The organism is uncultured Thermomonas sp., assembly GCF_937872235.1.
GTDB lineage: Bacteria > Pseudomonadota > Gammaproteobacteria > Xanthomonadales > Xanthomonadaceae > Thermomonas > Thermomonas beijingensis.
Genome location: NZ_CALMPC010000073.1, coordinates 1 through 44,255, shown reverse-complemented (window position 1 = coordinate 44,255; position 44,255 = coordinate 1). Strand labels below are relative to the sequence as shown.

Sequence of the window (44,255 nt, the reverse complement as noted above, 5' to 3'; positions counted from 1 at the left end):
CAGCTGGTATTGGGGATGCTGGCAATCTTTGTGTATGTGGGCGTGGAAGTGTCCACGGTCAGTAATTTACCGGCGTATTTGCATGAAGGCCTGGGTATCGAAACCCAGCACTTGGCGCCGTATGTTTCGTTGTACTGGGCCAGCTTGATGATTGGCCGCTGGACTGGCGCAGCGGGGGCATTTGACGTTGGCCGCAGCACCAAATCGATGTTGCTGTTGCTGCTGCCGTTCCTTGCGTTTGGTGTGTATCTGGCGGTCAATGCCATCGCCCGGCACGATATTTCGCAGTTCTACGGCTATGCCGGCGTGATCGTGGTGATGATTGCCGCGACTTGGTTGAGCCGTGGCAACCCGGCGCGGATGCTGCTGTATTTCGCCGTGTGCGGCATTGTGGCGCTGCTGATCGGGATGTTCAGCAGCGGCATGACCAGCACCATTGCCTTTATCAGTGTGGGCCTGTTTTGCAGCACGATGTGGCCGTGCATTTTTGCATTGGCGATTACTGGCCTGGGCCGCAATACCAATCAGGGCAGCAGCCTGCTGATCATGATGATCATGGGCGGCGGCCTGGTGAGCTGGGCACAAGGCGCACTGGCCGATGTGGTGGGCGTGCACATGAGCTTCTGGGTGGGTGTGGTCTGCTTTGCTTATCTGGCGTTCTATGCACTGCGCGCATCCAGTTTGCTGCACAAACAAGGGATTGACCTCGACCAGCTGGCGGCACAAAACGGGCATTGAGTGGTATCGCCCTGCCTGCGCTCACAACAACGGCAGCCTGCGCTGCCGTTGTCGTCTCAAGGGGTACCGCGGTCAGTACTGCGGCTTGAGCTCAAATTCCTTTGGCGGCTCTGCGCCCAGCAGATTTTTCACGAAATAATCCCAGCGCCGACGCATCACGTAATAGCTATCCGCACCGTAGCCGTGACGCGCCTTGGGCAACAGCAACAGGTCGAAATCCTTGTTGGCCTTGATCAATGCATCCACCACCAATAGCGTGGTTTGCGGGGGCACGTTGTCATCCATCAGGCCGTGCAGCAGGAACAATTTGCCTTTCAGGTTTTTCGCGATCGAGGCGTTGTCTTGCCCGCTGTAATTGGTCTTGCCGTCGCCTTTGTCTTCCAGCAAACCGTGGTAGCGCTCACCCCAATCGTCTTCATAACTCAGATTGTCGTGATTACCCGATTCGGCAATCCCCACTTTGTACACATCGGGATAGGTGAACATCGCCGTCGCGGTGGCATTGCCGCCACCGGAATGCCCCCAGATGCCAGCGCGACTGGTGTCCACCCACGGGTAACGCTCGCCCAATTGCTTCAGCGCGGCCACTTGGTCGGGCAGGGTGTTGTCGATCATGTTGCCGTAATAGGCATCCTGGAACGCCTTGCTGCGCAGGGGCGTGCCCATGCCATCCACCGCAATCACGATGAAGCCCAGCTCGGCCAATGCCTGGTGGTCACCGTGGGCCGGCACGAAGCTGCGCGAACGAATCGAACCCACCTGCGGACCTGGATAGATGTAGGTGATGATCGGATACTTCTTTTTGGCATCGAAATGCGAGGGCTTGAACAGTTGCCCATAGATGTCGGTTTTGCCGTCGCGAGCTTTTACCGTGAACGATTCCGGTGCCACCCAGCCGGCGGCTTTCAAACGAGTGAGATCGGCATGCGCCAATTCTTTCACTTGCTTGCCATTGCCATCGCGCACAACGGCTATCGGCGCCGTGTCGATCTTCGAATACACATCGACAAAATACTTGCCATCTTCCGAAGGCGTGATGCTGTGATTGGCATCCTCAGGCGTCAGCAACTGCACTGCACCGGCATCCAATCCGACCTTGTAGTAATGCACGAAGTACGGGTCACCCGGCTCGCGACCCACGCCACTGAACCACAACGTGCGTGAGGCTTGATCCAGATAGCCGATTTTGGTGGCATTCCAATCCCCGCTGGTGAGCTGGCGCTTTTCTTTGCCCGTGCTCAAGTCATGCAAGTACAGATGGCCCCAATTGCTTTTTTGCGAGAACCACAAAAATTCGTTGCTCTCGGGCAAGTACCGCCATGCCACGCTGCCCAAGGCCGGCGCGCTCTGGTACTGGGTGGCCACGGTTTCGGTATACACGTCGCGTACCTTGCCGCTGGCAGCATCGGCCACCCGCAAGGTGGCGGATTTATGGCCACGATCGGTGCTGATGAAGGCCAGCGTCTTGCCATCCTTGGCCCACTGCACATCGTCCCAACCGCCATCACACACCACGTCATCGGCGCAGGTGGAGCGGTGCTGATCGGCCGGCATTTGCAGACGGATGACCTTGGGCGCAGCACCGGACACATCGATGATGACGCGCTCGATCATGGTCACGTCCTTGTCGCCCACGAACGGGTATTTCCACTGCTCCACCTTCGGCGCACCCACATTGGTGCCGACCAAGGTCATGCTGCTGGTCTTGCGCTGGTCTTGCTGGAAGGTGGCAATCTTGTTGCCGTCCGGCGACCACACCAACACGGCGTCATCCGAATGCTGCCAACCGGCATTACTGGTGGCATAGCCGTAATCGGGCTGGGCATCGAAGGTGAGCTGGGTTTCCTTGCCGCTGGACAGCTCGCGCAACCACAAATTGCCGGCACGAATAAATGCCGCACGCTTGCCATCCGGCGAGGCGGTGCCGGGTTCATCGCCAGACTTGGCGACCACCAGCGGACTGCAGCCGGCCACGTCACAGCGATACGCCTCGCCACCCATGACGCTGGTCACCCGCAGCGAGCCATCGGCATTGCGGCGAAAACTCAATGGCGGCAATTTGTCGGCCTGTGCCGGCCGCCCCTTGCCGCCAGCGGCCAAATTCATGGCATCGGCCAAGGCCTGCGCCTTGAACGCCGGCACCAACTTGCCAGTGGCAGGATCAAACCGCAGCGTCTGTGCCTTGCCCGCATTGCTCTCGCGATAGACCACGCTGCCATCGTCCAACCATGCCGGCGCACTCACCAGATGATCCACCAGCGGGCCGGTGCGGTCGCCCAACATGCCAGCGGCGCGCACGTAATCTGCGCGTGTGACCTGCTGCATCTGCGCCTGTGCTTGCCCGGTTGCGGCGCCGCTCACCAGCAATGCGCCCAGTAGAATTTGCTTCGCATCCATCCCGATCCTCGTCGTGGTTCGCCCCTCGGCATCTTCCGATGCTAGCGCGCTCGCCGGCAGCGTGCCCCTGCCAATCGTCGGGGGCAGTGGGGCGGCGCGCTATCATGCCCCCGATGGCTGCACTTCCCGAGTCCCCCCCGCACACTGCCTGCCGGTTGCATATCGACTACCGCGATGTGCCGGCGGCAACCGCCTTGACCACGCCCGGCACGCTGGCTGTGTTTGGTTTTGGTGCGAACGCGCCCGCCGCGCCGACCGACCCGCGCTATTTGCAGGTCGCGCTGCCCGCCTTGGGCCGCGCTCCGCTGGAGTGCTGGCAAGTGGATGCTGACGTTAGCCACGGCCACGCTGGCGACATTGCTTGGGCACAGGGTGGCGGCCTGCAATTTGGTGCGTTGGAAATCGCCGATGACGGCGATGTTGAAGCCGCCGCCGCGCACGCCTATACGCGCCTGCGCCACTGGCTTGCCAGTAGCGCCTACGCACACCCGCTGCGGATCTGGAACTATCTGGATGCGATTACCGAGGGCGATGGTGATGCCGAGCGCTATCGCCGGTTCTGCGTGGGCCGCGCACGCGGGATTGGCCGCGAGCTGGCACCCGGCGAGTTGCCTGCCGCCACCGCCATTGGCCATCCACAGCGCACCGGCCGCATGCAACTGTATTGGCTGGCTGCGCAACAGGCCGGCACCCCGCTGGAAAACCCGCGCCAAGTGCAGGCTTGGCGCTACCCGCGGCAGTACGGCCCGCAACCACCAGGATTTGCGCGTGCTCTGCTACCGCCGTCACTCCGCATGCCACTACTGCTGTCTGGCACCGCTGCGGTAGTCGGGCACGCTTCGCAGCATCACGACTCGCTAGATGCGCAGCTGGGTGAGATTCTGGCCAACCTGCACAGCCTGATCGACACCGCCCGCCACAGCCGCCTTGCACTACCACCGAGCCTGGGCTCCGGCACCCGCATCAAGGTGTATGTGCGTGATGCCAAGTCACTGGCACAGGTGGACGCCGTGCTGGCTGCACGGCTACCCACGGTGCCGCGCATCGTGCTGCATGGGCATGTGTGCCGACACGAACTGTTGGTCGAGATCGACGGCAGTCACGAATAACACTGCGTATTCAGCAAAATGCTGCATGGCACCAAACTGCCGCTGTGACGGTCATCAAGCTTTGCTTGCTTGAGCTTTGCTGCGAAGACGGGCACACTCGCCCGGTCAGGGGGAATTTCTGACATACGCAGATTCCGTCGAGATCCGGCCAAACTGGCTTTCGATTCCATGCTCACGTCAAGGACGTTAAATTCAGATGAAAACAAAATACCTGCTCCTCGCGGCAGGGCTCGCAATTGCCGGCACCGCGCTTGCGGGCGACCCGGCTCCGCAAGCCACCGCCACCGGTCCCACCCTCAAGGTAGGCATCGACAAAACCACCGGCAAGCTGCGCCCGCTGACCGCAGAAGAAAGTTCGGCACTGGATGCCAAAGCTGCGCAACAGAGCGGTGACAATATCTCACTACGCGCAAATCGCGGTGCCTTGTCGTCGCGTGCGCAGCGTTTGTTCAGCCTGCCGGCAAACCAAAAGCAGGCCGAGGCGACCGAACGTACAATCAACGGCGTCACTGTGATCAAGCCGACCGCAGACACCATGAGCGAGCTGACTGTGCAGAAAAACGCCGATGGCAGTCTGTCCTTCAACGAGAACGGCGAACCCATCGCAGCCAAGACCCCGGAGGCCGGCAATGAATAAGACGCTGCTTGCGCTTGCCACCTCGGCACTGCTGGCCGCAGGGTCTGCCACTGCCGCAGACCTCCAGCTGTTGAACCTCGACAACCCTGGCGTGGGCCTGAACGACACCACCCCAGCGGCCCCGGTTGGCGGTAACCCCGGAACCACCAAAGGCGCTCAAGCCACCTTTGTGTACGAATTCGCCATGAAAATGTGGGGTTCGGTGCTGGAGAGCAAGGTACCAGTCAAGGTCTACGCCTCGTTTGCACCACTGACCTGCACCTCGACCTCGGGCGTACTGGGTTCGGCCGGTACCAACTGGCTGATTCGCCTGACTGACGGTGTTCGCGTCCGTTATTACGGATCTGCCTTGGCGGACTCTCTGCTCGGTTACGACATCGTTCCCGATCCGGACGATCCGGGTGACATCGCTTCGCGCTTCAATGGCAATCTGGGCAATCCCGGGTGCCTGGATGGCTCGGGTTGGTATTTCGGCATCGATGGCAATACCCCGGCCGGCAAGATCAACTTCTTGAACGTGGTCATGCATGAAATTGGCCATGGCCTTGGCGCCCAGGGCTTCATCAACAAGAGCACCGGTGCGCTTTACAACGGTTATTCCGACGCTTACACCAAGTATGCCTACGATAACGAGCTGAACAAGAGCTTCGAAGACGCCAGCATGACCAATGCCATGCGTGCAGCGGCCATGCGTACCCCCGGTCGCACCGTGTGGACGGGCCCGAAAGTGAATGCCGCCGCCAATGTCATTTTGGATGGCAACTTCCATGAAAGCGTGTTGCGCGTCACCGCGCCGGCACCCTTGACTGGCAACTATGGTTTCTACGGTGCGGCTTTCGGTGCGCCGGCCTCCGCTGCCAACTTCAATGGCCAATGGGTCGTCGCACTTGACGCTGCCAATGGTGCCGGCCCCCTCACCACCGACGGTTGCTCAGCCATCACCAATGGTGCTGCCGTGACTGGCAAGATCGCCATCATTGACCGTGGCACCTGCGGCTTTGCGGTGAAGGTGAAAAATGCACAGAATGCCGGTGCAATTGGTGTTGTGATTGCAAACTCCAGCACGGGGACTTGGGGCTCGATGGGGGGTGCTGATCCCACCATCACCATCCCCTCGATCATCGTGCAGTATGCCGATGGCGCAAACTTCAAGACCAATGCCCCGATCACCGGCGGCATGGTCGACCTGCCGGCCACCAAGGCCGGCATGGATAGCGCCGGGCGTACCCGTCTGTACTCGCCATGGATCGTGGCCACCGGTTCCACGTTCTCGCACTTTGACACCACCTTGCACCCCGATGCACTGATGGAGCCGTTTGACTCCCCCACCGTGCAGGCGCAATACAACGTCGATCTGACCCCCGCGCTGTTTGCGGATATCGGTTGGAAACTGCATCAAGGTGGCGCGACCTTTGCCAATTGCGATACCGGCACCGCTGCCAGTGATGCTTACGGCATCGTGATCGGCTCCAACATGGCTGCCACCAGTGAGCTGTGCAAGGACACCAACGCCTTGCGCAACAACTATGTGTCTTGCATGTACAAGTATCGTGATGGACTGTTGGCCGATGGCTTGATCACGCAACAGCAGGCATTGAAGTTGAATACCTGCATCAAGCGCCAGTCCGACCAGTATCGCCGCTGATACTTGCGGAAGTGACAATCTCGAACCGGCACCTTCGGGTGCCGGTTTTTTTGTGCGCAGGCACGGCCGCACGCTTGTCTGACCGGGATCACGCTGCGAATTTCACTCGGGCGTAAAATACCGGCATGAACAATCACTTCCCGGTGCGCCCACGGCGCATGCGTCATGACGATTTTTCGCGCCGCATGATGCGCGAAACCACGTTCACCACCAATGACCTGATCTACCCGGTCTTCGTCCACGAGGAACAAGGCCGCGCACCGGTGCCGTCGATGCCGGGGGTGGAACGGCTGTCCATCGACGAGCTGCTGCGCGTGGGCGAGCAAGCATCGGAATTGGGTGTGCCCGTACTCGACCTGTTCGGTGTGCCGGATCCCGCCGCCAAGACCGCCGACGGCCGCATCGCCTGGGACGAGGACGGCATCATTCCGCGCGCCGTCCGCGCACTGAAATCGCGCTTTCCCGAACTCGGTGTGATGAGCGACCAGGCGCTGGATCCGTACACCACGCATGGGCAAGATGGGTTGATCGACGACACCGGTTACATCCTCAATGACGAAACCATCGAAGCGCTGATCAAGCAGTCGCTGGCACATGCCGCCGCCGGGGTGGACGTGCTTTCGCCCAGCGACATGATGGATGGCCGCATCGGTGCGATCCGCAACGCACTGGAAGCCCATGGCTTCATCCACACCCGGATCATGGCCTACAGCGCCAAGTACGCCAGCGCATTCTACGGCCCGTTCCGCAGCGCGGTGGGCAGCGCCGGCAATCTGGGCAAGGGCAACAAATACACCTATCAGATGGATCCGGCCAATAGCGATGAAGCACTGCACGAGGTCGCGCTGGATCTGGCCGAAGGCGCCGACATGGTGATGGTCAAACCCGGCCTGCCGTATCTGGACGTGCTGTATCGGGTCAAGCAGCAGTTCAAGCGGCCCACCTATGCGTATCAGGTCAGCGGCGAATACGCGATGATCAAGGCCGCCGCCAGCAACGGCTGGATCGACGAAAAGCTGGTGGCGATGGAAGCACTGACCGCGTTCAAGCGCGCCGGTGCCGATGGCGTGCTGACCTATTTCGCGCTGGATGCGGCAAGATGGTTGCGTGAGTCAAATTATTGATGCCTACCACGACGACGCCTACCGCCGGGTGATCGCTACGCGGCTCAAATGCCGCTACGCGATTCACCCGACGCTCTCGTCGTCTCCTGATTGCGAGGTTCGGCCATGAGCAAGCATTACGCGGTATTTGGCTCCCCCATCACCCATTCGCAATCCCCGCGCATCCATGCCGCGTTTGCCAAGCAAACCGGCATCGGCATGGACTACGTGGCGATTGAAGCCAATCACGATGACTTCCGCGCCAAGCTCGATGCCAGTGGCGTGGTCGGCGCCAATATCACCCTGCCGCTGAAGGAAGACGCCTTTGCGCTATGTGCCGGCAACGTCAGCGCACGTGCACTACGCGCCGGTGCGGTCAACACCGTGCTGCGTGACGGCGCGCAATGGCGCGGCGACAATACCGACGGCTTGGGGCTGGTGCGTGACCTCACCGAACGCCACGGCCTAGACTTGCGTGGTCGCCGCACCTTGTTGCTGGGGGCGGGCGGTGCCGCACGCGGGGTGGCCCCGGCGCTGCTGGATGCCGGCATCCATTCGCTGTATGTCATCAACCGCAACTCCGCACGCGCCGATGCCCTGGTGGATGCAATGGGTGAACCGGGTCGCACCCATGCACGCGCATGGGACACACTGCCCGCATTGGGCGAATTTGATCTGCTGATCAATGCCACCTCGGCCAGCCGTGGCGGCCAACTCCCCAGCTTGGCGATGGCCTTGGTTGCCCCGCGCAGCGTGGCCGTGGACTTGAGCTATGGCGAAGCCGCCGTGCCGTTTCTGGCCTGGGCCCGCGCCGCAGGCTGCGCGCAAACGGTGGATGGGTTGGGCATGCTGGTGGAACAGGCCGCCGAAAGCTTTCTGCTCTGGCACGGCGTGCGCCCGGACACCGGGGCCGTGTTTGCCGAACTCAGCGGCCGCGCCGATGCCTTGCTGACGGCGGACTGAGCAACCCGCATTGCAGGTTGCTCAATTCCGAGAGTTCTTCAGAGCACCCGGCCCAACACGCTGCGATCCGTCAGCTGAAATACCGAACCGCCCGCCACTTGCTCGCTGCCGGTCAGGTCCGAGACGCCGACCAGTTGCTGCCCCGCCTTGCCCACCAGCCACGGCACCGGCAGATTGGGACCACGGAATTCTTGTCGCCACACGGCGGTGTTGTCATCACCCTGTTTGCCAGGGCTATCCATTCTGAATTCAACCGGCACACACACCGTAAGGTCATCCGCCGTCAACAGCTCCGGATGCGCGGCATCCACATGCCAAGACCAACTCCGTGCGGCACGAATGGATTCTTTCTCCAACAAGCCACGCGCCTTGTCCAATACGGCGCTAGCGCCTTTGATATCGAACAGGCTGGATTGCGATGCCACCACATCCGCCACCGTGCCATCGGGGTTCAGGCGCAGATGCAGCAAGACCGCCCCACTCACCCCGGCGCGCATCAGGCCCACGGGATAACGCGGTGGTTGCAACATTCGCCTGGAATCGAACACCACCGGTTGCGATGGCGGCGCATCACCTACCGTAATGGCTTCCCCGCCTTCGCGGATTGCACGGGCTGCGGCCGCCTTGGCCTCATAGTCTTCTTTGCTGATCGGCGTAAACACCACATTGTCGAGCCGAACTTCATAGCCCTGCGGGATTTGGGTAGCCGCCAAGGTGATACGCATCGGGGTTTTCGCATTGACCGGCTTGCCGCCTTGCCGTACCGGCGTCAACTGCCAGCGCGGAATCGATTTATCCAGCATCACTTGCAGTGCCGGGTCAAGCTTGCTGCGGATTTTGTAGCTCAACACCTGGCCTTCGGTGCCGATGGTGAGTTCGCCATTCACCCGCATCGTCAACACACTTTCACCCACCACCGGCGTCACGGCGACCGCAGGCGCGGCCTGCATGCTAGCGATTGCCAGTAGCCCCCCAAGTAGAACTCGTTTCATTTTGTTGCTCCCCATTGCAGTGTGGTGTTGGCCAATTCCTTTGTAGAAAGCGTGGCATACCCCATCCGGCGCGGCCAACGCCAGCCACCTACCGCGCTACAACAGCCCCTCGCGCTTGATCGCCAGATAGCGTTCCACCAGCGCGCCGGGCAATTGCGCGCAGGTGACATCCAGCACGCTGACACGTTGTGCACGCAGCAGGTCGTGGGCAGCGGAGCGTTGTTGCAGGTAGCGGGCGGTGGCGGCGGCGCGCAGCGCATCGTGCAGGCTGTGGACATCGGTCTCCAGCACCGCGTCCAGCGCTTCTTCGCGCAGGCTGGCCACCACCACATGATGCCGCTGTTGCAGCATGCGCACCGCGGCAAGCAAGTCGTCGATGTCCTCATCGCGCAGATTGGTCACCAACATCACCAAGCTGCGCCGGCGCTGACGCAGCGACAGCTCGGTGGCGGCGGCCAGATAATCGGTCGCCACTGGCTGCGGTTGCAGGTCATAGCTGGCGCGCAGCAGCACATCAATCGCACCACCACCCCGTTGCGGTGCAACCCAGCGCTGCGCGCCGCCGCTGGCCAGCAAGCCCACCGCATCGCCTTCGCGCAGGGCCAGGTACGACACCACCAGTGCGGCATCCAGCACATGATCGAAATGGGTCAGCGCACCATCCCGCGCCAACATGCGGCGACCGGTGTCGATCAACATCACCAGTTGCTGGTTGCGCTCGTCCTGATATTCCCGCGAGATCAAGCGGCGCATGCGGGCAGTGGCTTTCCAATCAATTTGCCGCAGGCTGTCGCCCACCCGGTAGTCGCGCATTTGATGGAAGTCGGTGCCTTCGCCGCGGCGGCGACGGATATGCGCACCCACCGTGCGCGACGCCTGCTCGGAACCCAGCATCGCCAGCTTGGCCAGCGGCGCGAAATTGGGAAACACCCGCACGGTCTGCCTGGCTGCCACGCTGTGGCTGCGTCGCCATAACCGCCATGGCGAATGCACGCGCAATTGCACGCCGGCAAACACCGCATCACCGCGTGCGGTGGGTCGCAGTGCATAGTGCAATCGTGTTGTGCTTTCTGCTGCAAGTTGCAGCGTGCGCGGCAATCCCTCGATCGCCCACGCCTCTGGATGCAGATCATGCACATCCACGCGCAGCGTGCGTGGGCCATTGTCCAGCGCCAGTGTCACCGTGCGCTGCACGCCAACCGGCAAGGCATCGGGCACATCGCGTGCCACGTCCGGCGCGGCCAGGCGGCGCACGCGCCAGGCATCCACCAGCGACACCAGCACCAGTGCAGCGCCCATCGTCCACCAGGTATCTGCCGGCAACAGACCAACACTGCAAGCAACGCCCAGCAGCGCCCAGCCGATGCACAACAGCGGTAGCAGCAGGGTTGGCCTCACTGGCGCGGCGCATCCACCTTGGCCAGCAACGCATGCAACACGGCATCGGCTGATTGGCCTTCAATGTGCAGCTCCGGTGCCAATGCGATGCGGTGGCGCAGGGCTGGTTTGGCAATCGTGCGCACATCATCTGGCGTGACAAAATCACGCCCATTCAGCAGCGCCTGTGCACGTGCTGCGCGCACCAAGGCAATGCTGCCGCGAGGACCGGCACCGAAGGCAATCCCCGGCCAGTTGCGGGTGGCAGCCGCAATGCGCACGGCGTAGTCCAACACGGCCGCATCCACCCGTACCGTGGCGGTGGCCTGTTGCAACGCCAGCACGTCATCACCGTGCAGCACTTGCGCGATCTGGCTCAAATCAAACTCCGCGGCCATCTTGCCGTCACTGACGGCGGCCACCATGCGCTTTTCATCTTCCAACTTCGGATAGCCAATCAGCACCTTCAGCAAGAAGCGGTCCAACTGTGCTTCCGGCAGCGGGTAGGTGCCTTCCAGTTCCAACGGGTTTTGCGTGGCTAGGCACATGAACGGCGGCGGCAGCGGGAAGCTGTGGCCTTCAATCGTCACCTGCTGTTCCTGCATCGCCTCCAACAACGCCGACTGCGTTTTGGCCGGCGCACGGTTGATTTCATCGGCCAGCAACAGATTGGTGAACACCGGCCCCTTGCGTACCTCGAAGCGTTCCAATTTGGGATCGAACACGGCGTGGCCACTGATATCGCTGGGCATCAGATCCGGCGTGAACTGCACCCGCGCATGGCTGCATCCCAGCGCCTGTGACAGCGCCCGCACCAACAAGGTTTTGCCAAGACCGGGCACGCCTTCCAGCAGCACATGACCACCGGCCAGCAGCGCCACCATCACCAAATCCAACACATCATCCTGGCCGATGAAGGCCTTGGCCACTTGTTCGCGGATGGTATTGGCGCGCTCGGCCATGGGATTGCTGGCGGAGGGGGTGGCCGGCAGCAGCGGCGGGGGCATAGTGGTGGTCATAGACGTTTCCTCAAGGCGATCAGACGGGCAATGCGTTGCCGGAATTCGTGTGGGGTGGCAGGCGGGCGGGTATCGAGCACGGCACGCAACGTATCCGGATGCAAGCCCAGCCGCTGCGCCAGCAGACGCGCCTGGGTGTCGCCTTGTTGCGCGGCAATCAACGGGTCGACCCGGCGCAAACGCGCCAACACCGTCTCGCGCAGCGCACGATGCAGCAGGGTGAGCTTGCCGTAGCGCAGCAGGTGCTCGCCGCTGGCATCGACATGTTCGAGCAATGCGCGGCGCGGCTGCATAGGTGAAGGCAGCCACGGCCCGAAGCGTTGTGCACGCAGGCATAGCCATGCCAGTAGCGCCAATAGCAACGGCAACAGTACTTTCCAGGCATGGATCAACAGCCAGCGCCACAACGGTGGCATATCGGCGGCGTACACCAGGTGCATGCGGCCCGCATTCCAGTTGGGCGCCAGCAACTGCCGCGTGAAGTCGCTGTGCGGTGGTTCGATCAGGCTGTCGTTATTCAGCATCTCCAGCGTCGACAGCACATCCACACTGCCATCCCCATACCCAAATCGGGCGAACACATGTTGGCCTTGCCGGGTGTGCCACGCGGCGCGGGTCTTGGCCCCTTTGCTCAGGTCAAATTGCGCGCCGTTACAGAATTCCCGATGCGGTGTTTGCCCCGCTACGTTCAGCGCCATGCACGCGGGTTTATGCAAGTTGGCTTCGATCGGAAGCCACTGCGCCAACGTGGTGTGACTGGCCCCTTGCTGCCATGCTGGCAGACGCAAAATCAGATGCCCGCCGGTTTCAACGAAGGCGAATAACGCCTCTAGTTCGGCGTCACCAAGCGTGCGCGGGTCGCTGTAAATCAGCACGGTGTCGTGCCGGCCCAAATGCATCTTTGCAAGGTCCAAACGCTGGCGCGACTGCACCTGTTGGCCTTGTGCATGCAGGCTCAATTTCAGTGCGTACAACGGGTTGTAGCTGGCTTCACCGCGGGCAGGCAACGGGATGGTTTGCAGCTCGCGTTTGTGGGTGAGCAAAAACCACGCCACCAGCACGCCAATCAGTGCCAGCCCCGATAGCCACGGCAATACACTGCGCGCACGACTCATGTGCGCCACCCGAAGCTGCCGGCCAGTCGCTGCAACAAGGCGTCGAAGGTGTCGGTATCTGGCAGCTGTTCGGCATAGGCGGCGTATTGCCAGATTCGCACCATGCCGATGAAGGTGTCGCGTGCCTGCATATCCGGCCATGCACGCGCCGCACGCAGACAGTCGGCCTCGGTGGCACCAGGCACCAATACCACGCCCGCTTGCGTCATCATCGTCTCGACACTGCCGCGATACAGCAATGCCAGCGCACGTCGGCACCGCCCTTGTTGCCACAGCATGCGTGCACTGCCCACGATATCTACCGGCAATGCGGCTGCATCAGTGTCGGCTTCACTACAGACCGGGCTGGGTACCACTGCTGGCGGCTTGCTCATCCCGCGCAACCACGGCCACCATCTGCCCCACGTTGCCAGCAACAGGCCCACCAACAAGGCCATGACCAGCCACAGGCCATATTCGCCAAGCAGCGCAATCACTTTGGCAATCGCCTGCAGCCATGCCGGTTGCTTTGGTTTGCCGGGTGCTTGCCCTTTCTTGATCGGCACCCACACCGTTTGCGTGCGCTGCGGGTGCAACAGTGGGTCGTGCTTGGTCGCTTGTACGGCGTGGGCGAAATCGGGGTCTTGTTGGATGCGCGGAAATACTTTGGCCAGTGTATTCTCGCGCGCCACCGTGGTTGCGGGTGTGACCGCACCGGCAGTGTGCGGAAGGGCCAGTGCCAGCACTCCCGCACAGGCCAGCACGCTGAATGCAGACGTCAGCCGGGTGCGCATGCGACGCAGTCCGATTTCCACATCCCAGGCTTCCAGCCGCGTACGTCGATCCAGATACAGACCAAACCCGGCCCCTACATAAAATGGCTCGATCACACTGGTGGCCAGCCAAGTCAGCGCATTGAGCAGCACCTGCACCCAGCCAGGCGGATCGTCGGCGATCAAGGCCCACGCGGCTTTGGCCGATTCGGACAACAGTTCCACCGGCACAAACATCAGGGCCAAGGCCAGTGCAGCCAGCACCAATACCAATTCGAAATTGGCGCACACCCAGGTCAACAGCGCTGCGGTGCCGCGCGCCGCACCACCGATCACTCGCCGCCGATCGGCCACGCGCACGCCGCCCTCCAGCAAATCCACCGGCAACAACAGCGCCCGCGCTGGCCCCAACCGCCGCCACGACAGATAGCCCCACATCGGCCGCCAGCCCCAGCCCCACTGCGCTTGCAGCGTTTCCCGCAGCGCCGGCGCATCGCCAAACACCGCACGCGACAACACGAACAAGGGGATGCGGTCGAACACCGGTTTCAACCACCACAACAGCAACGCCGCCCACCACGCTTGGCCCAGCCACAGGCACAGGCCATTGAGCAGGGCAAATAACGGCAAGCTCAACACTAGCCACGGCAACCAGATCGCGCGCGCATGCATGCGTACCAGCGCGATCCCCAGCTCCATCGCCTCCCACTGCGAACGCGGATACAACTCCACACGTAGTTGCTCAGCGCGCATCGCGATCGCTCCCGCCTCGCCACAACCACAATGCGACCGCACTCCACAACAACGCGGCTACCGAATATTTCACACTGGCCGGTATCCAGCCAATCGACGACCAAAACGCTTCGATAAACGCCGCCAGCAGCAACATCACGAACACGCCCAAACACAGCTTGGCGCCACGTCGGCCATCTTCCAGCAGGGCATCCACGCGCCGCCGCCGGCCCGGTACCAATAATGCCAAACCCAAGCGCAGCCCGGCACCACCGGCAATCACGATCGCGGTCAACTCGAATGCCGAATGTCCACACACAAAACGCCAGAACGGATCCCCCAGCCCCGCCGCTTGCAGATGGCCGGCCACTGCACCAATCATCAAACCATTGAAGACAATCGCCAGGACCGGGCCAACCCCAGCCAACAGACCGCTGGCGTAGGTGCGCAGCCCGATGCTGATATTGTTGAAGATGTAGAACCCGAACATCGCCAAATCCGTGCCGGAATCACGCCCTAATTTTTCTGCAGCTTTGGCATACATCGTCTCCATCTCGGCCACTTGCTGCGGGCGCATCAAGGTGTGGATCAACTCCGGCTGCCATTGCACCGCCACGAAGCTCAGCACCAGTGGCAACACGAATAACCCCAATGCGGCCAACATCACGCCACGCTCGGCGCGCACCAGCGCGGGAAAATCGGCAAGGATGAATTCAAACGCGCGCTGCCAGTGCGGCAGCGGTGGCCGATACATCGCCGCGTGGCCGCGTTGCATCAACACTTGCAAGCGCTCGCACAATTGCGGGCTGTAACCGCGCCGTCGCGCCAGCCCCAGGTGCTGACAGAGACGTCGATAGGTGGCAGGAACATCTTCATCGGCAAGCCCGCGCCAGCCGGAATCAGCACGCGCGCGCTTGGGCTTGCTGGCACGCGTATCCAGCCACTGTTCGAAATCAGCCCATTCCTGTTGGTGGCGCTGGATGAAATGTTCCTGGCGCATGCGCAGTCAGCGTTTGCCCAGCAGCCAATTGGAAATCCCCAACAGCTGCTGCACACCTGCCGCACCCGTGGCACCGGTGGCGACACTGGCGATATCGGCCAGTTCGATGCGACGCTCTGGTGTCAGTTGGCCGGCACGCTCGGCAAATGCCACGACTGCTGCTTGTTCGGATGGCAATAACGGCTGCAATGGGCGGGTGACCTGAAGATCGACCAATAATTGAATGCTGCTGCGATGTTGCGGCACATGCACCACCAAGGTACCGGCCACTAAATCGCCTAGCCGACGACCACAGGGATCAAGCAAGCCCGACAGCAAGCCGCAGGCGTAGCCAAACGGCAGCATATCCACCGTCCGCATCAAGTTGCGCACACACGTCGCCAACCAGCCTACTGGCGCGCCATTCCTGGAAATCACCCGTAGATGCAATACCCGTTTGCCCGGTGTCTGCCCATCAAACATGCCCTCGCAAACGATGGGGTACAACCAAACCACCATGAACATGCAGACCAGATAAAACCCCATCCCGGCGCTACCCAACAAGCCGAACGCCATCGAACAAACCATCAACAGCGCCATCCGGATGCAGAAATCGATGCCCCACGCCAAGGCACGCGGTACTGGCCCGGCGGCCGGCAATCGCAATGCCACCCCTTCCGGGGTGTAAACCTCGTGGGCAGTGTCCAGCATCAAGCGGTAACGACGATGGTGTCGGCAATCAAATCATGTACACAGCGCTTTTCTTCGCCAAAAATGAACAACGGATCGATCAGACTGAACAACCCGCCAACCAACGGAATCGCACCGATCAAGCCGGGTACGAACATGCGTAACCAGAAAATTCGAGCCAAGCCAGCCCGGCTGCCATCGCTGCGCACAATTTTGATGCCCAGCATCTTCTTGCCGAACGTCTGGCCATGGCGGTGCAACAAGGTCAGCTGATACGCCACATACCCCAGCATCAGCAGCACAATGATCCCCAACAGTGCCATGCCTGACGCACTGACTCCACCCTTGCCATCATTACCCACGATTGGAATCAGGATCGCGGCAAGAATGCCGACAATGGCGATCGGCACGCCATCGATGAGCACCGCGCCCAAGCGAACACCACGACCGGCTTTTTCCCATTGCCCTGCCTCATGCAACTCGGCCAACTTGGCGCTTGGTACGGCATAGGGATTGTCCTGTTGTTTGCTGATGTTGAGCGCATCGGCGCTGTTGTACGGATCCATGCATTCCCTTCCTCGTTGCGTGAACATGCTCCCCTGCTGGCAACTTTAGCCGGAGTCCTTCTTTACCGTCACCCTTCGCAGGGCGCGGCCACCAGATAGTCGTCCTTCAAACGCACATAGTGACCGGCGCTGTAATACAAGGCTTCGATTTCGGCATCGCTGAGCAGCCTCACTTTTTTGGCGGGGTTGCCCAACCAAAGTTCCCCCTCAGCGACCACCTTGCCTGGTGCGATGAGTGCACCCGCGCCAACGAATCCGTGCTTTTTCACCACCGCGCCATCCAGCACGATGGCACCCATGCCAATCAAAACGGCATCTTCAATCGTGCAGGCGTGGATGATGGCCTTGTGGCCGATGGTGACATCGCTGCCAATCCGGGTGGCAAAGCCGCCGCGCTTGGCGTGTGGGCCATCGTGACTGACGTGTATCACCGTGCCATCCTGGATATTGGTGCGGTCGCCAATACGGATGAAATTGACATCGCCACGCACCACCGTGAACGGCCAGATGGACACATCATCCCCCAGCACCACATCACCGATCACGGTACTCATCGGATCCACGAAAACACGCTGGCCAAGCGTGGGGGCAATTGTGCGATACGGTCGAATGTTCATGCGCTGGATTCTAGCCCGCGCACGACTACACTGCCGCGTATGGAAAACTTCATTGACACCCAGCCCAGCGAACTTGCACCCACCTTGCAGCGTCTGCGCAGCAACTGGCAGGCCAGCAAGCCCGACTACGCCCAGCGCATGGACGATCTTGGGCGACTGCGGCATGCGCTGAGGCTGCGAATGGATGAAATGGCCGAGGCGGTTGGCAAGGATTTCAGCCATCGCGCCAAAGCCGAAACCCGCATTGCCGATGGCATGACCGTACTCAACGACATCGACCACCTGCGCAAGCATCTGCGCAAATGGATGCGACCCACCCGCGTGGGCGTGGGTTGGCGGTTCCTGCCCGCGCGGGCGCAGGTGCGGCCGATGCCGTTGGGCGTGGTGGGGGTGATTGCGCCGTGGAACTACCCGGTCAACTTGGCGCTGATCCCGTTGGCCACTGCACTGGCCGCTGGCAATCATGTGTATTTGAAACCGTCCGAGCATACCCCGCACACCGCGCGATTTTTGCGCAGCCTGCTGGCCGAAGCCATTGCCCCGGGTCGGGTGGCGGTGGCCACCGGCGGTGCCGACATCGGTGCCGCCTTTGCCGGCCTGCCGTTTGACCATCTGGTGTTCACCGGCTCCACTGCGGTGGGGCGCAAGGTGATGGCCGCCGCTGCTGCCCATCTCACCCCCCTGACGCTGGAGCTGGGCGGCAAATCGCCGGCGTTGATTGCCGAGGACTACCCGATTGAACACGCCGCAGCCCGTATTGCCACCGGCAAATGGTTCAATTGCGGGCAAACCTGCATCGCCCCCGATTACGTGCTGGTGCCCAAAGGCAAGCGCGACGCCTTGGTCAAGGCACTGCGCGATGAGGCGGTTACACGCTACGGCGAAAACCTGACCAACCTGGACGACTACACCCGCATCATCAATGCTGGCCAATACAACCGTCTGAAAGGCTATTTGGACGATGCCAAGTCCCGCGGTATCGAACGCGTCACCTTGGCCGGCCACGCCGATCCGGCCCAGCGCCTGCTGCCACCCACGCTGCTGTTGGATCCGAGTGATGACGCGCTGATCATGCAGGAAGAAATTTTTGGCCCACTGTTGCCGATCAAGAGCTATCGCAGTCTTGATGAAGCGATTGCCTACATCAATGCCCACGACCGGCCCTTGGCGCTGTATCCGTTCAGCCACAACCGGGCCACTGTGGAAAAAATCCTGCACGGCACCTTGGCCGGTGGGGTTTCAGTGAATGACACCCTGTTCCATTTCGCCATCGGCAATCTGCCGTTTGGTGGAGTCGGGCCCAGCGGCATGGGGGCCTACCATGGCCGCGCCGGGTTTGATGCGATGAGCAAGCAACTGCCGGTATTCTGGCAGGCCCGCCGCAGTGGTGGTGACCTGCTCAAACCGCCCTACAGCAAAGCCAAGTGGCTGATTGATTTGATTGTGCGCTAAGCAGGTCTATACCGCTGGCATCGATAAGCCCTGTGCACGCTTGACCGTGCGCAGCACGAAGCTGGAATTGACGTCGGCCACCTCGGCCTGCGCCAGCAGTTTGTCCAGCAGGAAGCGGGAAAAATGCTCCAGCCCGCCCACCACCACGTGCAGCAGGTAATCCATGTCACCGGTCAAGGCATGGCAGGCCACCACTTCTGGCCAGGCGTTGACCTGGCGCGCAAACGTGTCGATGCGTGCGGCGTCGTGACTTTTCAGTTGCACCCGCACGAAGGCCTGCAAGCCCAGCCCCAAGCGCTCCGGGTCCACTTCGGCACGATAACCAGTGATCACGCCTTCCCGCTCCAGCCGCTGCACCCGGCGCAGGCAGGCCGAGGGCGAGAGATGCACGCGTTCGGCCAATTCCGCATGGGTCTGGCGGGCGGCACGTTGCAGTTCGGCCAGCAACAGCAAATCGATGCGATCCAGTTCCGTTACGCTCATTTTCATCACAAATTATTGAATTGCTGCAGATATCATGCATCTCTTTGCTATTTTCACGCAACAACGCTGCCACTATGCGCGTTGCCGCGCCTATGCTGAAGGCTGCCTCTGCCACTCCGGAACCGCCCATGCTTGAGCAACCGCGCCGCCTTGAAAGCGTGCAGACAGAACGCGGCTCGATCCCGGTGTACGCCACCGGCACCGTGGAGCAGCCGTGGGCGCAGTACACCGCCACCGACCACACGGTGTGGCAGCAGTTGTACGCCCGCCAGCAAGCATTGTTGGTGGGCCGCGCCTGCGATGCGTTTTTGGCGGCGCAAGAAAAACTGCGCATGCCGGCCGATCACATCCCGCACTTTTCCGACCTCAACCAGATCCTGACTGCCGCCACCGGCTGGCAGATCGTGGCGGTGGAAGGCCTGCTACCGGAGTTGGATTTCTTCACCCATCTGGCCAACCGCCGCTTCCCGGTGAGCTGGTGGATTCGCCGCCCGGATCAGATCGACTATCTGGAAGAGCCCGACCTGTTCCATGACCTGTTCGGGCATGTGCCATTGCTGATGGAACCGCTGTTTGCCGACTACCTGCAAGCCTACGGGCAGGGCGGCATCAAGGCGCATGGGCTGGGCCCCGATGCGCTGATGCAACTGGCGCGGCTGTATTGGTACACGGTGGAATTTGGCCTGATCCGGCAAGCCGATGGCCTGCGCATCTACGGTGCCGGCATCGTCAGCTCCAAGGGCGAATCCATCTACAGTCTGGAAAGCGCCGCCCCCAACCGCCTGGGCTTTGACCTAGAGCGCGTGATGCGCACTCGCTACCGCATCGACAGCTTCCAGCAGACCTATTTCGTGATCGACAGCTTCGAACAGCTGATCAGCACCACGCTGGCCGACTTCACCCCACTGTATGCCCGGCTGGCCGGGCAAGACCCCATCCCCGCCGATGCGGTTTTGGACGGGGATGCGGTGTTGTAACTGCGGAACCGCTGCAAACCGCGCTGTTGCGGCGGCATTTAAAATTCAGTTGCTGATGCACTGAGTTTCCTTGCCACATCATAAACGCTTGGTGCATATACTCTGCGCCATATGGAATCTGCCGTTGCGCCTGGAGCACAAGTAGATTGCTCGCTACATATCTTCATGGTTAGTAACTGATTGGTGCCGCAGCCACCGAAATTCGTGCATGATTTCATTTGAACACTAAGGAGCTGCACTTGCGCGAGTTCTTCAGAGGACAGTTGCCAGCCATTCTTCCTCGCAAATTCAGTCGTTGACGGCGCTATTATTCCTGCTTGATTCAGGGCTTCGGCAGCCACTAGCGTCTCCATCTGTGAATTTCTCGCCATTAACATGGCATCTAACTGTTTCGTAATTACGGTAACCTTATTTGGATCTTGATGACTTTTGTTAATCCCATCAAAAAGCTCGCTCGCCATACCATAGGCTTGATTATAGGGATCCCCTGCAGGTAGTGATAGTAGTTTTTGTTGTTCCAAAGCGATCGATCCTTTGTACCCAACGCAAAAAGATGCTTTGAATGAAAGAATTGTATTCTGTGAAGCCGATCTCTGTGTAATAACATCCCGCCCGACTGATGGCTCGCAGGCGGATGCAATTTGAATTCTGGTAAATATTTCAGTTCCTGACGATGCGTTTTTTTGAATAGATTTAATTAATTCTTTAGCTGAAGAAGCATCCAGTAATTTTATTTCCGGTCTTAAAGTAGTGGCTGCCAACTCGCCTTCCGAGGAAGTAGCCGAAGCGGAATTTTCGATGACAGTTGCATGCGCTTTATCGAGCACGTTGACATCATGGCTCTTCCTTGCATAGACGACCACTATTACTATGGCGACTAAGATTGACGCAAAGTACTTCAATCGACCCCGCATGACGCATCCCTTAAATCTACAAAGCATTGCACATCTAGAAATATTTAATTTTAACGGCAATATGTTATTTCAAAGTTCTTTTCTGGAACGACCCTCGCTCATCAACCGCCAGTCACCGCCCGTGCGGTGTGCAGGATAGTCCTATCTCCTGCTCGGGAAGTTGGTCCGCGAGCCTCAATCAAACGCTACTTCACTTCGCCCTCACTCCGTAAACAACCGCGACGGATTCGCGCCTTCCGCACCCACATCGGCGACAATACCCACACCCTCGCCCATGTCTGACCTGCCGATGACGTCTTCCAATATTTCCCTCACCCAATTTTTGATCGAAGAACAACGCGCCGGGCGCGTCAACCCGCAGCTGCGCTTGCTGATTGAGGTGGTGTCGCGTGCTTGCAAGCGCATTTCAATTGCGGTGGGCAAGGGCGCGCTGGGGGGGGTGCTGGGGGATGCCGGTGAAGGCGGGCAGGCCAACATCAATGTGCAGGGCGAGGCGCAGAAAAAGCTCGACGTGCTCAGCAATGAAATCCTGCTGGAAGCCAATGCCTGGGGCGGCCACTTGGCCGGCCTTGCCTCCGAGGAAATGGACACCTCGCAGCCGATCCCGGACAAATATCCGCGCGGCAATTATTTATTGCTGTTCGACCCCTTGGATGGCAGCTCCAATATCGACGTCAACGTGTCGGTGGGCACCATTTTCTCGGTGCTGCGCTGCCCCGAGGGGGTGACCTCACCCACCGACGCCGATTTCCTGCAGCCCGGCACTGCGCAGGTCGCCGCCGGCTACTGCGTCTATGGCCCGCAAACCACACTGGTGCTCACCGTTGGCCACGGCACCCATGCCTTCACTTTGGATCGCGAAGCGGGCAGTTTTGTGCTGACCACGCGCGGAATGACAATTCCGCAGGAAACCAGGGAATTTGCCGTCAACATGTCGAATCAGCGCTTCTGGGAAGCACCGATGCAGGCCTATATCGGCGATTTGCTGAAGGGCAGCGAAGGCCCGCGTGGCAAGGACTTCAACATGCGCTGGATCGCCTCGATGGTGGCCGATGTGCACCGCATCCTGACCCGCGGCGGCCTCTTCAGCTATCCGCTGGACAGCAAATGCGCGGCCAAGGGCGGCAAACTGCGCTTGATGTACGAGGCCAACCCGATGAGCTTCTTGGTCGAACAAGCCGGCGGTGCCGCCAGTACCGGGCGCATGCGCATGCTGGAGGTGACCCCCTCCGGCCTGCATATGCGAGTGCCGGTGTTCATGGGCTCGAAAGCCGAAGTGGACGCGGCAGTGGGCTACCACCAAGCGCATGACGCACAGGCGCACTAAACCTGCGCCAGCCTATCTCGTCATCACGCCATTCGGTCAAGTGATGCGGCATTTGCCCGCAACTTGGGCAGAATGTACCCATGCATCTTGATCCGCACTTGTGGCCCCAACTTGCCTTCGGTCTGATTCTGGCTGGTGGGCTGTATCTGTTCATCAGCGAGAAGCTGCGCGTCGATGTCACCGCGATGCTGATCCTGCTGGCCTTGGTGGTGACGGGGGTGCTCGATAGCCGGCAAGCCCTATCCGGGTTTTCCAGCGAGCCGGCGATCATCGTGGCGGCGGTGTTTGTGATCTCCGGTGCGCTGGGCGCGACCGGCATCAGCGAACGCTTGGGCAGCTGGATGGAACGCGCTTCCGGCAATGCCGAATGGCGCACGATTGCAGTGGTGATGCCACTAGTAGCGCTGTTGGCATCATTTACCCATCATGTGATGGTCACCGCGATGATGTTGCCGCTGCTGCTGCGACACGCGCGCAACCGGCAATTGCCAGCCTCACGCTTATTGATGCCGATGTCGCTGGCCGCTTCACTGGGTACCACCTTGACCTTGTTCAGTGCGCCCGCGTTTCTGCTGGCCAATGACATGCTGCAGCGTGCCGGTGCCGAAGGCCTGGGGATTTTTTCGATCACTCCGATTGGCCTTGCATTAGTGTTGGTGGGCACCGCCTATATGCTGTTGACCCGCTGGCTGCTGCCCAAGCGCAGTGGCGAGCAAAATGATGACGACTACCTGCGGCTGGATCGCTACCGCACCGAGCTGGTGATCGTGAAGGAAGGCCATTGGTGTACGCGTCCATTGACCGAGCTGCAAAAAGCATTGGGCGAACGCTTCCGCCAATTAGGTTGGTTGCGTGATGGTCAACGCCGCGATGATCTTGGCAACAACAGTCCATTGTTGGCCGGCGACGTGCTGCTGGTCGAAGCCGCCGCCGACGAATTGATGTCGCTGCACGACGATGCTGGTCTGGATCTCAATGCGATTACCCGTTTCGGCAAGTTGGCCACCGGTGAGGGCAAGGCGCAGCTGGTGCAGGCGGTGGTGGCACCTGGCTCGGAATTCATCGGACGCAGCATCCGTGAGTTGGACTTTGCACGCCAATTCCACACCGTCATCGCCGGCCTGTGGCGACGCGGCGAAGACATGGCCGACCGCCTGTCCGATGCACGCCTGCGCGAGGGCGATCTATTGGTGCTATGGGGCATGCCATCGCGCTTTGCCGAACTGGCGGCACACCACGGCTTTTTGATGCTGGTGCCGTTTGCCGGGCAAGCCAAACGCCGCCTGCGCGCACCACTGGCGTTGGGGATCCTCGGCTTGACCGTGCTGGCTGCAGCCACCGAATGGCTGTCGCCACCCTTGGCCTTCCTGTTTGGTGCAGTCGCGATGGTAGCCACCCGCTGTATTGATGTGGAACAAGCCTATCGCAGCATTGATTTACGCATTTACGTGATGATCGCCGGCGTGATTCCGCTCGGGATCGCAATGGAAAACACCGGTACCGCCGCCCTGCTGGCACAAGGCTTGTCGCATTGGATCGCGCACTGGCCACCACTGGCAATCCTGCTGGTGATGTTCTCGATCGCGGCGCTGCTCACGCAGGTGATGAGCGATGCCGCCACCACCGCCTTGCTGGGGCCCATTTCCATCGCCACCGCGCAAGTGCTGGGGCTGCCGCCTGCACCGTTCGTGATGTGTACCGCCTTGGGTGCGGTGGTGGCGTTCCTGACCCCCATCGGCCATCACGGCAATTTGTTGATCCTGCGTCCCGGCCAGTACAGCTTTGCTGACTTCCTGCGCGTGGGTCTGCCACTGACCGTGCTGATTGGTCTGGTCAGCGCGTGGATGGCGCGCTGGTTGTGGATGGGTGGGCCGCTATTGCCGCATATTGGCTAAACCTGCACGCTGCATGCTCTTGCTATCGAGGATTGCGCGATGACCCTGTTGATTGCGCCACGCACCCACGACTTGGGTGGTTTGCAAGTCCATCGTGTGGTGCCCACCTTGCAAGCCCGCAGCGTCGGCCCATTCGTGTTTGTCGATCACATGGGTCCGGTGCTGTTTGAACCCGGTCGCGGCATTGATGTGCGCCCGCACCCGCATATCGGCCTGGCGACTGTCACTTATTTGTGGGCTGGCGCGCTGCGCCATCGCGACACCCTTGGCAGCGTGCAGGACATCCTGCCCGGGGACGTGAACTGGATGACCGCGGGGCGCGGCATCGCCCATTCCGAACGTACCCCGCCGGAGCCACGCGCAGCCGGCCACGCGATTCACGGGATGCAAACGTGGGTAGCGCTGCCAAGGCCGGACGAAGAAATCGCACCGTCGTTCCACCATCATGCCGCCTCCAGCCTGCCGATGCGCGAGCACGCCGGGGCATCGCTGCGGGTGATCGCCGGGCGCGGCTTCGGTCTGGAATCACCGGTGCAGGTGTTCACCGACACCTTCAACGTTGCCGTCGATCTGGTGCCGAACGCCGAGCTGTCCATCGCAGCGGAAGCGGTGGAACGCGCACTGTATGTACTCGAAGGGCAGGCCCAGTTGGATGGTGCCGATATTCCGGAAAAACATCTGGTCGTACTCGACCACGGCACGCGTCACGTCCTGCGCGCCAGGACACCAGTGAAAGCAATGTTGTTTGGCGGTGAGCCGCTGGATGCGCCTCGCCACATGTGGTGGAACTTTGTGTCATCGTCGAAGCAACGCATCGAACAAGCCAAGCGGGATTGGGACAGCGGCGCGTTCGGCCTGATTCCCGGCGACGATGTCGAGCGCATCCCGCTGCCGGAGCACTAGCGCAATGGAGTATTGGTTGCAGCTTTGGTACGGACTTGAACATCTGCCACATCTTCGCGCCTGGCTGACCGCTGGCTGGGTGGTGTATTTGCTGGGTCTGGGTGGCTGGATCGTGCTGCAAAAGCGCGAACCGGCAGCCACCTTGAGTTGGTTGATCAGTTTGGCGGCATTGCCGTACATCGGGTTTTTGATTTATTACGTGCTTGGGCCACAACGCATCGTGCGCCACCGGGCACGCCGTCAGCGTCACTACGCGCGCCTGCCGCGAGAGGACACCGGTTCGGGCGATGAAAGCGCGGAACTGCGCACACTGGCACTGACCACAACGGGGCTGCCTCCGAGTACCGCGTGCGAGGTACGCCTGCTGGTGGATGGCGGGCATAAATATCCGGCTTTGCTGGCGGCCATTGCGCAAGCGCACGAGCATATCCATCTGGAGTACTACATCTACAACCCGGACCGCACGGGTGGCGCACTGCTGGAGGCACTGGTGGAGCGCGCCCGCGCTGGTGTCAAAGTGCGCCTGCTGGTGGATGCGATGGGTTCGAAATTGGCCAACCGTCGTTACTTTGCCCCCTTGCTCGAGGCCGGCGGCGAACTGGCATGGTTTCACCCCACCCGCCTGTGGCTGCCGTGGCGGCGGCCGTGGCTGAACCTGCGCACCCATCGCAAGCTGGTGGTGATCGACGGCAAGATCGGCTTTCTGGGCGGCATCAACATTACCGACGAAGAAGACGAGCGCCTGCGCGAAGACGCCTACCGCGACTTGCATTTGCAGATCAAGGGCGACGTGGTACACGCCTTGCAGGATGTCTTTGTCGAGGACTGGGCTTACGCCACCGAGCGCTCCGACTTCATTGGCGACGTGGTGCGCACCATGCCTCCCAAGCAACCCGGCCCAATCCGTGCACAACTGCTGATTTCCGGCCCGGATTCGCGGTGGGAAGCGATCCACCGCATGCACGTCAGCGCGATTTACACGGCCTCGCGGCGGGTCTGGCTGTCCACTCCATATTTTGTGCCCGGCGAAGCCGCCATGATGGCGCTGACCTCGGCGGCATTGGGTGGGCTGGATGTGCGCCTGCTGGTGCCCAAAATGAGTGATAGCCGGCTAGTGACCTGGTGCGTGCGGTCGTTTTATGACGACCTCCTGGCGGCGGGTGTCAAGGTGTACGAATACGGCCCGCGCATGCTGCATAGCAAGGCACTGCTGGTGGACGACGCGCTGGCTATCATCGGTAGCGCCAATTTCGACAACCGCAGCTTCCGGCTCAACTTCGAATCCTCGCTACTGCTGGAAGATGCCGGCATGGCCGCGGAACTGGCGCAGTTGATCGAGCGCGAATTCGCCTCGGCGCCACGCGTTCGTGCAGATCGCCCCCGTCCCCTGCTCAGCGCGCGCCTCCCAGAAGCATTGGCGCGCTTGCTGGCCCCCCTGCTGTAAGCCCGCCGACTGGCGTTACACTGCGCGCGTCCTGTCATGGAGTTGCGTGCATGCATTGGTTGTTTCTGCTGCTGGCCCTGGCGGCCATGGCGTTTGGATTTTTGACTACCTCGATGGCGGTACTGGTGAGCTGCCTGCTGGCGGCACTGGTGCTGTTCGTGTTGTGGATCCTGGGCATGTACCAAGCACGGGTAGCCGGCAGTGGCCGTGACGTGAGCCTGATGATCGACCCCAGTGAAATGCGCAGATTGCGCGATCAGGTACACGCACGCAAGGCCGAAAACCAAGACCTGCCTCCGCAATGACCGCACTCAGCGTCAACCTCAACAAAATCGCCGTATTGCGCAATTCCCGTGGCGGCACTGAACCGGATTTGTTGCGTGCGGCCAGCACCTGTTTGGACGCCGGTGCGCACGGGCTGACTGTGCACCCACGCCCGGATGCCCGCCATATTCGAGCCGCCGATGTGCTGCTGTTAGGCGACCTGTGCACCCAACGTGGTGTCGAATTCAATATCGAAGGCAACCCATTTGCACCCGCACGCACCGGGTATCCTGGTCTGTTGGCGCTGTGTGAAGCGACCCGTCCGGCGCAGGTCACCCTAGTGCCAGATGGCGACGGCCAGCTGACCTCGGATCATGGCTTTGATTTCGTGCGTGACGGCGCTGCGCTGCAGCCACTGATCGCCGCATTCAAATTACTTGGCTGCCGTGTGTCCGTGTTTGTGGATGTGGGCGACCCCCACGTGGAACAAGCCGCTGCTCTCGGTGCTGACCGGATCGAGCTGTACACCGGCCCGTATGCCGAGGCCTTTGCAACAGGCCACATCCAGCCTGCCTTGGCTGCCGCCGTGGCCACCGCCCAGCGCGCACAAGCAGCAGGTTTAGGCGTGAACGCAGGACACGATCTCAATCAGGACAATTTGCCTGTGCTTTTGCAGGCTATCGCCAATGTGCAGGAAGTCTCGATCGGCCACGCGTTGATCGGCGATGCCCTGTATGCAGGCTTGCAAGCCACCGTGCGCGCCTATCGGTGCATCGTCGATCGCGCCGCGCTGTTGTACGGAGCTGGCCCAGCTTGATGTCCGCACATCTTGTCGAGCGGCGCTTGCTCCGCTTGATGCTGTTGATAGCCGCGCAAGCTCGCCCCCGCAGTCCGCCATGAATCAAAAAAAACGCCGCCCGATTGGGCGGCGTTTCGTCATCCACGACGTGCTCCGCAATCCGGAGCCTGTAGCAGTGTTTCAGTTTTGCACAAACCCGATCTTGGCCATCTCTGCATTCTTGGCCGAAGCCAACACCTTGGCCAGGACACCGTACTCGGCCTGGTCATTGGTTTCGATCTGCAGTTCCGGCTGGTTGCTGGGGTCACGCGCAACTTCTTCGAGCATGCGCTTTTGCAAACCATTCACATCCGCCGGTGAATCATTCCAGAACACTGCGCCCGAAGCGTCGATTCGCAAGCGAATCGGCTCCGGTGGTTCCTTCGGATTTTCCGGTGGCTTATCGGTCTTTTGTGGCAGATCCACATCCACCGGAATCGACTGGATCGGCATGGTCACCATGAAGATGATCAGCAATACCAGCATCACGTCCACCAGTGGCGTGACATTGATATCAGCCATCGCACCTTGGCTAGACTTGGACGAAAAGGCCATCTAACGTTCTCCTCAGCCTTTCTTCGGCGGCGTGGTGATGAAGCCGACCTTGGCCATACCTTGAGCCTGCGCGATCTTCACGACATCGCTGACCAGATGGTAGGCCGTGGTCTTGTCACCACGGATCTGCAATGGCGGCTGCGGCACTTTTTGTGCTTCAACCGAGAGGCGACTTTCGATCGCCTGCTTGGTCGTCGGCTCGTCATTCAGGAACAGCTCACCCGTTTCTGTCACCGAGATGGTAATCGGCGGGATCTGCTGCTTTTTCTCTTCCTTCTTGACCAGCGTCGCTTCCGGCAGTGCGACCTTGACCTTATGGTTCATCAATGGTGTGGTGATCATGAAAATGATCAGCAGCACCAACATCACGTCCACCAAGGGCGTGACGTTGATTTCCGCCATCGGGGCGCCGTCTTCCTTATTACCAACACTCGCACCCATGGTCAGGGGCCTCCGTCAGGATCCGTACGCTTCGATCAACGCTTGCCGGCCACTTCGCCGACGCGTGCGCCGGTGGCGAAGAAGTCGTGCAGGTCGTGCGCGAAGGTATCGAACTGGTTGTTGGTGATGCGATTGAAGCGCACGAAGGCGTTGTACGCCAACAGCGCCGGGATCGCGGCAAACAGACCGATGGCGGTCATGATCAGCGCTTCACCCACTGGACCGGCCACTGCCGAGATCGAGGCGTCACCCGACGAACCGATCTTGATCAATGCGTGGTAGATACCCCACACGGTACCCAGCAGACCGACGAACGGTGCAGCCGAACCCACGGTAGCCAGCACGGTCAAACCGTCTTCCAGACCCAGCGATTCGCGGGTCACGGCCTGGCGCAGGGCGCGATCGACGAACTCGGAGCGGTTCAGCGACTCGGCCAGACGCGAGCCATCGTGACGCTGATGGTGGGCGGCAGCTTGGGCCGCATCCAGCGCGATCTTGGAGAACGGCTCGGATTTCGGCTGTTCTTCCATGAAGCGAATCGCATCCTGCGCGTTCGAGGTTTCCCAGAACGTGCTGACCACGCGATCTGCGCGGCCACGCAAACGCATGTTCTTGATGAAGTTGATGATGATCCAGTACCAGGACATCACCGACATGACGGACAGGGTGATAAACACAACCCAGCCCACCGCGTCGAAGCCCTGGATCAGATGGTCGAAGCCCATCTGCTGCAGCGCGGCGGCGTTGTTGCCTCCGGCAGCGGCAGGTGCGGCGGCAGCAGTTTCTTGCAACATACGCTTACCTTTTGATGTCGTGGATGAGGTAGTTCAAAACGGATAACACGAGAGTAGTACAGGGCACAATCAAACAGCTTTACAACTTGAACTCGACTGGAACGCGAACGCGGCTTGCGACCTTCTGTCCGTTCCGGACTTCCGGATTAAAGCGCCACTTGCGTGCAGCCTGCTGCGCGGCACGATCCAGATTGCGATTGCCGCTGGATTTTTCGACTTCAACATCCAGCACCCCGCCGCTAGCGTCAATACTGACGATCAGGATCGTGGTACCGGTGATGCTGCGGCGCATTTCTTCAGGCGGATACTTCGGCGGATTCATGCCGCGTGATGAAGGATCAACACTGGAGCCTACATCCGAAATCGCTGCCGGTGGAGCGGGGGGCGACGGCGGCGGCGCAGGACGATCCACGGCACGCGGAGTATCCAGCACCACCGGCGGATCTTCCGGCGGCGGCGGCGTCGGCGTCTTGATGGTCGGCGGCGCCAACGTCTTGATCGGCGGCGGCGGCTTGTCCGTCGGCGGCGGCGGTGGCGGCGGTGGCGGCGGCGGCGGTGGCGGCTCGATAAAGGTGACGCTCACCGTATCGGTTTTCTCGGTTTCCTGCGGTGGCGGCGACACTGGAGACAGCAACAACAGCAGCGCTGCCGCATGCAGAGCAACCGCAAAGCTGATGCCGGTGATGCGCGGCCAACTCAAGCCGAGTTCACGGCTGTTTCTATTCTCGATGTGGGCGAGATCTTCCGACATGCGCACGGCTCTAGAGGTGGGGGCCCCGCACGTTACCGGCGAGGCATCAACAGTGCGGCTTTTCGGCCGCAGGAATCCCGTAGTTTATACCAAGCTAGTGGACTTGTTCCAAGTCTTATTTTTGGTGTAAGCAAGAAACTGCGTGGTCGGTCTCATCGCGCAAGGATGCGTTTGGCATCCTCGGGCTTCTTGATACCCTTGTCCAGTGCCGATTTGGCGGCGGCTTTGGCCTCGGCTTTCTTGCCATCCATATCCAGCACCTTGGCCAGGTTCAAGTAGGCCTCGCCATCCGCTGCCATCGGTGCGGCACGCTTGTACATGGCAATCGCCAGCGGCATGTTGTCGTTGGCATAGGCCGTTTGCGCCAAGATCTGGTAGTCGCGTGCAAGCTCCGGGCCTGGCTGCAAGATGCCCTTGGCCACGCCGTCATCGACCACCTTCTGTGCCTCCGTCCAGCGCTGGGCATTCATGTAACCGATATAGAGTGCACGCAACTCTCTTGGTTCGGTCAGCATGCCGCGTTGGTAGGCCTGTTCCAGCAACTTGTTGGCATCGTCAAATTTCTCCGCACCCTGCAGCGCGGCAACACCGTTCATCAACAGGCGTTTATCGGTGGGATTCTTGTTGATCAGGTCTTTGTAGATTGCGGCCGCTTCGTCATTGCGGTTTAAGCCTGCCAGCACGCCCGCACGGAACGCTAGCTGATCGGCTTTGCCCGATTTGGTTTCCGCCAAAAAGCGATCGATCGTGGCCAAAGCATCGGCGTACTTTTCTTCGCCGTACTGAATGATGGCCAGGTTGTACATTGTTGCGTAGTGACTATCGTTATCCAGCCCGTTGGCATCCACGGCCTTGCCAAAATAAGTGGCGGCCTTGGCTTGGTCGTTCATATTTGCAGCGGCATTGCCGGCCATCGAATAGGCAAACGCTTTGTCGTAGGCGTTGGCCGATGCCATCCCCCCCAATTCATCCGCTTTGCTGATGACCCCCGCCCAGTCGTCTTTTTCATAAAGCTCTTGCATCGCTTGCAAGGACTTGATCGTTTTGGGTGAGGCCTTGGCCTCGGGCGACTGGCGGGTAGCATTGGGGTACATCGGTGGCTTCTTCTCGGCCTCGGCCTTGGTCACCTTGCCATGTCCCAATTCGGCCTGCCGCTTGGCCCGCTCTTCGCGAGCACTGCTTTGTGGATCCGCATGCACCAACGGCGCCAACGTGATCAAACCCAAAGCCGCTGTCATGGCAACAATAAGAGGACGACGCATCGACAAGAACATACAACACCTCAATGAGTTGAGAGCCGCGTGGAGCAATACGGCGGTGTTAAAAAACTAGCAGAAACGAGGCAATTTGGCGCGTGCTATTGGTTCTGCGGCTGGCAACGTGGCTGGTGTCCGGTTGTGTGCGCTGCTTGCATGACTGGTGTCAAACCTTCGGCACGCTGCTGCAACTCACGCAATCGAGATTCTGGATCTGGGTGCGTGGACAGCCATTGCAGTGGCCGCGAACCATCCGCTGCACCCATGTTACGCCACAATGCCACTGCCCCATTCGGGTTGAAGCCGGCCTTGGCCATCATTTCCTGGCCCACGACATCGGCTTCAGATTCTTGTGCGCGCGAATTGGGCAACAGGAATGCCCCTTGCAGCAATGCCCCGCCAACTTGTCCCGTGGTCTGCTGCACCGCTTCCCCATAGCGCGACCCCACCGCCGCACCCGCCACGCCCAACCCAAGCTGGGCATAAGCCTGCCGTGTGATACGTTCGTCGTGATGCCGGGCAACAACATGCCCAATCTCGTGGGCAATCACCGCGGCCAGCTGATCTTGATCCTTGGCGACCTTGAAAATGCCGGTATAGACGCCGATTTTGCCACCCGGCAGGGCCCAGGCATTGGTTTCATCGTTTTGGAACAACGCATAGTCCCAATGCAAACCATTCCATGGTGCAGGCAGTTGCGTGGCAATGGCTGTCACCACACAGCCTACATAAGCCGTCAAGCGCCCCTCTTTACTCAGTGGCGTGGTGGCTTTGGCTTCCGCAAAGGCTTGTGCCCCCATCTGATCCAACTGCAGCTGCGAGACCGCCCCCACGTATTGGGTACGCCCGGTGGGCGACGTGGTAGTGGCGCATGCCACCAACAGCCCCAGGCTGGCAGCGGCAAGCAGCCAGCGGTGCGCCTTACACGTCAAGATTGGCCACCTTCAGCGCATTTTCCTCGATGAAATTGCGGCGCGGCTCCACCACATCGCCCATCAGGGTGCTGAAGATGGCGTCGGCAGCCACGGCGTCTTCCAGCTTCACTTGCAGCAGGCGGCGGGTATCCGGGTTCACCGTGGTATCCCACAACTGCTCCGGGTTCATTTCACCCAAACCCTTGAAGCGCTGGATCTGGCGGCCTTTCTTGGCTTCTTCCAACAGCCATTCCTGCGCTTGGGCAAAGCGGGTGATGGCTTGCACCTTGCTGCCGCGCACGATGCGCGCACCGTCCCGGATCAGCCCATGCAGCAGGCTGGCCGCCTCGCGCAGGGGCTTGAGTTCGCCATGCTCAAACAGCGCCCGTGGCAAAATCTGGGTCAGTTCCTCGCCCATGTGCACGCGGGTCACCAGCAATGCCGCCGGGCGGCCTTCCTGTGCGTCCTGCCAATGCAGTTGGTAGCGCGGCTTGCCCAGCCCGTTTTGGTTCAGGCGGGCAGCCAAGCTGTCGACATCGGCCTGCGTGGGCGCATGTACCGCATCCAGCGGGACGAAATCAATCAGTGCATCCAGCACGCCAGCGTCAAACCGATGCGCATTGCGTTGCACCGCCTCGCGGGCACGCGCAAATGCCAGCAACAAGGTTTCCAGCGCCTGGCCGGTGATGGCAGGTTCGGCCTCCGCCGGGATCAGCTGTGCTCCTTCCACCGCGTTGCCGGCCAAATAGGCGTCCAGTGCGGCATCGTCCTTCAGATACAACTCGTTTTTGCCTTGCTTGATCTTGTACAGCGGCGGCAGCCCGATGTAGATGTGGCCGCGGTCGATCAACTCCGGCATTTGCCGGTAGAAGAAGGTCAGCAGCAGGGTACGGATATGGCTGCCGTCCACGTCGGCGTCGGTCATGATGATGACGCGGTGATAGCGTAATTTATCCGGGTTATATTCATCCTTGCCGATACCGGTACCCAATGCGGTAATCAGCGTGCCAACCTCGGCACTGGCCAACATGCGGTCAAAGCGGGCGCGTTCCACATTCAAAATCTTGCCGCGCAGCGGCAGCACCGCCTGGGTCTTGCGGTTGCGGCCCTGCTTGGCGCTGCCGCCGGCCGAATCACCCTCGACGATGAACAACTCGGACAATGCCGGGTCTTTTTCCGAGCAGTCGGCCAGCTTGCCGGGCAAGCCAGCGATATCCAGCGCGCCCTTGCGGCGGGTCAAGTCACGCGCTTTGCGCGCCGCTTCGCGGGCACGGGCGGCATCGACGATCTTGCCGGCGATGGCCTTGGCTTCGTTCGGGTGCTCTTGCAGGAACTCCTCGAACTTTGCGGCGAAAACAGAATCGACAACCGCACGTACCGGCTCCGTGACCAGTTTTTCCTTGGTCTGCGAGGAAAAGCCAGGATCCGGCACCTTCACCGACAGCACCGCGATCATGCCTTCGCGCATGTCATCGCCCGACAGCGAGACCTTGGCCTGCTTGGCAATGCCGCTGCTTTCGATATAGCGGGTCAGGGTACGGGTGAGCGCAGCCCGGAAACCGGTGAGATGGGTACCGCCATCTTTTTGCGGAATATTGTTGGTGAAGCAGTACATCGTTTCCTGGTAGGAATCGCTCCACTGCACGGCGCAGTCGACGACGATGCCGTCCTGCTCCCCGCTGATCGAGATCACATTGGCATGCAGGGGGGTCTTCAACTGGGCCAAGTGCTCAACGAAGCTGCGAATGCCACCTTCGTACTGGAAGACATCATGCTTACCGTCCAGGTGTTCATCGATCAATTCGATCTTGACCCCGGAGTTGAGGAAGCTGAGCTCACGCAAGCGCCGGGCCAGAATGTCGTAGTGGAATTCGACGTTATCGTTGAAGGCCACCACCGACGGCCAGAAGCGAACCTCGGTACCGCGTTTGCTGGATGCTTCCAATTGCTTGAGCGGGTACACCGCCTCGCCATGGCGGTATTCCTGCTGGAAGTGGTAGCCATCGCGCCAGATATCCAGCAACAGCTTCTCGGACAGCGCGTTGACCACCGACACACCCACACCATGCAAACCGCCGGAGACCTTGTAGCTGTTGTCGTCGAACTTGCCACCGGCGTGCAGGACGGTCATCACCACTTCGGCAGCGGAGATGTCGCGGCCCTGCTTTTCGCTTTCCTTGGCGTGCCGACCTACCGGAATACCGCGACCGTTGTCCCAGACCGAGACCGAACCATCGGCGTGAATCGTCACGCGCACCTGATCGGCATGGCCGGCCAGCGCTTCGTCCACGCCGTTATCGACGACTTCAAACACCATGTGATGCAGGCCGGAACCGTCGTTGACGTTGCCGATATACATGCCCGGGCGTTTGCGGACGGCTTCCAGCCCTTCCAGGGCGGTAATGCTGTTGGCATCGTAATTCCCGGCGGTTGCCGCTGGGGTGATGGTTGGGGGCGTCTGGCCCGGAATCTGTTCGTTCTGCGACATCAGCGCGTTCGGCTCCCGAGGCGCGCCGAAAGACGCGCCAAGACACATTAGCAATAGGAACCTGCAGTATAGCCGACCCGGGGCGGACCAGCCCTCGCTAGGGATGCAGTGGCCCGGTGATGACGCCATGTTCCACGTGGAACATCGTGACTGGCAACGCCATCGTCGCCAATGCCGGGGGGGGCTCGGTGCCGGTCACCAGTACTTGCGCCCCACTCGCGGCCAGCACCGCCAAGACGCGCTGTTGATGCTGGCGGTCCAATTCCGACCCCAAATCATCCAGCTGCAGGACCGGCCAATGCCCCAAGGTTTGCGCCAGCTGCGTGGCCTGGGCCAGCAACAAGGCCAATGCCAGTTGTTTGGTTTGCCCGCGTGACAAGCCTTCGCGACCCGGCAGGTGCTGCAAACCGAACCGCAGATCGGCGCGATGCGGGCCCACACTGGTGTGGCCAAGGCTCAAATCGCGCTCGCGGGCCAACAGCAAAGCATCGGCCAGGGCGAGTTCTTGCCGCTTCCAGCCAGGGGATAACGTCAACACCACCGCGCCCGCGGCCGGGAGTAGTTGTGGCAATAACGCAACGAGATGCTCTTGCAGACTGGCGACATAGCTTTCACGCAGCTGGGTCAGCACTTCACCCGATTGCGCCAGCTCATGCTCCCACGCGTCCAATTGGGCACGGCCGCCGGATTGCCGCAACAACGCGTTGCGTTGCTTCAACGCCCGTGTATAGCGGCGCCACTGCGGCAAAAAGGTATGTTCCACGTGAAACATGCCCCAATCCAGATAGCGGCGGCGTCCCTCGCTGCCGCCATCAACCAAGGCATGGCTACCGGGTTCAAAGCTGATCACCGCCAACGCTTCACACAACTGACTGATCTGCCGAAGGTCACTGCCATCCAGCCGTGCTTGCCATTGGCTACCGGTGTGCCGCAACCCGGCCCGGTGGGTGGATTGATCCGGCAAGCGCCATTCCACATAGGCCTGCAAGGCCGGATCTCCTTGCCGCACCAGACCATCCCGTACCCGGGCACGGAAACTGCGGCCATGCGCCAGCAAGTGCAACGCTTCCAACAGGGTGGTTTTGCCGGAACCGTTATCACCGGTAATCAAGTTGAAGCCCGCCACCGGCGAAAACTCGGTCTCTGCAAACCGACGGAACGAATGCAGGTGCAGGCGCTGAATCAACATGCCAGGATCACGTGCAGGCACATACAACAACGCCCGGGGAAGCCGGGCGTTGCCAAACGTGTTTCACATAACGCAGCAGGATCATTTACAGACGCAGCGGCATGACCACATGCCGTGCATGTGCACTGTCGGCACCGCGCACCAAAGCCGATGAATTCGCATCGCGTAATTGCAAAACCACCGATTCGGAACGCAACGCACTCAGCGCTTCCAGCAAGTAGGTGACATTGAAGCCAATCGCTAATCCATCAACGTGGGTATCGGCTTCCACTTCTTCCTGCGCTTCTTCTTGCTCGGGGTTATGCGCACTGATCCGCAACAAATTGGGAGCAACTTCAACCCGAACGCCACGATATTTTTCATTGGACAAAATCGAGGTTCGTTGCAATGCCGCACGCAACACCTCGCGATCAACCGTGACCTCGCGATCGGCCCCAATCGGAATCACCGCCTCGTAATCCGGGAATTTACCTTCGATCAATTTGCAGGTGAAAATGACATCGTTACGTTTGATCCGGATATGCCCTTTGCCAAGCTCCAGTTCCAGCAGGCGATCGCCGCCTTCCAGCAGGCGTTGCAGTTCTTGTACACCCTTGCGCGGGACGATGATCTGACGCTTACCGCCTTGTCCTGGCTCCAATGCCGCTTCGCATAGCGCCAGACGGTGGCCATCGGTTGCGACACAACGCAACGACGTTTCACGCAGATCAAACAAGAGACCGTTGAGATAAAACCGGACATCCTGCTGGGCCATGGCAAATGCTGTGCGCTCCAGCAGTTCTTTCAAAGAGGCTTCCGGAATTTGCAGGCGTTCGCTGGCATCGACTTCATCCAACGACGGGAAGTCGTTGGCGGGCAAACTGGCGAGTGTGAAGCGGCTGCGTCCTGCTTGAACAGCAACTTTGTCCCCCGTCTTGCTGATGGTGACAAGGCTCCCATCGGGCAGGGCGCGCACGATTTCGAACAATTTGCGTGCAGGAATGGTGAGTTCGCCATCCTGAGCGCCATCGACGGCCACGCGCGCGACCATTTCCACTTCAAGATCCGTGCCGGTCAGCGACAGTTGGCCGCCATCGAGACGAGCAAGCAAGTTGGCCAGTACTGGCAGTGTATGGCGGCGCTCGACCACATTCACGACTTGTGCCAATGGCTTGAGTAGAACTTCGCGTTGCAGGGAAAACCGCATATCAACCCCTTGCCCTAATTGGGTGGTGGAGCGTTGCCGCTTGGCAAGCTCCGGCTTTTGAAAGGATATAAATCTAGAAAGCAGGTGGTGTTGGTACAACGAAATTATCTGTAAAACTTCATTAAGTTATTGTTTTAAAAAGTAAATTCGCAATCCAAAAGGCTGCGGGAAAAGCACGGGTAGATTGCGGAAAACTTGTGGATAACTTTGGCGGCGTTGTGCCATCCCGAGTTATCCACAACTCTTGCCTGGCTTATTCACTGAGCTTGCGGATCAATTTTTCCCAATCTTCGTACAACTTGCCATCACTGTCTTTGAGTTTCTTGATCTGACGGCACGCATGCAACACGGTGGTGTGGTCGCGGCCATCAAACGCATCCCCGATGTCGGGCAGGCTGTGTTCGGTCAACTCTTTGGCCAGTGCCATTGCCATTTGCCGCGGACGCACCAATGACCGGGTGCGGCGCTTCCCCAGCATCTCTCGAAGCTGTAGCCCGTAGTAGTCTGCCACGGCTTTTTGGATGTTGCCGATGCTGATCGATTGCTGCAGCGCGCGCCAACGATCGCGCAGGGTTTCCTGCGCAAACTCCAACGTTACCGGTCGCCCCAGCAAGCCAGCTTGGGCGGTCAGTTTGTTGATTGCGCCTTCCAACTCACGCACATTGCTGGGCATCTTCTTGGCGATCAGCTGGGCGACTTCATCCGGAATCGACGTGCCCCGTTCACGTGCTTTGGATAACACGATCTGTGCGCGGGTTTCGAAATCCGGCGGGTCAATGGCCACCGACAATCCCCAGCCCAGCCGGGACTTCAGCCGCGGCTCCAAGCCTTCCACTTCACGCGGATAGCGGTCGCAAGTCATGATGATCTGCTGCTTGCCATCAAACAGGGCGTTGAAGGTGTGGAAGAATTCTTCCTGGGTGCGATCCTTGCCGGCAAAGAATTGGATGTCGTCGATCAGCAGCGCGTCGATTTTCTGGAATTGCCGCTTGAATTGATCAGCAGATTTTTCCTGAAGCGCACGGAAAAACGCGCTGTAGAAATCGTTGGAACGCAGGTACAGCACTTTGGCTGCCGGATTGAGCCGGCGCATTTCATTGCCGGCGGCAAACATCAAATGCGTCTTGCCCAAGCCGGTGGCGCCATACAGCAACAACGGGTTGTGGCTACGCTCGCCAGGCTTTTGCGCGGCTGACCATGCCGCAGCACGAGCCAGCTGATTGCTGCGGCCTTCAACGAAATTCCCGAACACATAATGTGTGTCCAGATTGCCCCGAAACGGTTCCTCGGCAGCCGCAGCTGGTGCGGTGCCAGCGCGTGGTGATGTTGGCTCGGCAAGCGTGCGTGTCGGCGCACCGACGTTCAGCGAGACATCGTCAAACCCACCAAAATGGCGCGCCAATTCGCGAATTCGCGGCAAAAACCGATCGCATACTTCGTCGCGCACAAAGGTATTGGGCGCGTACAGCAGCAGCCCATCATCGCGTGGTACCGATTGCAGGGGTTTGAGCCAGGCCAGCACATCTTCCTGTGCGACTTCGGATTCCAGGCGATGCAGGCAGGCGAGCCAGACGTCCATGCGTTGGTGCGTTCTCTCAGAGACGAAAACCCACAGGCGCAGATGAGGGCCTGTGGATAACATTGGGGAAGACTGGCAGATTAGCATCCCGAACGATTCCCGCCAAACCACGGCGTAGGGTTTCGGGTATCGCTTGGCTTGCACAGGCCGCATAAAGCCGCTATCATTCCGAGTCTTTTCCGTTCAAAACAAGCAAGCAGGCCCGAAATGGCGACCAAGCGCACTTACCAGCCCAGCAACCTCAAGCGCAAGCGTGATCATGGCTTCCGCGCCCGTATGGCAACCGCCGATGGCCGCAAGGTGTTGGCGCGTCGCCGCGCCAAGGGCCGTCGCCGTCTGACGGTCTGACCCCCAAGCGGGGTCAGCTCTCCGGTTTCGGCCGGAATGCGATGACGCAGGATGCTTTGAACCTAACGCCGGTATCCACTCAGGATGCCGGCGTTATCGCGTTTGCGGGTTCATGTGGGTTGCCGCCGCAGGCAAGAGTGCGCGCCAAGGCCGAGTTTACGCAGGTGTTCGAGACCGGCAAACGCGTGGCCGAACCGCTGATGGCGTTGCATTGGTTGCACGATACGCATGCACCCAGGATCGGCTTGGCGGTGTCGCGCAAGGTCGACCCGAATGCGGTAGGTCGTAATCGGATCAAGCGCGTTCTGCGCGACGCCTTCCGTCATCTGCGGCCGCAGTTACGCCCCGGTGCGTACGTGATTGTGGCACGTGCAGCGGCGCGACAAGCCGATAACGTAGCGCTGCGCGATTGTTTCGATCGCCTGCTCAAGCGCGCTTGTGCATTGCCGCAAATACAGGCGCGGGGCACAATGCCGCCCGCACCTTCCCTTCCTCAAGATGCTTCCGCGCCGATCATGGCTGTGGAACCAGGCAAGCCTGTCCAATGAATCAGACCCGTACTTTCCTGTTGATGGCTTGGCTGATGGTGGCCTTTTTGCTGTGGCGCGAATGGGGCAATGAGCATGCCCCGGCGGCAACGCCGGCGGCCATTCCGGCAGCCCAGCAGACTACACCCGGTAATTTGGCCAATACGTCCAATTTGCCCACCGCCAGCGCGATTCCCGGCGTAGCGGCGAGTGCTGCGAGCGCACAACTGCGTGCCACCGCCGAGACCGGCCCGCTGGTGCGGTTGCGCAACGACGTGCTGGATCTGCAATTGAATGGCCTTGATGTGGTGCGTGCCGAGTTGCTGCAATACCGGCAGGCACGTGCGCCGGGTAGCCCGGCAGTGGTTTTGTTCAACCCCGAGCAGGCCCAGTTTTTTGTTGCCCAGGCCATTTGGCGTGGCGTCGATGGCACTGTGTTGGTGCCGCTGCCGGAAGGCCCAGCGCGTGAATTTACCCTGGCCAACGGTGCCGCTGCCGTCAGTGCGCGGTTTGTCGCCAATGCCGCCAATGGCATTCAGCTGCAGCGCACCGTGACCCTGGCGCGTGGTAGCTATGCGCTGCAAGTGCATGACGAGCTCGTCAATACCGGCAATGTGGCGTGGACCGGCAATATCGCGCGGGTGCTGGATCGGGTGCCACCGGTGGTCAAAACCGGGTTCACCAATCCGGAAAGTTTCAGCCTGAGTGGCGCGGCGTGGTACAGCGCCACGGACAAATACAAAAAGCGCAAATACACCAACTTCACCAAAGATGGCCCGCTGGATCAGACTGTGACCGGGGGTTGGGTGGCGCTATCGCAGCATTATTTTTTAACCGCATGGGTGCCGCAGAAAGATCAAGCGGCGTTGTTCACTTTGGCTGAAAAGGGCCGCACATACGAAATCGCCGCCCGTGGCCCACAGGTGAGTCTGGCCCCGGGCCAGCGGTTTGCGAGCAATGCCACGTTGTGGGTGGGGCCAAAATTGGCCGATAAACTGGAAGCAACCGCACCGGGGCTGGAGTTGGCGCTGGACTACGGCATGTTCACGGTGTTGTCCAAACCCATTCACTGGTTGCTGACCCAATTGCACAAACTCACCCACAACTGGGGTTGGGCGATCGTGCTGTTGGTGGTGTTGATCAAGTTGGCGCTGTATCCGCTGTCGGCTGCGCAGTACAAGTCGATGGCCAAAATGCGCAAGTTCCAGCCGCGCATCGCTCAGCTCAAAGAGCGCTATGGCGAAGACAAGCAGAAATTCCAGATGGCGATGCTGGATCTGTACAAGAAAGAAAAGATCAATCCCGCCGGCGGCTGCTTGCCGGTATTGATCCAGATGCCGGTGTTCTTGGCGCTGTATTACGTGCTGCTGGAGGCGGTGGAGTTGCGCCAGGCACCGTGGATCGTGGGTTGGGTCAGTGATCTGACCGCGCAAGACCCGTACTTCATTTTACCTTTGCTCAATGCTGCGGTGATGTTCTTGACCCAGCGCCTGACCCCGGCGGTGGGGATGGATCCGATGCAGCAGAAGATGATGCAGATGATGCCGTTGGTGATGGCGGTGATGTTTGCGTTCTTCCCGGCCGGTTTGGTGCTGTACTGGGTCACCAATGGCACCTTGGGGCTGGCGCAGCAGTGGTGGAATACGCGCAGGTTTGCCGAGGAGCCGGCCAAGGCGTAACCCAGGTAATGTTGGCCGTGGATGCTTGACGGGCTTTATCACGATCCTATGTCGATGCACGCAGACACTGACACCATCGTTGCCATTGCCACCGCACCGGGTGCCGCTGGCGTTGGGATTGTGCGGTTGTCCGGCCCGGCGGCACGCAGCATCGCTGAAACGATCTGCAGGCGCAGCCTGTCGCCCCGCGTTGCGCAGTACGCACGTTTTGCCGATGCCAATGGCGACATCCTTGACGATGGCATCGCCTTGTATTTTGCCGCGCCGGCCAGTTTCACCGGGGACGATGTGGTGGAGTTGCAGGCGCATGGCAGCCAAGTTCTGCTGCGCGAGCTGGTGGGCCGCTGCATCGCACTGGGTGCGCGGCAGGCACAGCCGGGGGAGTTCAGCCAGCGGGCATTTGGCAATGGCAAATTGGATCTGGCACAGGCCGAGGCACTGGCCGATTTGATCGCTGCGGCAGATGTGCGTGCGGCGCGTGCTGCCAGACGCTCACTGGATGGTGTGTTCTCACGGCGGGTGGACGCGTTGATGGCGCAAGTGTTGGCCCTGCGCGTACACGTGGAGGCGGCGATCGACTTTGCCGACGAGCCCTTGGATACGCTGGGTGGGCGCGCGTTGCAGGACAATTTGCACGTAGCGCAGGACACGCTGGCGCAATTATTGGCTGCCGCCAGCAATGGTCAAGCCTTGCGGGATGGTTTGCATGTGGTGCTGGTGGGGCCACCGAACGCGGGCAAAAGCTCGATCCTCAATGCTTTGGCCGGCCGCGATCGTGCGATTGTGACTGACATCCCAGGAACCACCCGCGACCTGCTGCAAGAAACCATTCAGGTCGATGGTGTGGCGTTGACATTGGTGGATACCGCGGGTCTGCGCACCGCCAGTGATGCCATCGAAGCCGAGGGTATCCGGCGTGCACAACACGAGCTTGCGCGTGCCGATTTGGCGCTGGTGGTGGTCGATGCACGCGATCCACAGGCGGGGCGACAGGCGGTCGAAACGGCGCTGGTTGGCATACCGGACGTGTTGTGGCTGTACAACAAGATGGATTTGCTGGCCACGCATCTGGAGCTTGCCGAAGATGCGTTGGCGGTGTCGGCCAAAACCGGTGCCGGGATGCCTGCGCTGCATGCGCGGTTGCTGGCGCTGGTGGGGGGGGAGGCCACCAGCGGTGCATTTTCTGCGCGCAGCCGACATGTGCAGGCGTTGCGGCATGCCCAGCATGGGCTTGAGCAGGCAACCCTTGAATTGCAGCACGAGCGACTGGAACTGGCAGCGGAGGCGCTGGCGCAGGCGCACGCGGATTTGGGCACCATTGGCGGCGCAATTGACGCAGATGGATTACTGGGTCACATTTTTTCGACGTTTTGCATCGGAAAATGACTTTCGGATGGCGCACGCTTGACAAACACGCTGCGTTGCCGCGTGCTATCGTCAGACAAGCCATGGTTCAACGGGGGAAATACTCATGTCTGCAAGCAAAAAGCTGTTCCACGGGGTCGCACCGGTTGCCCTGACGCTGGCCATCGCCTGTGCGCTTGGTGCCTGTAAAAAAGACGATGCTGCAGCCACTGGGCCAGCAGCGCCACAAGCCGCCGCCAAACCCACGCCGGAGTCGGTGGTGTCGGCCAGCGTGGCATCCATGGGGGCCGATCAATTGCGTGAAGCCGCAGGCAAGGCCTACAACGAGAACCGGTTGTATGCACCGGCGGGTAATAATGCGATGGAGTATTACTTGGCCCTGCGTGACAAGGTGCCAGGCGATGCCGGCGCGTCGAGTGCGCTGAATGACTTACTGCCGATGGCGGTGGTGGCAGCTGAGCAGGGTGTGACTCGGCAGGATTATGCCGAAGCCAATCGTCTGTTGGCGCTGATTGGGAAGGCCGATGCCAACCATCCGGCGCTGGCGCGTTTGAAGGCCAGCGTAGCCAGCAATGAAGCCAAGGCTCAGAAAGAGGCCGAAACGCAGAAATTGACGGCGGAAGAAGAAGCCAAGAAGCAGGCAGATTTGGCGAAGAAGCGCGAAGAAGACCAAAAGAAGCTGCAAGAACAGCAGAAGCAGCAAACCGCAGCACAAGAGCAGCAGCGCCAGCAGCAGGCCGCCGCCGAGGCGGAACGCCAGAAACAAGCCGCCGCCGCCGCCGAGGCGGAACGCCAGAAACAAGCGGCAGCCGCAGCAGAAAAGCCAACCCAAGCGGCCGCACCGGCTGCAGCACCGGCCGCACGGCCGTCTGCAGCATCCAACGAATTGCGCCCGATCTCCACGCCCAGCCCGCGCTTCCCGCCGGCGGCGCAGCGCGCCGGTGGCACCGGTTCGGTGCAGGTGGAATTCACCGTGGGTACCGATGGTTCGGTGTCCAGCGCGCGCGTGGTGTCCAGCGATACCCCACGTCAGTTCCAGCGTGATTTTGAACGTGAGGCACTGGCTGCGGTCAAGCGCTGGCGCTTCCAACCGGTGGGTCAGGCCACCACCAGTCGGCGCACGATTTCGTTCGAGTAATTCCGAACGGATGGAGGCTGCAAAAAAGCCCGGCGTTGCGCCGGGCTTTTTCTTGTTTGCACATCCCGCGTCAGGTCAGGCCGAGATCGCCAACTTTTCCTGCTTGTAGCGCCACAC

General features: G+C 60.6%; 40 protein-coding genes and 1 pseudogene. 19 read left to right on the top strand and 22 right to left on the bottom strand.

The annotated features are described in order from the left end of the window. Positions 1-738 (top strand): annotated as a pseudogene (locus tag QWB57_RS06385) (MFS transporter); the annotation flags it as partial. 72 nt (positions 739-810) lie between these two features. Here the strand turns inward: QWB57_RS06385 and QWB57_RS06380 are convergent. After that, positions 811-3,135: a S9 family peptidase gene (locus QWB57_RS06380; protein WP_288968829.1), complete on the bottom strand. Its 2,325-nt coding sequence runs from the start codon at positions 3,133-3,135 to the stop codon at positions 811-813. Positions 3,136-3,248: 113 nt separating this feature from the next. Here QWB57_RS06380 and QWB57_RS06375 point away from each other — a divergent pair, with 113 nt between their 5' ends. From QWB57_RS06375 to aroE, 5 genes are all read left to right on the top strand, one after another. After that, positions 3,249-4,244, top strand: a complete 996-nt coding sequence (locus QWB57_RS06375) for a pteridine-dependent deoxygenase (RefSeq protein WP_223628834.1) — start codon at positions 3,249-3,251, stop codon at positions 4,242-4,244. Positions 4,245-4,440: 196 nt separating this feature from the next. Next, positions 4,441-4,881: a hypothetical protein gene (locus QWB57_RS06370; protein ID WP_288968828.1), complete on the top strand. Its 441-nt coding sequence runs from the start codon at positions 4,441-4,443 to the stop codon at positions 4,879-4,881. Beyond that, positions 4,874-6,526: a PA domain-containing protein gene (locus QWB57_RS06365; RefSeq protein WP_288968826.1), complete on the top strand. Its 1,653-nt coding sequence runs from the start codon at positions 4,874-4,876 to the stop codon at positions 6,524-6,526. Before QWB57_RS06370 ends, QWB57_RS06365 begins: the two co-directional genes overlap by 8 nt. A gap of 125 nt (positions 6,527-6,651) precedes the next feature. Continuing rightward, complete coding sequence (gene hemB, locus QWB57_RS06360; protein WP_288968825.1) at positions 6,652-7,650, top strand: porphobilinogen synthase; 999 nt, start codon at positions 6,652-6,654, stop codon at positions 7,648-7,650. A gap of 105 nt (positions 7,651-7,755) precedes the next feature. Then, positions 7,756-8,592: a shikimate dehydrogenase gene (aroE, locus tag QWB57_RS06355; RefSeq protein ID WP_288968824.1), complete on the top strand. Its 837-nt coding sequence runs from the start codon at positions 7,756-7,758 to the stop codon at positions 8,590-8,592. Positions 8,593-8,630: 38 nt separating this feature from the next. Here the strand turns inward: aroE and QWB57_RS06350 are convergent, their stop codons facing one another. From QWB57_RS06350 to QWB57_RS06310, 9 genes are all read right to left on the bottom strand, one after another. Continuing rightward, complete coding sequence (locus QWB57_RS06350) at positions 8,631-9,584, bottom strand: energy transducer TonB (RefSeq protein ID WP_288968822.1); 954 nt, start codon at positions 9,582-9,584, stop codon at positions 8,631-8,633. 96 nt (positions 9,585-9,680) lie between these two features. Further along, positions 9,681-10,982, bottom strand: coding sequence for a DUF58 domain-containing protein (locus QWB57_RS06345; protein WP_288968821.1), 1,302 nt, complete (start codon positions 10,980-10,982; stop codon positions 9,681-9,683). After that, the gene (locus QWB57_RS06340) at positions 10,979-11,923 is read right to left on the bottom strand and encodes a MoxR family ATPase (RefSeq protein WP_288968832.1); all 945 of its coding nucleotides are present in this window, start codon (positions 11,921-11,923) and stop codon (positions 10,979-10,981) included. Before QWB57_RS06340 ends, QWB57_RS06345 begins: the two co-directional genes overlap by 4 nt. Positions 11,924-11,976: 53 nt before the next feature. Beyond that, entirely contained in the window at positions 11,977-13,095 is a 1,119-nt protein-coding gene (locus QWB57_RS06335; RefSeq protein WP_223628857.1) for a DUF4350 domain-containing protein, read from the bottom strand. After that, positions 13,092-14,600 carry a DUF4129 domain-containing protein gene (locus tag QWB57_RS06330; RefSeq protein WP_288968819.1) on the bottom strand — a complete coding sequence of 503 codons (1,509 nt, stop codon included), beginning with the start codon at positions 14,598-14,600 and terminating at the stop codon, positions 13,092-13,094. The genes QWB57_RS06335 and QWB57_RS06330 overlap by 4 nt, the downstream gene beginning before the upstream one ends. After that, positions 14,590-15,579 (bottom strand): stage II sporulation protein M, encoded by a 990-nt coding sequence (locus QWB57_RS06325; RefSeq protein ID WP_223628863.1) that lies wholly within the window; start codon positions 15,577-15,579, stop codon positions 14,590-14,592. Before QWB57_RS06325 ends, QWB57_RS06330 begins: the two co-directional genes overlap by 11 nt. 6 nt (positions 15,580-15,585) lie before the next feature. Beyond that, positions 15,586-16,269 carry an RDD family protein gene (locus QWB57_RS06320; RefSeq protein ID WP_223628865.1) on the bottom strand — a complete coding sequence of 228 codons (684 nt, stop codon included), beginning with the start codon at positions 16,267-16,269 and terminating at the stop codon, positions 15,586-15,588. After that, on the bottom strand, positions 16,269-16,814 hold the full coding sequence (locus QWB57_RS06315) for an RDD family protein (RefSeq protein WP_288968818.1): 546 nt from the start codon (positions 16,812-16,814) through the stop codon (positions 16,269-16,271). The genes QWB57_RS06320 and QWB57_RS06315 overlap by 1 nt, the downstream gene beginning before the upstream one ends. Positions 16,815-16,882: 68 nt before the next feature. After that, positions 16,883-17,431, bottom strand: coding sequence for a gamma carbonic anhydrase family protein (locus tag QWB57_RS06310; protein WP_288968816.1), 549 nt, complete (start codon positions 17,429-17,431; stop codon positions 16,883-16,885). Between the two features lie 39 nt (positions 17,432-17,470). Between QWB57_RS06310 and QWB57_RS06305 the strand changes: the two genes are divergently transcribed. Beyond that, positions 17,471-18,883: a coniferyl aldehyde dehydrogenase gene (locus QWB57_RS06305; protein WP_223628879.1), complete on the top strand. Its 1,413-nt coding sequence runs from the start codon at positions 17,471-17,473 to the stop codon at positions 18,881-18,883. Positions 18,884-18,889: 6 nt separating this feature from the next. On the opposite strand, the gene QWB57_RS06300 is transcribed toward QWB57_RS06305, so the two are convergent. Then, positions 18,890-19,366, bottom strand: a complete 477-nt coding sequence (locus QWB57_RS06300; protein ID WP_288968813.1) for an Lrp/AsnC family transcriptional regulator — start codon at positions 19,364-19,366, stop codon at positions 18,890-18,892. Positions 19,367-19,494: 128 nt separating this feature from the next. Between QWB57_RS06300 and phhA the strand changes: the two genes are divergently transcribed. After that, positions 19,495-20,343 carry a phenylalanine 4-monooxygenase gene (phhA, locus tag QWB57_RS06295; RefSeq protein WP_288968812.1) on the top strand — a complete coding sequence of 283 codons (849 nt, stop codon included), beginning with the start codon at positions 19,495-19,497 and terminating at the stop codon, positions 20,341-20,343. Between the two features lie 38 nt (positions 20,344-20,381). Here phhA and QWB57_RS06290 read toward each other — a convergent pair whose 3' ends face one another. After that, the gene (locus tag QWB57_RS06290) at positions 20,382-21,170 is read right to left on the bottom strand and encodes a hypothetical protein (protein WP_288968810.1); all 789 of its coding nucleotides are present in this window, start codon (positions 21,168-21,170) and stop codon (positions 20,382-20,384) included. A gap of 361 nt (positions 21,171-21,531) precedes the next feature. Between QWB57_RS06290 and QWB57_RS06285 the strand changes: the two genes are divergently transcribed. From QWB57_RS06285 to QWB57_RS06260, 6 genes are all read left to right on the top strand, one after another. After that, on the top strand, positions 21,532-22,584 hold the full coding sequence (locus tag QWB57_RS06285; RefSeq protein ID WP_223628892.1) for a class 1 fructose-bisphosphatase: 1,053 nt from the start codon (positions 21,532-21,534) through the stop codon (positions 22,582-22,584). 80 nt (positions 22,585-22,664) lie between these two features. Beyond that, positions 22,665-24,479: an SLC13 family permease gene (locus QWB57_RS06280; protein ID WP_223628897.1), complete on the top strand. Its 1,815-nt coding sequence runs from the start codon at positions 22,665-22,667 to the stop codon at positions 24,477-24,479. A gap of 39 nt (positions 24,480-24,518) precedes the next feature. Beyond that, the gene (locus QWB57_RS06275; protein WP_288968807.1) at positions 24,519-25,382 is read left to right on the top strand and encodes a pirin family protein; all 864 of its coding nucleotides are present in this window, start codon (positions 24,519-24,521) and stop codon (positions 25,380-25,382) included. Positions 25,383-25,386: 4 nt separating this feature from the next. After that, a complete protein-coding gene (gene cls, locus QWB57_RS06270) occupies positions 25,387-26,826 on the top strand; it encodes a cardiolipin synthase (protein WP_288968805.1) in 1,440 nt (479 codons plus the stop codon). Between the two features lie 50 nt (positions 26,827-26,876). Next, a complete protein-coding gene (locus QWB57_RS06265) occupies positions 26,877-27,131 on the top strand; it encodes a hypothetical protein (protein ID WP_223628907.1) in 255 nt (84 codons plus the stop codon). After that, a complete protein-coding gene (locus tag QWB57_RS06260; RefSeq protein ID WP_223628909.1) occupies positions 27,128-27,907 on the top strand; it encodes a pyridoxine 5'-phosphate synthase in 780 nt (259 codons plus the stop codon). Before QWB57_RS06265 ends, QWB57_RS06260 begins: the two co-directional genes overlap by 4 nt. 162 nt (positions 27,908-28,069) lie before the next feature. Here the strand turns inward: QWB57_RS06260 and QWB57_RS06255 are convergent, their stop codons facing one another. The 10 genes from QWB57_RS06255 to dnaA form a co-directional block, all read right to left on the bottom strand. Further along, positions 28,070-28,483, bottom strand: a complete 414-nt coding sequence (locus QWB57_RS06255) for a biopolymer transporter ExbD (RefSeq protein ID WP_223628912.1) — start codon at positions 28,481-28,483, stop codon at positions 28,070-28,072. A 12-nt stretch (positions 28,484-28,495) separates the two neighbouring features. After that, positions 28,496-28,924 (bottom strand): biopolymer transporter ExbD, encoded by a 429-nt coding sequence (locus tag QWB57_RS06250; RefSeq protein ID WP_223628914.1) that lies wholly within the window; start codon positions 28,922-28,924, stop codon positions 28,496-28,498. 35 nt (positions 28,925-28,959) lie between these two features. Beyond that, positions 28,960-29,718: a MotA/TolQ/ExbB proton channel family protein gene (locus tag QWB57_RS06245; protein ID WP_223628916.1), complete on the bottom strand. Its 759-nt coding sequence runs from the start codon at positions 29,716-29,718 to the stop codon at positions 28,960-28,962. A 79-nt stretch (positions 29,719-29,797) separates the two neighbouring features. Beyond that, the gene (locus tag QWB57_RS06240; protein WP_223628919.1) at positions 29,798-30,469 is read right to left on the bottom strand and encodes an energy transducer TonB; all 672 of its coding nucleotides are present in this window, start codon (positions 30,467-30,469) and stop codon (positions 29,798-29,800) included. Between the two features lie 152 nt (positions 30,470-30,621). Then, complete coding sequence (locus tag QWB57_RS06235) at positions 30,622-31,707, bottom strand: tetratricopeptide repeat protein (RefSeq protein ID WP_288968803.1); 1,086 nt, start codon at positions 31,705-31,707, stop codon at positions 30,622-30,624. A 119-nt stretch (positions 31,708-31,826) separates the two neighbouring features. Continuing rightward, positions 31,827-32,633, bottom strand: coding sequence for a M48 family metallopeptidase (locus tag QWB57_RS06230; RefSeq protein ID WP_223629063.1), 807 nt, complete (start codon positions 32,631-32,633; stop codon positions 31,827-31,829). Positions 32,634-32,646: 13 nt separating this feature from the next. Then, entirely contained in the window at positions 32,647-35,127 is a 2,481-nt protein-coding gene (gene gyrB, locus QWB57_RS06225) for a DNA topoisomerase (ATP-hydrolyzing) subunit B (protein WP_288968801.1), read from the bottom strand. A gap of 97 nt (positions 35,128-35,224) precedes the next feature. Continuing rightward, a complete protein-coding gene (recF, locus tag QWB57_RS06220) occupies positions 35,225-36,316 on the bottom strand; it encodes a DNA replication/repair protein RecF (protein WP_288968799.1) in 1,092 nt (363 codons plus the stop codon). Positions 36,317-36,401: 85 nt separating this feature from the next. Beyond that, positions 36,402-37,502: a DNA polymerase III subunit beta gene (gene dnaN, locus QWB57_RS06215; RefSeq protein WP_223628930.1), complete on the bottom strand. Its 1,101-nt coding sequence runs from the start codon at positions 37,500-37,502 to the stop codon at positions 36,402-36,404. 253 nt (positions 37,503-37,755) lie between these two features. Continuing rightward, positions 37,756-39,081, bottom strand: coding sequence for a chromosomal replication initiator protein DnaA (dnaA, locus tag QWB57_RS06210; protein WP_223628933.1), 1,326 nt, complete (start codon positions 39,079-39,081; stop codon positions 37,756-37,758). Between the two features lie 207 nt (positions 39,082-39,288). On the opposite strand from dnaA, the gene rpmH reads away from it, so the two are divergent. From rpmH to QWB57_RS06185, 5 genes are all read left to right on the top strand, one after another. Next, a complete protein-coding gene (gene rpmH, locus QWB57_RS06205) occupies positions 39,289-39,429 on the top strand; it encodes a 50S ribosomal protein L34 (protein WP_028840469.1) in 141 nt (46 codons plus the stop codon). A 95-nt stretch (positions 39,430-39,524) separates the two neighbouring features. Next, positions 39,525-39,977 carry a ribonuclease P protein component gene (rnpA, locus tag QWB57_RS06200; RefSeq protein WP_288968830.1) on the top strand — a complete coding sequence of 151 codons (453 nt, stop codon included), beginning with the start codon at positions 39,525-39,527 and terminating at the stop codon, positions 39,975-39,977. After that, the gene (yidC, locus tag QWB57_RS06195) at positions 39,974-41,635 is read left to right on the top strand and encodes a membrane protein insertase YidC (protein ID WP_288968798.1); all 1,662 of its coding nucleotides are present in this window, start codon (positions 39,974-39,976) and stop codon (positions 41,633-41,635) included. The genes rnpA and yidC overlap by 4 nt, the downstream gene beginning before the upstream one ends. 54 nt (positions 41,636-41,689) lie before the next feature. Further along, a complete protein-coding gene (gene mnmE / locus QWB57_RS06190; protein WP_288968797.1) occupies positions 41,690-43,021 on the top strand; it encodes a tRNA uridine-5-carboxymethylaminomethyl(34) synthesis GTPase MnmE in 1,332 nt (443 codons plus the stop codon). A gap of 85 nt (positions 43,022-43,106) precedes the next feature. Beyond that, on the top strand, positions 43,107-44,138 hold the full coding sequence (locus QWB57_RS06185; protein ID WP_288968795.1) for an energy transducer TonB: 1,032 nt from the start codon (positions 43,107-43,109) through the stop codon (positions 44,136-44,138). Positions 44,139-44,255 lie beyond the last annotated feature (117 nt).

Excerpts from the sequence above, each read along its gene's own strand:
- yidC (WP_288968798.1), top strand. The coding sequence starts at position 39,974 with ATGAATCAGACCCGTACTTTCCTGTTGATGGCTTGGCTGATGGTGGCC.
- QWB57_RS06320 (WP_223628865.1), bottom strand. The coding sequence starts at position 16,269 with ATGCTGGACACTGCCCACGAGGTTTACACCCCGGAAGGGGTGGCATTG.
- QWB57_RS06310 (WP_288968816.1), bottom strand. The coding sequence starts at position 17,431 with ATGAACATTCGACCGTATCGCACAATTGCCCCCACGCTTGGCCAGCGT.
- QWB57_RS06285 (WP_223628892.1), top strand. The coding sequence starts at position 21,532 with ATGTCTGACCTGCCGATGACGTCTTCCAATATTTCCCTCACCCAATTT.
- QWB57_RS06305 (WP_223628879.1), top strand. The coding sequence starts at position 17,471 with ATGGAAAACTTCATTGACACCCAGCCCAGCGAACTTGCACCCACCTTG.
- QWB57_RS06335 (WP_223628857.1), bottom strand. The coding sequence starts at position 13,095 with ATGAGTCGTGCGCGCAGTGTATTGCCGTGGCTATCGGGGCTGGCACTG.
- QWB57_RS06260 (WP_223628909.1), top strand. The coding sequence starts at position 27,128 with ATGACCGCACTCAGCGTCAACCTCAACAAAATCGCCGTATTGCGCAAT.
- QWB57_RS06300 (WP_288968813.1), bottom strand. The coding sequence starts at position 19,366 with ATGAGCGTAACGGAACTGGATCGCATCGATTTGCTGTTGCTGGCCGAA.
- phhA (WP_288968812.1), top strand. The coding sequence starts at position 19,495 with ATGCTTGAGCAACCGCGCCGCCTTGAAAGCGTGCAGACAGAACGCGGC.
- QWB57_RS06245 (WP_223628916.1), bottom strand. The coding sequence starts at position 29,718 with ATGTTGCAAGAAACTGCTGCCGCCGCACCTGCCGCTGCCGGAGGCAAC.
- QWB57_RS06275 (WP_288968807.1), top strand. The coding sequence starts at position 24,519 with ATGACCCTGTTGATTGCGCCACGCACCCACGACTTGGGTGGTTTGCAA.
- QWB57_RS06280 (WP_223628897.1), top strand. The coding sequence starts at position 22,665 with ATGCATCTTGATCCGCACTTGTGGCCCCAACTTGCCTTCGGTCTGATT.
- aroE (WP_288968824.1), top strand. The coding sequence starts at position 7,756 with ATGAGCAAGCATTACGCGGTATTTGGCTCCCCCATCACCCATTCGCAA.
- QWB57_RS06315 (WP_288968818.1), bottom strand. The coding sequence starts at position 16,814 with ATGGATCCGTACAACAGCGCCGATGCGCTCAACATCAGCAAACAACAG.
- QWB57_RS06265 (WP_223628907.1), top strand. The coding sequence starts at position 26,877 with ATGCATTGGTTGTTTCTGCTGCTGGCCCTGGCGGCCATGGCGTTTGGA.
- cls (WP_288968805.1), top strand. The coding sequence starts at position 25,387 with ATGGAGTATTGGTTGCAGCTTTGGTACGGACTTGAACATCTGCCACAT.
- rpmH (WP_028840469.1), top strand. The coding sequence starts at position 39,289 with ATGGCGACCAAGCGCACTTACCAGCCCAGCAACCTCAAGCGCAAGCGT.
- QWB57_RS06240 (WP_223628919.1), bottom strand. The coding sequence starts at position 30,469 with ATGTCGGAAGATCTCGCCCACATCGAGAATAGAAACAGCCGTGAACTC.
- QWB57_RS06185 (WP_288968795.1), top strand. The coding sequence starts at position 43,107 with ATGTCTGCAAGCAAAAAGCTGTTCCACGGGGTCGCACCGGTTGCCCTG.
- QWB57_RS06235 (WP_288968803.1), bottom strand. The coding sequence starts at position 31,707 with ATGACAGCGGCTTTGGGTTTGATCACGTTGGCGCCGTTGGTGCATGCG.
- recF (WP_288968799.1), bottom strand. The coding sequence starts at position 36,316 with ATGTTGATTCAGCGCCTGCACCTGCATTCGTTCCGTCGGTTTGCAGAG.
- QWB57_RS06350 (WP_288968822.1), bottom strand. The coding sequence starts at position 9,584 with ATGAAACGAGTTCTACTTGGGGGGCTACTGGCAATCGCTAGCATGCAG.
- hemB (WP_288968825.1), top strand. The coding sequence starts at position 6,652 with ATGAACAATCACTTCCCGGTGCGCCCACGGCGCATGCGTCATGACGAT.
- dnaN (WP_223628930.1), bottom strand. The coding sequence starts at position 37,502 with ATGCGGTTTTCCCTGCAACGCGAAGTTCTACTCAAGCCATTGGCACAA.
- QWB57_RS06375 (WP_223628834.1), top strand. The coding sequence starts at position 3,249 with ATGGCTGCACTTCCCGAGTCCCCCCCGCACACTGCCTGCCGGTTGCAT.
- QWB57_RS06325 (WP_223628863.1), bottom strand. The coding sequence starts at position 15,579 with ATGCGCCAGGAACATTTCATCCAGCGCCACCAACAGGAATGGGCTGAT.
- QWB57_RS06330 (WP_288968819.1), bottom strand. The coding sequence starts at position 14,600 with ATGCGCGCTGAGCAACTACGTGTGGAGTTGTATCCGCGTTCGCAGTGG.
- QWB57_RS06255 (WP_223628912.1), bottom strand. The coding sequence starts at position 28,483 with ATGGCCTTTTCGTCCAAGTCTAGCCAAGGTGCGATGGCTGATATCAAT.
- QWB57_RS06380 (WP_288968829.1), bottom strand. The coding sequence starts at position 3,135 with ATGGATGCGAAGCAAATTCTACTGGGCGCATTGCTGGTGAGCGGCGCC.
- gyrB (WP_288968801.1), bottom strand. The coding sequence starts at position 35,127 with ATGTCGCAGAACGAACAGATTCCGGGCCAGACGCCCCCAACCATCACC.
- QWB57_RS06340 (WP_288968832.1), bottom strand. The coding sequence starts at position 11,923 with ATGGCCGAGCGCGCCAATACCATCCGCGAACAAGTGGCCAAGGCCTTC.
- QWB57_RS06370 (WP_288968828.1), top strand. The coding sequence starts at position 4,441 with ATGAAAACAAAATACCTGCTCCTCGCGGCAGGGCTCGCAATTGCCGGC.
- QWB57_RS06250 (WP_223628914.1), bottom strand. The coding sequence starts at position 28,924 with ATGGGTGCGAGTGTTGGTAATAAGGAAGACGGCGCCCCGATGGCGGAA.
- dnaA (WP_223628933.1), bottom strand. The coding sequence starts at position 39,081 with ATGGACGTCTGGCTCGCCTGCCTGCATCGCCTGGAATCCGAAGTCGCA.
- mnmE (WP_288968797.1), top strand. The coding sequence starts at position 41,690 with ATGCACGCAGACACTGACACCATCGTTGCCATTGCCACCGCACCGGGT.
- QWB57_RS06365 (WP_288968826.1), top strand. The coding sequence starts at position 4,874 with ATGAATAAGACGCTGCTTGCGCTTGCCACCTCGGCACTGCTGGCCGCA.